The organism is Microbispora corallina (assembly GCF_016863035.1).
GTDB lineage: Bacteria > Actinomycetota > Actinomycetes > Streptosporangiales > Streptosporangiaceae > Microbispora > Microbispora corallina.
Genome location: NZ_BOOC01000043.1, coordinates 1 through 56600 on the forward strand (window position 1 = coordinate 1; position 56600 = coordinate 56600).

The following is a 56600-nucleotide window of genomic DNA, read 5'->3' on the forward strand; positions in this document are numbered from 1 at the left end:
CCATGTCCTGGCCGCGCTCGCGGATCACCCGGTTGAGGTGCGCGAAGCAGAAGTTCAGGCCCGGAGTGGTGCCCCAGTGGCCCAGCAGGCGCGGCTTGACGTGCTCGGGCCGCAGCGGCTCGGCGAGCAGCGGGTTGTCGAGCAGGTAGATCTGCCCGACCGACAGGTAGTTCGCGGCCCGCCAGTAGGCGTCGACGCGATCGAGGTCGTCCATGCCATGAGCGTCTCCGGCCGCCGCCGCCCATGTAAGGGACCTTCGTCACTACCGGGGCCGCCGAACGGTCGGCTAGCGTCCGAGACATGATTCGCGTGTTCCTGGTGGACGACCACGAGGTCGTACGGCGGGGCGTCGCCGCACTGCTCGACGCCGAGGACGACATCGAGGTGGTCGGGGAGGCCGGCACGGCGGAGTCCGCCGTCGCCCGCATCCCGGCGCTGCGGCCGGATGTCGCCGTGCTCGACGTGCGGCTGCCGGACGGCAGCGGCGTGGACGTCTGCCGGGAGGTCCGGTCGCGGATGCCCGAGCTGGCGTGCCTGATGCTCACGTCCTTCGCCGACGACGAGGCCCTGTTCGACGCCGTCATGGCGGGGGCGTCCGGCTACGTGCTCAAGCAGATCCACGGCTCCGACCTGGTCGGCGCGGTCCGGACGGTGGCCGCCGGGCAGTCGCTGCTCGATCCCCAGACCACCGCGAGCATGCTCCAGCGGCTGCGCGACCAGGCCGAGAAGAAGGACCCGCTGGCCGCCCTGTCCGACCAGGAGCGGCAGATCCTCGAGCTCATCGGCGAGGGGCTGACCAACCGGCAGATCGGCGAGCGGCTCTTCCTCGCCGAGAAGACCGTCAAGAACTACGTGTCCAACCTGCTGAGCAAGCTCAGCATGCAGCGGCGCACCCAGGCGGCCGCGCTCGCCGCCCGGCTCAAGGCCGATCGACACCGATGACGGGACCTTCGCCCCTAATCCCCGCTGTCCCGCGGCAGCAGGCTTGACCTCATGAAGCTCGACGCGACCGGCCTGGAGATCCTGGCCCCGGAGGAGTGCCTGGACCTGCTGGCGTCCACGCCGATCGGGCGGATCGTCTTCACCGATCGCGCCCTGCCCGCCGTCCAGCCGGTCAACTTCTGCCTGGACGACGGCACCATCGTGATCCGCACGGCGATCGGCTCCAAGCTTGCGGCCGCAGCCCGCAACACCGTCGTCGCCTTCGAGGCCGACGAGTTCGACCCGGCGACGCGCACGGGGTGGTCGGTGACCGCGGTGGGCCACGCGAGGGCCGCGTCGGAGCCCGCCGAGATCGAGCGGCTGGCGGCGCTCCCGCTGACGCCGTGGGCCCCCGGGAGCCACGACCACTTCATCGTGATGACGCCCGAGCAGATCTCGGGCCGCCGGATCAACCGGTGAGCGAGAGGACCGGCTCCGGCGTCCGTCTCCCGGTCCGGGAGACAGACGCCGGCGCGCGGCGGGTGGCGGCCCTCTTTCCGGGATCCCACGCTGTCATCAAAATCTGCTGACAGCGTGGGGGTGCGCCCGTGCTCAACCTGAGGATCTATCGTCGAGATCCCCTGGGGTCCCTCATCGAACCCGTCTGTTCCAACCTCAGCCGCAAGGAGTCGCCACGTAGGTGGCGGCGGTGGCGGCGGGGCAGCCACTGTCCAGGACGACGAGGCTCGCGTCCAGGTAGGTGGCGGGCAGCAGCGGCGGCGCCCAGTAGGTCGCGCCCCACGGACGGCCCCAGCCGCCCCAGTGGTGGCCCCAGCCGCCGCCCCAGCCGCCGCCCCAGTGGCCGCCCCAGCCACCGTGACCCCAGTCGTGCGGGGTGGCGGTGACCGCGGCGGCGGCCGGCTGAGCGGGGCTGAGCGGGGCGATGGCCTCCGCGTTTGCCGCCGCCGGCGCCATCACGGCGAAGGCGGCGCAGGCGGAACCGGCGAGAAGCAGTCGTTTGATCATTGCTGGTGTATCCCTCCTGTGCGAGTGCAGTCACCAGGTGTGACCTGCCCGTCACGTTATCCAGCCGTCGATCATCGTTCTGGACGTGGACACCTCAAGGGACGGTAATCATGCAATCCCGCCAAGGGACGAATCAGGCCATCAACGGGCGAAACCCACAGGGCGCGGGCCGGTCAGGAGAGGCGGCGGCGGAACACCCAGTACGTCCAGCCCTGGTAGGCGAGCACGACCGGCGTGAAGACGGCCGCCACCCACGTCATGACCCCCAGCGTGTACGGCGTGGACGCGGCGTTGTGCACGGTCAGGCTGTTGGCCGGGTCGAGCGCGGGCATCACGTCGGGCCACAGGCTCCCGAACAGCGTGGCGGTGACCGCCACGACGGCCACGGCGTTGGCGGTGAACGCCCAGCCGTCCCGGCCGCGCACGGTCGCCACCACGGCGCCCGCGATGCCGGCGGCGGCCGCCGCCACCCCGGCCCACGTGGCGGCCGTCCCGGTCGACAGCTGTGTGAGCACGAGGAACAGCCCGCCGGCCGCGAGAGCGGCCAGACCCAGCGTGCGGGCCAGTTCCCTCGCGTGGTCGCGCAGTTCGCCCGTCGTCTTGAGCGCGACGAACACGGCCCCGTGCAGGGTGAACAGCGTCAGCGTCGCCACGCCCCCGAGCAGGGCGTACGGGTTGAGCAGGGTCAGCAGCGAGCCGGTGTACTCGTGGCGCGCGTCGAGCGGCACGCCTCGGACGATGTCGGCGAAGGCGACCCCCCACAGGAACGCCGGGCCGAGCGAGCCCCAGAAGAAGGCCCGGTCCCAGCCCTTCGTGACGTCGCTCTTCGAGCGGTACTCCAGCGCGACGCCCCTGACGATCAAGGCGATCAGGATGAGGAACAGGGGCAGGTAGAAGCCGCTGAACAGGGTGGCGTACCACTCGGGGAACGCCGCGAACGTGGCGCCGCCCGCGACCAGCAGCCACACCTCGTTGCCGTCCCACACCGGCCCGATCGACCGGACGAGGGTGCGGCGGCGCGCCTCGTCGGTGCCCAGGACCGGCAGCAGGACGCCGACCCCGAAGTCGAAGCCCTCCAGGACGAAGTACCCCGTCCACAGGACGGCGATGAGCAGGAACCAGACGGTGGTGAGCTCCATTGGACGTTCCTCAGCTGTACGGACCTAGTAGGACAGAGCGGGCAGGGTGTCGACGGGCTCGTCCGTCCGTCCCGCGGGTTCCGGCCCGGAGCGGATGAACTTCAGCAGCAGCCTGACCTCGATGAACGCGAGCACGGCGTAGACGAGGGTGAAGCCGGCGAGGGTGACGGCGACCTCGGCCACGTCCGAGCCGGGGGACACCGCCGCCGAGGTGCGCATGACTCCGAAGACCGTCCACGGCTGGCGCCCCATCTCGGTGAAGATCCAGCCCAGCGAGTTGGCCAGGAACGGCAGCCCGATCCCGATGACGGCGATCCGGTAGAACCAGGGGTTCGCGGGCAGCCTCCGCCTCCGGGTGAACCACAGGCCGGCGAGGGCCAGCAGCCCGGCGAGCCCGCCGAACCCGATCATGAGCCGGAACGACCAGTAGGCGAGGCCGACGATCGGCCGGTAGTCGCCGGGGCCGTACGTCGCCTGGTAGCGGGCCTGGATGTCGTTGACGCCCTCGACCCTGCCGTCCGGCGTGCTGGTCGCCAGCAGGCTCAGGCCGTACGGGATCTGGACGTTGACGTGGTTGCGGCCGTTGCGGACGTCGCCGACGGCGAACAGCGAGAAGCCGGCGGAGCTCTCGTCCTCCCACAGCGCCTCGGCGGCCGCCATCTTCATCGGCTGCTGCCTCGTCATGATCTGCGCCTGCCAGTGCCCCGACAGGGACACCCCGACGGCCGCGACCAGCGTCACGACCATCGCAGCCCGCGCGGAAGCGCGGAAGAGGTCCACCTCGCGCTTGCGGGCGAGCTGCCAGGCGCTCACACCGATGACGAACGCCCCGGCCGTGACGAACGCCCCGAAGATCACATGGGGGAAGGTCGCCAGCGTGGTGACGTTGGTGAGGACGGCCCAGATGTCGGTCAGCTCGGCCCGGCCGGTGGCGGGGTTGAGCCGGTATCCGACCGGGTGCTGCATCCAGGAGTTGGCCGCGAGGATGAAGTACGCGGAGATGGTGGTGCCGAAGGCGGCCAGCCAGATCGTGGCGAGATGGAGCCCGCGGGGCAGCTTGTCCCACCCGAATATCCACAGGCCGAGGAAGGTCGACTCCAGGAAGAAGGCCATCAGGCCCTCCATGGCGAGCGGCGCGCCGAACACGTCCCCCACGAAGCGCGAGTAGGCGCTCCAGTTCATGCCGAACTGGAACTCCTGGACGATGCCCGTCACCACGCCCATGGCGAAGTTGATCAGGAAGAGTCTGCCCCAGAACCTCGTCATCCGGAGGTAGGCAGGATTGTCCGTCCGGTACCACGCCGTCTGGAATCCGGCCACGAGGGCGGACAGGCCGATCGTCAGCGGCACGAACAGGAAGTGGTACACGGTCGTGATGCCGAACTGCCATCGGGACAGGTCGAGGACGTCCATCGGGGCTCCACAGTCGTCAGCGGGGACATCCGCAGCGTGACGGAGGAGCCCGCCCTGCCCGTAGGGCCGCGCGGCCTCGGCTCGGAGGACCTTGGTCCCTGCCCCGCGAAGACACCGCGACGACACCGCGAAGACCGCGCGGCGGCTCGCTGGGGAGGCGGGGAGGCGGACGGGCGGGGCGCGGCGGCGGGGATGATGGAGGGGTGCGCGCCCGACCCGTCTCCCCAACGCTGCTGGTCGAGGAGCTCGCCGACCGCGTCGCCGCCGTCCCCGGCGGCGGATGGGTGCGGGTGGCGGTCGACGGCGCCCCTCCGGCCGGGCCGGGACGGCTCGCGGACGACCTGGTCGGCCCGCTGCGCCTACGTGGGAGGGAGGCGCTGCGGGTGCCGGCGGCCGGGTTCCTGCGCCCGGCCTCGCTCCGCTTCGAGTTCGGCAGGACCGATCCCGACGTGTTCTACGACGAGTGGCTGGATGTGCGCGGGCTCGTCCGGGAGGTGCTCGGCCCGCTCGGGCCCGGCCGTACGGGCAGGGTGCTGCCCTCGCTGTGGGACAGCGAGCGCGACCGGGCGACCCGCGCCGGCTACGTGACGCTGCCGCCCGGCGGGGTCGTGCTGGTGGACGGCGCGCTGCTGCTCGGCCGGGGCCTGCCGTTCGACCTGACCGTGCACCTGTCGATGTCGCCCGCAGCGCTCGCGCGGCGCACCGCCGACGCCGAACGGTGGACGCTGCCCGCCTACGAGCGCTACGAGCGGGAGGTCGAGCCGGTGAGCACGGCCGACGTGGTGGTCCGCGTCGAGGACCCCCGGCACCCCGCCCTGGTCACCGATCGGGAGTGACGCCCGAGCACGCGGAACGGGGACGACCGGGCACCCCGTCCTGGCCGCCGGGCGGGCGTCACACCTCGCGTCCCCGACGCGGTCGCCGGGCGGGCGGGACCGGCGTCCCTTCGTGGTCGCCGGGCGGCGCGACACCCCGGCGCCGGGACGACGCCGCGCCGGTCGTCGACGCGGGGCTCGCGGACGTCAGAGCCCGTACTCCTCCAGCAGCCGCAGCCAGACCTCGCTGACCGTGGGGAACGACGGAACGGCGTGCCACAGGTCGTCGAGCGGGACCTGCGCCGTGACCGCGATGGTCGCGGCGTGCAGCAGCTCGGCGGCGCCCGGCGCCACGAACGTCACCCCGAGCAGCACGCGGCGGCGCTCGTCGACCACCGCCTTGGCCCGTCCCCGGTATCCCTCGCCGAGCAGCGCGCCGCCCGCGACCTGGCCCATGTCGTACTCGACCACGCGCACGTCGAGTCCGTCCGCCCGGGCCTGGGCCTCGGTCCTGCCGACCGCGCACACCTGCGGGTCCGTGAAGATCACCTGCGGCGCGCCCATCCCGTCGGCCCGGTCGCGCATGGACGGCCGGTCGTCGGCGGCGTTCCGCGACCGCGCCACGATCACGTCGGCGCAGACGCGGCCCTGGTACTTGCCCATGTGCGTGAGCGGGCTGAGGCCGTTGACGTCGCCGATGGCGTAGAGCCAGCCGTCCCCCACGCCTGTGGCCCGCATCGACCCGTCGACCCGGACAGGACCCCGCTCCTCGAGCCCCACGGTGGCGAGGCCCAGGTCGCCGGTGGCCGGACGGCGGCCGGTGGCCACGAGGATCTCGTCGGCGACCAGCGTCCGCCCGCTCGCCAGGCGCACGGTCACCTCGCCCTCCGGATCGGGACGCTCCACCTTCTCGACGTTCTCGTTCGTGCGGAGCTCGACCCCCTGGCCGGTCAGCGAGGCGGCCACCATCTCGCCCGCGAAGGGCTCCAGCCGCTCCAGCAGCCCGCCGCCGCGCACCACCATCGTGACCTCCCGGGCGCCGAGGCCGCGCATGGCCTGGGCCATCTCGGAGGCCACGACGCCGCCGCCGACCACGACCAGCCGCCCGGGGACGGCGCGGGCACCCGTGGCCTCCCGGTTGGTCCACGGCCGGGCGTCGGCCAGCCCCGGCACCGGCGGGATCACGGCCGTGCTCCCGGTCGCCAGCACGACGGCCTGCCGGGCGGTCAGCGCCCGCGTGTCCCCGCCCTGCGTCTCGACCTCCACCCGCCGGGCGCCCGCCAGGCGGCCCCGGCCGCGTACGAGCGTCACGCCGGCCGACTCGATCCACCGCACCTGACCGCTGTCGTCGTACCCGGACACCATGGAGTCCCGCCACGCGAGCACGGCCTTGGCGTCGATCGGGGCCATCTCGACCCCCGGCACCCGCCCGGCCTCCCCCGCCAGGTCGACCGGTCGGAGCAGGGCCTTGCTCGGGATGCAGGCCCAGTAGGAGCACTCGCCGCCCGCCAGCTCCTTCTCCACCACCGCCACGCTCAGCCCGGCGGCCGCCGCCCGGCCGGCGGCGACCTCACCGGCCGGGCCGGCGCCGATCACGATCACATCGAACTCGTCAGGCATGGGCACCCCCACCTCGTACGGCACGTCGTCCGCCGTCCAGCCTGTCACGAGGGGTGGGAGGGGGCCGACACGAGCCCTGACTCGTAGGCGGCGATGACGAGCTGGGCCCGGTCCCGGGCGGCTAGCTTGGCCAGCAGGTGGCCGACGTGGGTCTTCACGGTCGCCGTGCTGAGATGGAGTCGCGCGGCGATCTCGGCGTTGGACAGCCCGCGGGCCACGAGCACCAGCACCTCGCGCTCCCGCTCGGTCACGCCGTCGAGCCCACGGACGGGCGCCGGCCGGATCTCGCCGCCCCGCGCGAACTCCTCGATCAGGCGGCGGGTCACGCTCGGGGCGAGCAGCCCCTCGCCCTCGGCGACGACGCGGATGCCCGCGAGCAGGCCGGCCGGCGGGGTGCTCTTCAGCAGGAACCCGCTGGCCCCGGCCCGCAGCCCGCCGTACACGTACTCGTCCAGGTCGAACGTCGTGAGGATCAGCACCCGGACGCCGGCCGTCTCCGGGGAGCGGCAGATCAGCCGGGTGGCCTCGATCCCGTCCATCTCCGGCATGCGGACGTCCATCAGCACCACGTCGGGACGCTCGCGCCGGGCCGCGTCGACCGCCTCGGCCCCGGTCGCCGCCTCGCCGACCGCCACGAGGCCGGGGGCGGTGTCGATCAGCAGCCGGAAGCTGCCGCGCAGCAGGGCCTGGTCGTCGGCCACCAGGACCCGTATCGGTTCGGGCACGCTCACCCCTCCTCTCCGAGCCCCGCGCCGTAGGGGACGGGGTCGAGCGGCAGGCGGGCGTGCACGCGGAAGCCGCCGCCGGGGAGCGGCCCCGCCGCGAGGGCCCCGCCGTACAGCGCGGCGCGCTCCCGCATCCCGGCGAGACCGTGCCCGCCGAGGCCGTCCTCCGCGGGCAGCACCCGCGCGCCGGGCCCGTCGTCGGTCACCTCGATCCGCACCTCGTCCGCCGCGCGCTCGACGACCACGCGGCATCGGGCCGGGGCCGCGTGCCGCACCACGTTCGTGACCGCCTCCTGCACGATCCGGTAGACCGACAGCTCCACGCCGTCGGGCAGCCGTCCCTCCACCCGTACGTCGAGGTCCACCCGCACCCCCGCCAGCGCGGCGCGGCCGGCGACGTCGGGCAGGGCGGCCAGCCCGGGGACGGGCCCGAGGTCGGCGCGCCCCTCCCCCGACCGCAGGACGCCGAGCATCCGGCGCATCTCGGCCAGCGCCTCCCGGCTGGTGGTCTCGATGACGCGCAGGGCGTCGCGCACCTCGTCCGGCCGCTCGCCCGCCACATGGGCGGCGATCGCGGCCTTCACCCCGATCACGCTGAGCGTGTGGGACACGACGTCGTGGAGCTCGCGGGCGAGCCGCAGCCGCTCCTCCGTCACCGCGCGTTCGGCGGCCTGCCCGGCCGAGCGCGCGGCGTAGGCCCGCCGTTCCCGCACGGCGCGGCCGATCGTCCAGGCCCCGCCGGCGGCGACGCACCCGGTCAGGACCCATCCGGCGACGTCGCGGCCGGGGGTCTGCGGGGAGCCGCCGCCGACGGTGGCGAGCAGCGCGGTCAGCGCGCTGAGCAGGCCGATCGCGAGCGTCGGCTCGCGCCTGCGGCGGGGGGCCGTCAGGGCCACCGTGTACAGGGCGTACGCCGCCGCCGCGAACGGCTCCCGCACGACGCCGAGCGCGAGCCCGGCCGCGGACGCCGTGAGGACGACCGCGAACACGGGCAGCGGCCACAGCCTCCGGACCGCGACGGGCAGCGCGACGGCGGCGACGACCAGGCACCGGACCCACGGCTGCACGGGCGACGGCCGCGCGAGCGCGCCCACGAGCAGCACGAGGCCGTATCCCGTCCCGGCCAGCGCGTCGAGCCCGACGAGCTCCCAGCGGCGCAGCGCCCGGGGGAACAGCGGCCGAACGCCCGGATCGTCCACCCGGCAACGGTAGCCCGCCGGCCCCGCCGGGCGCCTCCGCCCGTGGTCGGTCATCCTCCGGGCGGAGGCCCGGCCGCCGTACGACCGGGAGACGAGCGGCGATCTCGGACGCCGGTCCGATGCGCGGGAGGGGCGCGGCGCGGGACGGTCGGACCGTGATCGACGTGACGGATCTGACCAAGGGGTACGGCGGCACGGTCGCCGTGGACCGCCTGACGTTCCACGTGAAACCAGGACGGGTGACGGGCTTCCTCGGCCCCAACGGCGCGGGGAAGTCCACGACCATGCGGGTGATCCTCGGGCTCGACCGGCCGACGGCGGGGACGGCGCTGATCGGGGGCCGCCGGTACGGCGAGATGCGGCATCCGCTCCGCGAGGTGGGCGCGCTGCTGGACGCCACGGCCGTCCAGGGCGGCCGCACCCCGCTGGGCCATCTCGGGTGGATCGCCCGGAGCAACCGGATCGGGCGCGAGCGGGTGGCGGCGGTGCTGGAGCTGGCCGGGCTCGCGGGCGCCGCCCGCACCCGGATCGGCCGGTTCTCCCTGGGGATGAAGCAGCGGCTCGGCATCGCGGCGGCCCTTCTCGGCGACCCGGGCGTGCTGATGCTGGACGAGCCGGTCAACGGGCTCGACCCCGACGGGGTCCGGTGGATCCGCGGGCTGCTGCGCGGGCTGGCGGCCGAGGGCCGGACGGTGCTGCTGTCCAGCCACCTGATGAGCGAGATGGAGCTCACGGCCGACCACCTGGTGGTCATCGGCCGTGGACGGCTGATCGCGGACACCTCCCTCGGCGAGCTGGCCGCCCGCTTCCCCCGCGGGGTGCTGGTCCGCTCCCCGCGCACGGGCGAGCTGGCCCGCCTGCTCGCCGAGGCCGGGGCGGCGGTGGCGACCGGCGCGGAGGGCGGACTGACGGTGAGCGGCCTCGGCGCGGCCGAGATCGGCGAGCTGGCCGCCCGGCACGCGATCCCGGTCCACGAGGTGACCCCGAGGACGGCCTCGCTGGAGGACATCTACCTGCGCCTGACGGACGGCGCGACGGAGCACGCCGCAGGGAGGGCCGAGCGGTGACCGACGTCCTCGCCGCCGAATGGCGCAAGCTGTGGTCGGCCCGGTCCACCCGCCTGGTGCTGGCGGTCGTCGCCGCGTCCGTCGGACTGATGGCCCTGCTGGCCTGGTACGCCGCGAATCTGTGGGACGGGCTGCCGCCCGCGCGCAGGTCGACGATGGGCCTCGCCCCGCTCCCCGGGCTGCTGGAGTGGATCGCGTCCCTGTGCTTCGCGGTGCTGGGCGTGATCTCGTTCACGGGCGAGTACGGCACCGGCATGATCCGCCTGACGTTCACGGCGATGCCCTCCCGGCGGTCGGTGCTCGCGGCGAAGGCGGCGGTCGTGGGGGCCCTGGCGCTGGCCTGCGGCCTGGCGGCCGTCGCCGCCACGTCCCTGCTGGGCCGGGCGATCATCGGCGGCCGGACCATGCGGGGACAGCCGACCGAGCCGTTCCTCCAGGAGCTCCCGCAGCTCGGCGCGATGGGCCTGTCGATCACGACGTTCGCGCTGCTCGGGCTGTTCGCCGGGGCGATCGCGCGCTCGACGGCCGCCGCCGTGGCCGTTCTAGTGGCGATCTGGTACGTGATCCCCATCGTCGTGAACAACGTCCCCGCCCCCTGGGACGAACGACTCGGCTCGGTGCTGCCGGGGGCGCTCGCCGGCCAGATGGCCGGCACCGGCAACCCGTACTCGGTCGGCGGCTCGCTCCTGTCCCCCCTCGCCGCGCTCGCCGTGACCGCCGCCTACGTGCTCGTGCCGTACGGACTGGCGGCGGCCGCGCTCTCCCGCAGGGACGCCTGAACGTCAGACCGCGGCCAGGGCGCCGGCGGGGGGCATGCGGGAGGCGCGGACCGACGGGTACAGGCCCGCCACCACGCCGACCGCGACGGCGCCCGCCACGCCCCCGGCCACGGCGGCCTCGGGGACGACGGGCGGCCAGCCCTGGGCGAGCGCGTAGCCGACCGCCGCCGGCACGCCCAGCGCGACGCCCGCGACCCCCCCGAGGCCCGACAGCGCGACCGACTCCGCCAGGAACTGGGCCCGGACGTGCCCCCGGGTCGCCCCGAGCGCCCTCCGCAGGCCGATCTCCCGGCGCCGCTCCAGCACGGAGACCACCATGGTGTCGGCCACCCCGATGCCGCCGACCAGCAGGGCGACGCCGGCGAGGCCGAGGAACAGCGCCGAGAACGCGGTCTCGGTCACCCGCTTGGCCGCCAGGGCGTCGGACGGCCTCCCGACGAGCACGAGGCCGGGCGTCTGAGGCGCCACGGTGGCGGGGAGCACGGCCCGGACGTCCTCCACGGCGTCCTCCCTCGCCTGGACGTACACCACCGTGGGGTGGCCGTCGAAGCGGAGCAGGCGGCGGGCGGCCTCCCAGCCGACCAGGACGGATCGGTCGATCTCGGGGGCCAGCGGCACGGCGTCGAGGATCCCGGTGACCGTGAACCAGTGGCCGCCGACGGAGATCTGCGGCGGCCGGCGGCCCGCGCCCAGGTCGTCGATGCCCAGCCGTATGGCCGCCTGATATCCCAGGACGGCCACCGGGAACCGGTCGACCGGCGCGCTCAGGAACCGTCCCGAGCGGATCCTCCCGTGGATCGCGGCCGGCAGGTTCTCCCGGGCGGCGAGGACGCTGATCCCGGCCGCGTCCCCCTCGTCCGCCCGGTCCGAGCGGGCCACGACGGCGTGCGTGTTGGCGACCGCGGCCGCCGTCGTGACCGGCCCGATGCGGGCGGCCATCCGGTCGGCGTCCTCCGGCAGCAGGACGGGTGGATCCTGGTTGGGCATGGGCTCGGCGCGCAGCATGCCGGTGCCGAGCGCGGACAGGCGCTCCATCAGCGCCTTCTGTCCGCTCGCCGGGATGCCGATCACCACGATGACGGTCGCGACCCCGATCGCGATGCCGAGGGCGGACAGCGCGGCCCGCACCTTCCGGATGCGGATGCCCAGCAGGCCGAGCCGCAGCACATCCGGCGGCGATAGCCGTACCGGCCGGCTCCCGGTCAGGGCGCCGCGGGCGCCCGCGCTCACGCCGCGCTCCCGGCGCGGACGTCGGCGACGACCCGCCCGTCGAGGATCTCCACGCGGCGGGGCGCGCGGGCCGCGAGGTCGCGGTCGTGCGTCACGATCGCGATCGTCGTGCCCTCCCCGTTCAGGCGGACGAGCAGGTCGAGCACGGCCCTGCCGTTGGCCGTGTCGAGCGACCCGGTGGGCTCGTCGGCCAGGACCAGCGACGGCCCGTTGACCAGCGCCCGCGCGATCGCGACCCGCTGGCGCTCGCCGCCCGACAGCTGGTGCGGCAGGTGCCCGGCCCGGTGGGACAGCCCCACGCGGTCGAGCGCCTCCAGGGCCAGCGGCCTGCGCCGGCGGTGCGGCACGCCGGCGTAGAGCAGCCCGGTCGCGACGTTCTCGGCCGCGCTCAGCCCGTCCGTGAGGTGGAACTGCTGGAAGACGAAGCCCAGGTGGCGGCCGCGCAGCGCGGACAGCCGCCGGTCGCCGAGGCTCCCCGCGTCCTGGCCGCCGATCTCCACGCCGCCGCTGGTCGGCAGGTCGAGCGTGCCCATGATGGTGAGCAGCGTCGACTTCCCCGACCCGGACGGCCCGACGATCGCGAGGAGCTCCCCCTCGTGGACGTCCAGCGAGACGTCGTCGAGGGCGACCACCCCGCCCGGATGGACCTTGCCCGCCCGCCGGACGCGCAGGAACGGAACCGGCCCGCTCATGAGCTGGTCACCACCTTCAGCCCGGCGGCGATGCCGGGGCCGCCGACCTCGACCATCCCCCGGGCGAACATCCCCGTTCTGGCGGCGACCAGCGTGCCGCCGGGCGTCTGGAGGGCGTAGCCGCCCTCGCGCAGGGCGAGCAGCGCGCCGATCGGCACCGCCAGCACTCCCCGCCGCAGGGCGGAGGTGAAGCGCACCTCGACCGGCGCGGCGTCGAGCCCCTTGATCCTCTTCGCCGGGGTCACGGTGACGTCGAGCCGGGTCTGGGACTGGCCCGAGGAGTCGGCGGCGTCCTGGGCGGTCCGCGCGACCGCCGTGACCGTCCCGCCGGCCGTGCGGCCGTCCGGGAGGACGATCCGCACCTTCGCGCCGCGCCGGATCGTCCCGGCCGAGGCGGTCTCCACCGGCACGGTCACCACCTGGGCCGTCCGGGTGACCGAGAGGATCTCTCCCGCGACCGGGTCGCCGAGCTGTGCCTTCACCGCGTCGACCCGCATCGGGCCGGGGAACACCACGGCCTGCCCGACGTCCAGCACGCCCGTCGGTTTGAGGCCGTTGTCCTGCTGCCACCGTTTCAGTGCCGCGCGCAGCGACGCGGTGAACACCTCCCCGGGTGGCGCCGGCGTCCCCTGGGGCGCCGGCGACCAGGAGCGGACCGGAGCCGAGCCGGGCGCGTAACCGAGGGCCCGCAGGTTGTCCGCCACAACAGCCACGTCACGTCCCCGCGCCCCGAGCGCGCCCAGCCTCCGAAACAGCGGCGTGTCGCCGTAGAAGACCGCCACCGGGCGGTCGTCCGCCCAGTACAGCGGCCTGCCCCTGACCGTCGTCGCCCCCGGCTTCGGCAGCCGGGTGACGAGCCCGGTCCCGGCGCCCCGCAGGGGCCGGGCCGCTCCGAAACCGAGGGTTCCGGGGAGGGTGACGGTGTCCGACAGGTCGGTCTTCACCACGGTGGTCGTGGCCACCGGGATCCCGGTGACGCGCGGCGCGGGCGGCGGGCCGCCGCGGGTCGCGACCGCGACCGCCCCCGCGCCGGCCACCGCGGCCAGCGCGGCCCCCGCGACCACGAGCCGCCCGCGGCGCCGCCGGGCGTCGCCGTCCCCCTCGGTCACCATCGGACCTCCGTCCACACGTTCTCGTCCCCCTCGGCCCCCGGGCAGGGGCCCGGCACGGCGACGAGCATGGCCGTGGAATGTCAGGAAGCCGTCAGCAACCCATAGCGCTCCGATGAGCACGCGGCCGCCCGGGGAAGGCAGTCGCCTGGCCGACCTAAGCTCGGCGGCATGTGCGCATATGTCCTGGTGGCGGAGGACGACGTCAAGCAGGCCGACCTGGTCCGCCGCTATCTGGAGCACGAGGGCCACCGGGTCGTCACCGTCCACGACGGGCGGTCGGCCCTGGAGGAGGTGCGCCGCCGGGCCCCGGACCTGATGGTGCTCGACGTGATGATGCCGAAGGTGGACGGGCTCGACGTGTGCCGGATCGTCCGCGCCGAGTCGGACCTGCCGGTGCTGATGCTCACCGCGCGCACGACGGAGGACGACCTGCTGCTCGGCCTCGACCTCGGCGCGGACGACTACATGACCAAGCCGTACAGCCCGAGGGAGCTGATGGCCCGGGTCCGCGCCCTGCTGCGGCGCACCCGGGCGGCCGCCTCCGCGCCCGCCCCCGTGCTGACGGCCGGCGCCGTGACCGTGGACCCGGCCCGGCACGAGGTGGTCGTGGACGGCAGGCGGATCGAGTTCACGCCGGGGGAGTTCCAGATCCTGGAGCTGATGGCCGGGGAACCCGGCAGGGTCTTCACCCGCGAGCAGATCCTGCTCCACCTGCACGGCTTCGACCGGTACATCACCTCACGGGCCGTCGACGTGCACGTCATGAACCTGCGCAGGAAGATCGAGCCCGAGCCGCGGCGGCCGGTGCGCCTCGTGACCGTCCACGGGGTGGGCTACAAGCTGACCGACGCGGCTCCGGGCTCCCCCGATGACGCCTGACCCGCCCGCCCGCCGGGGACCGCTCGCGCGCCGCGGCCTGCTGGTGCGGCTGCTGGCCGTCTCCGTGCTCGTGTCCGTGTGCTCGATCGCGGCCACCGCCTGGCTGGTGGTCCGCAGCACGACCGTGGCCATCAGGCAGGAGGAGGGCCAGGCGCTCGCGGAGGACGCCCGCGCCTACCGGGCCCTGCTCGGCTGGGCCGCGACGCACACGACGTGGGACGGCGCGCGCGACACGGTGGTCCGGCTGGCCCGCCAGATCGGGCACCGCGTCACGCTCACGACCGAGGACCGCCGGGTCGTCCTCGACTCCGACTCCGGGCCGGTGTCGCTGCCGTCCACGCCGACGGCGGTCGTCGAGCCGCTGGCCGTCGACACCGCCCTCGCCGGCGGATCGCCCTCCGACCGGATCGACCCCCGCGTGACCGGGCCCTTCCGGCTGCCCCGGGCCGAGCGCACCCGGCTGCGCGTGGCCGCCGAGCAGCAGGCGCTCTGCCTGCGGCAGAGCTTCTCCGCCACCGCCCAGGTCGTCGAGGGGCCGAGCGGGCGCCCGTACGTCGAGTCGCCCACCCTCAACCCGACGCTGGCCGCCCGCTGCGCGAGCCCGGTCCTGGACGGCCTGACGCCCACGGAGCGAAAGGCGCTGCGCCACCTCACCGGCCTCGTGAACGCGTGTCTCGAGCGCCGCGGCGCTCCCCCGGTGACGATCGGCCTCGACTTCACGTGGACACCGGTGCCTGGTCCCGCGCCGGCCGGCGGCCGGGCCTCCGGCCCTTCGGCGCAGCCACCCGCCGCGAGCGTGCCCAGCTGCATCGCCACCGGCCGGCACGAGCAGCTCGCGCCGTACGTCGCCCCCTCGGTTCTGCTGTTCGTCAGCAGCCGGGGCGCCGGCGCCTCCACGATCGTCGACCTGTCCCCCACCGGCCAGGCCAGGATCGCGGGCGTCGTCGCGCTCGTGCTGGCCGTCACCGTGGGCGTGACCGTCCTGGCCGGCGTACGGCTCGTCCGGCCGCTGCGGGCGCTGACCCACGCGGCCCGGCGGATGACTGACGGGGACGTGTCCGCCCGCGTGGAGGTCGCCGGCGGGGACGAGATCGGCCGGCTGGCGGACGCCTTCAACGCCATGGCCCGGCGGCGCGAGCAGCTGGAGGAGCTGCGCAAGGGCATGGTCAGCGACGTCGCACACGAGCTGCGGACCCCGCTCAGCAACATCCGCGGCTGGCTGGAGGCGACCGAGGACGGCCTGGTCGCGCCGGACCGGGCGCTGATGTCCTCGCTGCTGGAGGAGGCCGCGCTCCTCCAGCACGTCGTCGACGACCTGCAGGACCTCGCCGTCGCCGACGCCGGGGAGCTGACCCTGCACCGGCGGCCGACGGACGTCCGGGAGCTGCTCGACCAGGTGGCCACGGCACACCGGAGAGGCGCGGACGGCGCGGGCGTCCATCTGTCCGTCGAGGTCGAGGGAGAACCGTCGGTGGCCGCCGACCCCGTGCGGCTGCGCCAGGCGGTGGGCAACCTCGTGTCCAACGCCGTCCGGCACACGCCCCCCGGAGGCCGGGTGGCCCTGCGGGCGCGTGAGGAGGGGGCCGACCTGGTGATCGAGGTCGCGGACACCGGCGTCGGCATATCGCCCGAGGACCTGCCGCTCGTCTTCGAGCGGTTCTGGCGGGTGGAGAAGTCCCGCAGCCGGCGCACCGGCGGCAGCGGGCTCGGGCTGCCCATCGTCCGCAAGCTCGTCGAGGCGCACGGCGGCTCGGTCTCCGCCGCGAGCGTCCCGGGCGAGGGCTCGGTCTTCACGATCCGCCTGCCCGTCCGTTCCTGAAGCGGCAGGCCGCACGACTACCGCGCCCTCATCCGGGCCTGACGATTCCCTGACACGGGTCCCCCATCCTCGTCCCCATGAACGGACACAGCATCGTCACGCCGACGGGAACGCGCATCCGGCTCGGGAGGGCACTGGGCGCGGCCGCGCTCGCCGCCGCCGCGCTGACGGCCTGCGGGGGGACCTCGCAGGCCGCCTCCGGCGCGCAGAACGACCCTGCCGCGCAGAACGACCCTGCCGCGCAGAACGACCATGTCGCCTCCCTCGTCACCGCCACGGCCTCCGGCGCGACGGCCGCGGGAACGGCCGCGGCCCGGCCGCCGAAGCAGGAGACGGTCGACTCGCGGCGCCCGCAGCTGCGCCTGGACAGCTCCGAGGAGGAGATCACCGCGCTGAGGAAGGCGTACGCCGAGTGCCTGCGCGAGCACGGCGCATGGGACGCGGGGACGACGGGCTCCGCGGCGCAGAAGGCCGAGGACAAGGCCCGGAAGTCCTGCGAGGACAAGGAGCCCCTCCTGCCGCCCGAGATGGACCCCGAGCGGAACCCGCACTACGCCGACGCCGTCAGGGCGGAGGTGAAGTGCCTGAAGGGCCACGGGTTCAAGGTCCACCTCGTCCCCGCCGCCGGCTCGGACCCCAACGCGATCTCCTGGACGTACGACAGCATCCCCGCGGAGGGCGTGGACATCGAGGGGATTCAGGACCAGTGCCGGATCAAGGCGTTCGGCGGCGGCGGGGCGTTGCGCCCGGGCCCCGCGTGAGCCGTACGGCCTGTGGGAGGCCCGGCCCGGGTCCGGCGGAGGTGACGGCGGCGGCTGTCCGGGTACCGCTCCTGGCATGACCTCTGGACCGGATCCGCTGGCCGGGCTCGACCCGTTCGGCATCTTCGACACCGAGGCGGAGCGGCTCGACCGCTTCTTCGCCTCCCTCGACGAGGACGGCTGGAACCGCCCCTCCCGCTGCGAGGGGTGGACGGTGCGCGACGTGCTCGCCCACCTGGCCGGCGAGGAGCTCTACAACCACGCCTGCCTGGACGGGGACATCGACGGCTTCTACGAGCTGCTCGACCACGAGGGCGTGCGCGGCGGGTTCGAGGGCTTCAACGAGTGGTGCGTCCGCAAGCGCCGGCTGCTGCCGGTGCGGCAGGTGCTGGACGAGTGGCGGGCCAAGAACGGGGAGACCCGCAGGCGCATGCGGGCGCTCGGGTGGGACGCCTCCCTCGACACGTCCGTCGGCCCGTACCCCACGGGGTTGCAGGCCTTCCACTACGACTCCGAGTACGCCACGCACGCCGACGACGTGGGGGCGCCCGTGCCCGGCGAGGAGGCGCCGGGCCGGCTCGACTGGCGGGTCCGCGTGGGGATGTTCGCCCTGGACGAACGCGGCGCGAAGGCCGGGATCGAGCGCACGGGCGACCGCGTCCTGGTGACCGTGGACGGGATGGGCGCCGACCTGTCCTGCGAGGAGTTCGTGGAGGCGACGGTGGGCCGCCTGCCTGCCGCGCATCCGATCGACCCGCGACTGCGGGCCGCCCTGCGCTGCCTCGCCTGACCCCGCCGCTCCCGGCCGGTCGCCTGGGACGGCATCACAGCCCGCGGAAACGGCCCGGCCGGGGCTCGGTGGCGACCACCGCGCCCCGGCCGGGGAAGGCTCTGCGCCGGGCGGCGCCCCTCAGCGGGTCGCACCGCGGCCTCCGCCCGCCGCGTAATAAGACGCGGGCGGCCACCTGACCCGCCCCGGCCGGCGACGGGCGCGGCGTCGCCGGAAGGAGCCCCCGAGGCACGCCGGACGGACATCCTGCCGGGCTCGCACCCGCGCGTGAGGCGGTGTGGCGGCCTGGCGTGCGCGCGAGCGGCTCTCGTCCGGCCGGGCTCGCACCCGCGCGGGCGGTGCCGCGGCCGGGCGTCCGCGCGAGCGGCTTTCGCGGCGTCGCCTCGGCCTGGCGCCCGGGCCCGCCGGACGGGACGGCCCGGAGCCCCTCGCGGCCGGCGACGGGTCCCCGCCTGGTACGGCGCGCGAACCGGCACAGGCCGGGCGCGGCGGGAGGACGGGTCCGGGCGCGAGGGCCGGTGGGCCTTCCCCTCCCGCCCGGAGCGGTTCGTGCCTGGAAGGGCACACGTATCGATAAACGCGTCATCGCGAACAATCCCCAAGTCGGTACGGCCCTGGGAGGCCGGTTTGCCGGGGGGATCCAGACGTGTCGCTCATCCAGTCGTGCAGGCGATTGGCGGCGGCACGTCAACCATGCACCGGGATCGGCCCCAATCGCAATCAGGCGCGCCAGAGAGGGCCGTTCGGCCCGTGTTGCGCCCGACCGGCGGCGAAATGCCCCACGAACCCCCGGGGGTTCACGCCGGCGCGGCCGGAAGGGAGAGGATCATGGTCAGCCCTCCCCCGGGCGTCTCCTCGGGGACGAGCGTCCCGCCCATCGCCTCGGCCAGCCCGCGCGACAGGGCCAGCCCGAGCCCGACCCCGGTGTGGGCGTCCCGGTCGCCGTACCGCTGGAAGGGCAGGAACACCCGGTCGTGCGCCTCCGGCGGGATGCCGGGCCCGCGGTCGACGATCCGGACCTCCACGCGGTCGCCGTACCGGCTCGCCCCGACGAGCACGGGAGCCGCGGGCGGGCTGTACCGGACGGCGTTGGACGTGACGTTGACCAGGATCCGCTCCAGCAGGACCGGGTCGGCCTCGACGTCGGGCAGGTCAGGCGGCATGTCGAGGACGACACGGGCGCCCGCCTCCCCGAGGTCGGCCACGGCCCGGTGCGCGACCTCCTCCAGCGCGACGTGCTCGAGCGCGACCCCGAGCACGCCGGCCTGGAGCCGGCTCATGTCGAGCAGGTTGGCCACCAGCCGGGTCAGCTTCACCAGCGACTCGTCGGCCGTCGCCAGCAGCTCGTCGCGGTCCGCGCGCGACCACCGCACGTCGGTGCTGCGCAGGCTCTCCACGGCCGCCTTGGCCGAGGCGAGCGGGGTGCGCAGGTCGTGGCTGACGGCCGCGAGCAGCGCCGTGCGCATCCTGTCGGCCTCCGCGAGCGGCCGCACCTTCTCGGCCTGCTCCTCCAGCCGCCGCTGCCGCAGGGCGACGGCCAGCTCGGCGCCGAAGGCCTCCAGCACCCTCCGGTCCGACGCGTCGAGCAGGCGCCCGCGCAGCGCGAGCACGAGACCGCCCGCGATCGGCATCCCGGTGTCGGCCGCCGCCGGGCACGTGCAGGGCGGGCCGCCGGCGGCGCCGAGGATGCGCCACGCCTGCGGGTCGCCCGCGTCGCCCACGCCGGGGACGGCCTCGGTCCGCCGTTCCAGCAGCGTGACCGACGTCATGCCGAAGATCTCCCGCAACCGCGCCAGCAGGGACGGCACGGCGGCCTCCCCCCGCAGCACGTGCCCGGCCAGGGTGGACAGGATCTCCGCGTCCGCGCCCGCCCGGGCCGCCTCGCGGGTGCGGCGGGCGGCCAGGTCCACGATCGCGCTGACGGCGCCGCCCACGACCACGAAGACGACCAGGGCCAGCAGGTTCTGCGGGCTCGCGATCGACCAGGTGTGCAGCGGCGGGGTGAAGAACCAGTTGAGCAGCAGGAAGCCGCCGACCGCCGCGGTCAGCGCGGGCCACATCCCGCCCACGAGGGCGACCGTCACGACCGCCGCCAGGAACAGCAGGATCTGGCTCGGCAGCGTGAGCGCCCCCCGCAGCGGCAGCAGGACCCCGGTGAGGGCCGGGACGCCCAGCAGGGCCAGGGCCCACCCCGCGAACCTCCTGCCCCGGGTGAGCGCGGCCCGGGACGGCGGCGGCCGCCTCCCGGCCCGGGCCTCGTCGTGCGGGATCATGTGGACGTCGATCGAGCCGGACAGCGCGGCGACCGTGACCCCGACGCCGCGCGTGAGCAGCCGGGCCACCCGTCCGCGGCGGGAGGCGCCGAGCACGAGCTGGGTGGCGTTGACGCTCCGGGCGAAGTCGAGCAGCGCCTTCGGCACGTCGTCGCCGACGACCTGGTGGTAGGAGCCGCCCAGGTCCTCCGCGAGCGTGCGCTGCCGGGCGAGGTGGACGGGGTCGGTCCCGGCCAGCCCGTCCGACCGGGTCACGTGGACGGCGAGCAGGTCGGCGCCCGTGGTCCTGGCCGCGATCCGGGCGGCGCGCCGGATGACGGTGTCCCCCTCCGGGCCGCCGGAGAGGGCGACGACCACCCGCTCGCGGGTCTCCCAGGTGCTCAGGATGCCGTGCTCGGCGCGGTAGCGGTCGAGCTGCTCGTCGACCTTGCCGGCGACCCACATCAGCGCCAGCTCGCGCAGCGCGGTGAGGTTGCCCTCCCGGAAGTAGTTGGCCAGCGCCGCGTCCACCTTCCCGGGCACGTAGATGTTGCCGTGCGCCATCCGGCGCCGCAGCGCCTCGGGTGACATGTCCACCAGCTCGACCTGGTCGGCGCGCCGGACGACTTCGTCCGGCACGGTCTCCCGCTGGGGCACCCCGGTGATCTCCCGCACCACGTCGTTGACCGACTCCAGGTGCTGGACGTTCACCGTCGAGATCACGTCGATCCCGGCCTCCAGGATCTCCTCGACGTCCTCCCAGCGCTTGGCGTTGCGCGACCCCGGCACGTTCGTGTGGGCAAGCTCGTCGATCAGGACGATTTTCGGCCGGCGGGCGATCACGGCGTCCACGTCGAGCTCGGTGAACGTCCCGTCCCGGTACGCGATCGTCCGCCGGGGCAGCACCTCCAGCCCCTCAAGGAGCTCCTCCGTACGGGGACGGTCGTGGGTCTCCACCAGCCCCACGACCACGTCCCGCCCGCGGGCCCGGCCCCGGCGGGCCTCGCAGAGCATCGCGTACGTCTTGCCCACCCCGGGCGCCGCGCCGAGGTAGACCCGGAGCCGCCCGCGCGTCATCGGCGTGCGCCCCCGCCGTCAGGAGCGGGCGCCGTCCAGCTCCTCATGGAACCCAAGGTACGGCGCGCGGCGGCCGCCGTCTCGGGGGCCCGGACGCTCAGGGCAGCCAGGAGACCCGGCCGTGCAGCAGGCCGTACCCGACGAAGGCGACGACGTCGATGAGGGTGTGGGCGACGATCAGCGGCATGGCCCGGCCCCAGCGCTGGTAGAGGCGGCCGAAGACCAGGCCCATCACGACGTTCCCGGCGAAGCCGCCGAAGCCCTGGTAGAGGTGGTAGGAGCCGCGCAGGACCGCCGACACCACCACAGACCGCCAGGGCGCCCAGCCGAGCTGGCCGAGCCGGTGCAGCAGGTAGCCGCTGACCAGCACCTCCTCCAGCACGCCGTTCTGAGCGGCCCCGAGCACCAGGACCGGCACCCGCCACCACACCTCGGGCAGGTCGTCCGGGACGACGTTGAGGTTGACGCCGGACGCGTACACCGCGAGGTAGAAGGCCAGGCCCGACCCGCCGATCGCGGCGGCCAGCACGGTCCCGCGCAGCAGGTCGCGCCCCGGCTCGCGGCGGTCGACGCCGATGGTGCGCAGCGACTCCCCCGAGCGGGCCAGCAGGTAGGCCACGAGCCCGACGGGCGCCACGTTCACCGCGAGCTGCGCGAGGTGGAGCGACAGGTCCAGCCAGGGGCGGCCGGGCGCGTACGAGCCGTTGAGCACGGCGTGCTGGCTGTCCAGCGCCTTGGGCGCGGTGAGCGCGCCGATGAGCTGGATGAGCGACAGCAGCCCGCTCGCCCCCAGCGAGACGGCGAAGACCGCCACGATCTCCGGCCCGATCAGCCGCGGCGTCAGGCCCGGGGGGCCCGACGTCCCCACCGAGCCATCCGCCGGTCGTGCGGCGCTGTCGTCGTCCATGCCCGCAGGGTAGCGCCCGCCCGGACCCGGTCCCGACCCCCGGCGGCGTCATCGCCGCGGCGTCGTCAGTACGGCAGCGCCCGGGCCTTGAACGAGGCGGCCACGAACGGCGCCTTGAACTTCGGGAACGCCACGGTGTTCGCGTAGCCGTCCGAGGTGTAGCGGTCGTTGGGGTTGGCCTTGAGCCAGTCGAGCCACGCCATGGAGCAGAACTTCACGCAGTCGCCGACCTTCTCCTTCGACCGGATGCGCGGGATGCCCACCGGGTCGAAGTCCTTGGTGTACGGCGAGGGCGCCGGGGTGTACCCGGCCAGGAAGACGCCCCGGTAGTTGTACGACACGCCCTTGTACGAGCCGTGCAGCGCCCACTCCTTCTTGCTCGGCTGGTTGCCGTACGGCAGGGCGAGCGTCACCGGAGGCGTCTTGATGAGCGAGGTGATGAGGTTCTGCCCGCCGACGATCTGGTCCTCGACCTCCTCCTTGGACTTGCTCAGCAGGTTGAGGTGGTCGCGGGTGTGGTTGCCGATGTCGAACCCGTTGTCCTTCAGCCACTCCAGGACCTGGACCTGTTCCTCCTGGCGGGCCTTGCCGAACATGTCCTTGATCACGTAGAACGTCGCCACCGGACGGAAGCCAGGATGCTTGGCCGCCACGTCCATGAGGATGCCGACCGCCGTGTCCGGCAGCGGCTTGCCCATGCCGTCGAGCGACACCTGGGACGGCGAGGAGTCGTCGAACGTCAGCACCACCGGGTGCTTGCCGGCCGGGATGTCGATCTTCCCGGTCACGTACTCGGCGGCCGTGATCGGCACGTAGTCCTCGGCGGCCAGCCGTTCGAGCTCCTCGCGGAACTGCTGCGGCGAGCGGTCGTCGCCGGGCGGCGGGTTCTTCACGACCCGGTGGTACATGATCACCGGGATCTGACCCAGCTCGTTGGCCTTCACCCGGGCCGCCGCCTCCATCTCGCTCTTGCGGAGCGAGGCCTCGGCCGCCACCCTGTGCTGCTTGTCCGCCGGAGCGTCCGCCTGCTTGACCGGCTTGGCGCTCGACCCGCACGCGGACAGCGTGACGGCGCTCAACGACACCACTGCCAGGCCGGCAGCCCCGAAGCGTCCCATGGATCCCCCTCAACGGGCCGCGGTACTCGATGAGCGACTCCTACCCACCGACCTCGCGATTCTCACCGAGCGTAGGACAAACACCACGCTGCGTGAATCTCCGCAGGAATTACCCGCTTCGGGCGTGTCGCTTCGCGGCGGCCCGCCTCAGATCTGGGGCTCGGCCCCAGATCTGGCGCCCGGCCTCAGATCTGGGGCTCGGCGCAGAAGGCGACGCCGTCGCCGGACAGCTCGACCGGGCCGTCGGACGCGGGGACGAAAACGGACTCGCCCGCCTGGAGCTTGACCTCGGCGCCGACCCGGACGGCGCCCTCGGTGCACAGCACGATCCGCGGCAGCGCGCCCTCCAGCACATGGGAGGCGCCGGGAGTGACCCTGCGGAGCAGGAAGTCGGGGCACGGCGGCGCGTACACGCCGCCGGCCGGCTCGACGGCGAGCGGCTGCGCCTCCGGCCGGGTGACGCGCAGCAGCTCGTCCACATCGATGTGCTTGCCGGTCAGCCCGGCCCGCATCACGTTGTCGGAGCACGCCATGATCTCCACCCCGAACCCGTCGAGGTAGCAGTGCAGGACGCCGGCGCCCAGGTAGAGCGCGTCGCCGGGGGCGAGCTCGTGGCGGCGCATGAGCAGCGGCGCGAGGACGGCCGGGTCCTCGGGATACCGCCGGGCCAGCTTGGCGACCAGGGCGTAGTCGGGCTGGTGGACGCTGGACGCGGCCCACACGACGGCCTCGACCAGCTCGCGCCGGGAGCCCGGCCACTCCAGCAGCAGCCGCAGCGCGGCCAGGACGTCGCCGTCCCGCAGCGCGTCGGCGACCGGCGTGAGCGCCTCGACCTGGAGGCGGCCGACGAGCATGGCCGCCTGGTCGGCGGGCCGGAAGCCGGCGAGCCCCCGGAACGGCGTGATCGCGCAGATCATCTCGGGCTTGTGCCAGGGGTCGGCGTAGTTGGCGTCGCCCCGGGCGAACCCGTCGGCCGCCTGCTCCGAGTCGGGGTGGACCTGCAGCGACAGCGGCTGGTCGACCGCGATGACCTTCAGCAGGTACGGCAGGCGCTCCCCGAACCGCTCGACGACCGGCCGCCCGAGCGTCCCCTCGGGGTCGGCGGCGACGGCGTCCGCAAGCGACACCGGGGAGCCGTTCCCGGACAGCAGCGACGGGCTCGCGGGGTGCGCGCCCAGCCACATCTCGGCCTCCGGTCCCCCGGCGGGCCTGCCCATCAGGGCGGCGATGGCCGTACGGGAGCCCCAGGCGTAGTCCTTGATCGGGTTGGTGAGCAGATCCACGTCGTCCTCGCGTTAGGTGACCACCGGCGCGCGGCGGGGGAGGGGGAGCGCGCCGGTGTCAGAGACTAACAGCCGTCATCGGCGCGGCTCGTTGACGCACCGCAGCACCGGGTGGCGGACGAGCGCGTCCGGGTCGGGGCTGCCGCCGGTCACGTGGAAGACGGCCGTCTCCCCCGGCAGCAGCGTGACGAGCTGGTCGTCCACGGTCGCCCGGGGGTCGAGGCGGTCGGGGAACAGCGCCAGCTCCCGCACGACGGTCCGCGCGGTCACGGCGACCCGCAGGCCCTCGGCCGTCCGCTCCACCACGGTGTCCATCTCGGCCTCCGGGTAGTCCATGGCCGGGTCCTCGGACGGGAACCGCAGCGCGCGGACGCCGTCCAGCGTGGCGGTCAGGACCTCCCGCGCCGGGTCGTCCGGGGTGAGCAGGGCCGCCGGCAGCGCGACCGACGCCGTCCCCCGCGCCGGGACCTCGACCGCGAGGCGCTCCTTGGCGAGCGGCTCCCCGGACAGGGTCAGCCGGACCACCGACAGCTCCCCCGACCACGGCTCGTCGCTGTCGTTGACCACGGCCACGGCGTCGTCCTGGAACGTCAGCAGCCGGTCGGCGTACGCGTGGCGGACAGCGTGCCAGAGCGGCTTGAGCCGCCCGCCGCCGTCCACCGCGGCCCAGGAGGTGACCGGCCAGCAGTCGTTGAGCTGCCACACGATCGTGCCCATGCAGTACGGCGCGAGCGCCCGGAACCGCTCGAGCGCGAACGTCACCGCCCTGGCCTGGTTGACCTGCGTGTAGTAGTGCCAGTCGTCGAAGCCCTCCGGCGCGGGCAGGTGGTCGCCGAGGCCGCGCAGCAGCTTGAGGTTCCCGTCGACCGCCTTCTGGTGGTGCGCGACGCCCGGCGAGGCCGGCGTGAGCGGCTCGTCGGTGACCGCGGCGCGCAGCGTGGCGTACGCCGGCGGCCCCTGGAAGCCGAACTCGGCGACGAACCGCGGGGTGTACGCCGCGTAGTCCGTGTAGTCGTGGGTGTTCCAGACGGTCCAGATGTGCGCCGTCCCCCGGGACGGGTCGTTGGGCGGCAGGTCGGGGGCGCCGGAATAGGGGGTGCCCGGCCAGTAGGGGCGGGTCGGGTCCAGCTCGGCGACGATCCGCGGCAGCAGGTCGTAGTAGAAGCCGCCGCCCCAGGTGCGGCCGTGGAGGTCGTCGCGCCAGTCCCAGTCGGCGAGGCCCCAGATGTTCTCGTTGTTGCCGCACCACAGCGCGAGGCTGGGGTGGCGCGCCAGGCGGGCCACGTGCTCCCTGGCCTCGGCCTCCACCTCGCCGCGGAACGGCTCCTCCTCGGGGTAGGCCGCGCACGCGAAGGGGAAGTCCTGCCAGACCAGCAGGCCGGTCTCGTCGGCGAGGTCGTAGAAGTCCTCGCTCTCGTACAGGCCGCCGCCCCACACCCGCAGCAGGTTCGCGCCCGCCCCGGCCGCCTGGGCGAACCGCTCCGCCACCCGCTCCCGGGTGAGCCGGCTCGGGAAGGTGTCCTCGGGGATCCAGTTGAACCCCCGGACGAACACCGGCCTGCCGTTCACGACCAGGGTGAACGCGCCGTCCGTCCGGTCCAGCTCGATCGAGCGGAAGCCGATGCGGCCGGTCCACTCGTCGTCGCCCAGGCGCACCGTCAGGTCGTACAGCGGCTGCCCGCCGTGCCCGCGCGGCCACCACAGCTCCGGCGCGGGCACGGTCAGCGCGACGACGCCGGTGCGCCGTCCGGCGTCCAGCCGCACGGTCTCGGTCACCCCGGCGACCGAGGCGGTCAGCGTGAGCGGGCCCTCGGCCGCGCGGTCGGCGGTGACGTGCACCTCGACCCGGCCGTTCACCGCGCCGTCCGACTCCTCCAGCGTCACGAGCGGGCGGACCTCGGCCAGCCGGGCGCCGCTCCACGTCCGGATGCCGATGGGCCGCCAGATCCCGGACGTGACCAGCGTCGGCCCCCAGTCCCAGCCGAAGTTGCACGCCATCTTCCGGATGAACGGGAACGGCTGCTCGTACGCGCCGGGACGGTCGCCCAGGGCCGCTCGCCGCGCCTCGGCGTACTCGTACGGCGGCTCGAACAGCACCTTCAGCGTGTTGTCGCCCTCGCGCAGCAGGTGGCGCACGGAGAAGCGGTACGACCGGTGCATGTTGGCCGTCCTGCCCAGCTCGACCCCGTTGAGCGTCACGGTCGCCGCCGTGTCGAGCCCCTCGCACACCAGGTCGGCCCGCTCGTCGTCCGTGCCGTCCCAGGTGAAGACGGTCTCGTACGACCACGCGGTGCGGCCGATCCAGGTGAGCCGCGTCTCGTTGTCGTCGACGTACGGGTCCTCGATGAGCCCGGCGGCCAGCAGGTCGGTGTGGACGCAGCCGGGGACGGCGGCCGGGACCCCGGCGACGACGGGCCGCAACTGCCCTGTGGACGACACGGCCGTGACGGTCCATCCCTCGTGCAGCGGACGGTACGAGCTCACGCTTTCTCCTTTGCGAGTTTCCTGGGGGCCCCTGCCCCCTCCGCGCATCCCGAGCAGGCCGCGAAGTGGCCGGGCTCGGCCTCGGCGAGGCCCGGGCGGGTCCGGGCGCCCTCCGGGCTGCCGTGGTACGGGCAGGGTGTCTCCCCGGGGTCCGCCTCCTCCTCGTCCCACCGCGCGTGCAACCGCGGCACCGCGGCCAGCAGCGACCGCGTGTACGGGTGGAGGGGGTTGGCGAAAACCAGGTCGGTGGGGCCCGTCTCGACGACCGATCCGTGCCGCAGCACCACCGTCCGGTCGCTGACGTAGGTGCCGAGGGACAGGTCGTGGGTGACGAACAGGATGCCGAGCCCGCCCGCCCTGAGGTCGGCGAGCAGGTTCAGCACGTCGATCCGCGTCGACGCGTCGAGCATGCTGATGATCTCGTCGGCGACCAGGAGCCGGATGTCGAGCAGCACGGCCCGCGCGATGAGCATGCGCTGGAGCTGCCCGCCGCTGAGCTGGTGGGGATACCTGCCGAGCACCTGCCCGGGGTCGAGTCGCACACCGCGCAGGGCGCCCTCCACCCGCTCGCGCCACTCCGCGGCGGCCACCCGGGGGAAGTACTCGTCCTTGATCATGGCGAACACGCGGTCGGCCTTGAAGACCGGGTTGTAGCAGCTGAACGGGTCCTGGAAGACGCCCTGCACCTGCCGGTAGTACGCCTTGGGCGAGCGCAGCGCCCGGATGTCGGTCCCGTCGAACGTGATGGCGCCGGAGCTCACCGGGGTGAGCCGCAGGATCATGCGGCCCAGCGTGCTCTTGCCGCTGCCGCTCTCGCCGATGAGGGAGACCACCTCCCCGGCGTTCACGTCGAAGCTGACGCCGGAGACCGCCCGCAGCTCGCGGCCGCCGAACGCGCCGGCCCGATAGACCTTGGAGACGTCGTCGAGTCTGAGCATCACTCGGCCTTCCAGCAGGCGACGTGGTGGCCGGGGGCGACCTCCGCGAACGGCGGCTGCTCGGCGCACCGGGCGAACGCGAGCGGGCAGCGGTCGCGGAACCGGCACCCGGCGGGCGGGTCGAGCAGGGACGGCGGGGCGCCCGGGATGCCCGCGAGCCGCCGGTCCTCGTGCCGCACCCCCGCCTCGGGCAGCGAGGAGATCAGCATCCGCGTGTACGGGTGCCGCGGGGCCGTCACCAGGGCCTCCGCCGGGGCCTTCTCGGCCAGCCGCCCCGCGTACATGACCGTGATCGTGTCGGCGATCTGGTGGACGAGCGCGATGTCGTGGGTGACGACGATCATGCTCTTCACCAGCCCGCGGTCGCGGAACTCCCGCAGCGTCCGGGCCACCGCCCTCTGAGTGGAGACGTCGAGCGCCGAGGTGACCTCGTCCGCTATCAGCAGCGAGGGGTCGAGCAGCGTGGAGATCACCATGACCACCCGCTGCCTCATGCCGCCGGACAGCTCACCGGGGTAGCGGTCCAGCACGTCGCGGGACAGGCCGACCAGCTCCAGGCGCCGCTCCAGCTCGGCCGTCTCCGGCCCGGCCCCGCGGGAGGCCAGCAGCTCGGACACCATCCTGCCGATCCTGCGGGTCGGGTTGAGCGCGCTCATCGCGTACTGCGGGACGAGCGACACCTCGCGGAACCGGTGGGCGTTCATCGCGGCGTCGTCGCCGATGGGCAGGGTCACCCCGTCGAGCTCGACCGTGCCGCCGACGTGGCGCATCCGGCCGTCGAGCCGGATCAGGCTCTTTCCCAGCGTCGACTTGCCCGATCCGGACTCCCCGGCCAGGCCCATGATCTCGCCGTCCGCGACCGAGAAGGTGACGCCGTCGAGCGCCTTCACGTCGCCCCGCAGCGTCCGGTAGTGGACCCGGAGGCCGGTGACCGTCAGGGACACGTCACATCTCCCTCAGCTTCGGGTTGAACACCTCGTCCAGCCCGACGTTCATGACGTACAGGGCGCCCACGACGGCCGTGATCCCGGCGCCCGGCGGGACGAACCACCACCACATCCCGAGTTGCAGGGCGCTCCAGCGGGCGGCGTTGTTGAGCATGAGACCGAGCGAGACCCCCTGGGTCGGCCCGAGTCCGATGAAGTCGAGCGAGGCCGCGACGAGGACGGCCCCGCCGAACAGCAGGATGAACGTCATGAACAGGTAGGAGCTCATGTTCGGCGCGATCTCCCGCACGATGATCCGGGGAGTGCGCACGCCGCTGAGCCTGGCCAGGTCCACGAAGTCGCGCGAGCGCAGCGAGAACGTCTGCGCCCGGATCGCCCGCGCCGCCCAGGGCCACGACGTCAGCCCGATGAACAGCGCCTGCACGCCGATGCTCCGCACGCCCAGGTACGCGTTGGCGACGAGCAGCACGACCAGGGCGGGCAGCACGAGCACGATGTTGGTGATCATGTTGAGCACCTCGTCGACCAGGCCGCCCCGGTAGCCGGCCGTGAAGCCGACCGCCATGCCGATGAGCGCCGCGAGGCCGCCGCCGAGGACCCCGACCAGGAAGGTCGACCGCAGGCCGTACACGAACTGGGCGAACACGTCCTGGCCGAACATGGTGGTGCCGAACCAGTACTCCCCCGACGGCGCCGCCATGGCCGGCCCCACGTAGTCGTTGGGCCCGTACGAGATCGTCATGGGCCCGACGACCGCGGCGGCCAGGAACACCACCACGACGACCAGGCCGGCGACCAGCTTGCCGTTGCGCAGCGCGAAGTGCAGCGCCTCCCGGCGGACGGCCGGGACAGGGGTCTCCTCCGTGACCGCGGGCGTCGTCGTCACGCCGCGCCTCCCATCCCGGCCCTGGTCCGCGGGTCGACCAGGACGTACGCGACGTCGACGACGAAGTTGGCGACCAGCACGCCGAGGACGATGAACAGGAACGTGCCCTGCAGCAGGAAGAAGTCCTGGTTCTGGACGGCCTGCAGGATGAGGTGCCCGAGCCCGGGGTACGAGAAGACGATCTCGGTGACCAGGGCGCCGGCGACCAGCACGCCGAGTTGCAGGGCCAGCCCGGTGATCTGCGGCAGGATCGCGTTCCTGAAGGCGTACCGCCGCACCAGCCGGCCGGGCGCGCCGAGCGACCGCAGGTAGGTCACGTAGTCCGCCTCCAGCTCGTAGATGATCATGTTGCGCATGCCGATGGCCCAGCCGCCGAACGCCACGAGGAACAGCGACGCGAACGGCAGGAACCAGTGCTGCAGGAGGCTGCCGGCGAACGCCCAGGACAGCTCGGGCCGCATGGCGAAGCTGTAGGCCCCGGCCACCGGGAAGATCCCCGCCACGATGCCGAGCGCCCAGGCCAGCAGGATGGCCAGCCACATGTACGGCGTGGCGGTCAGCACGTAGCCGAGCGGCAGGACGCTGTTGTCGAGCCACCTGCGCCGCGCCGCGAAGGCGCCGAAGCGGTTGCCCGCCACCCAGCTCAGCAGGATGGCCGGGACCAGCAGCCCCAGCGTGTACGGCACGGCCCTGACGATGACGTCGGTGACGGGGGTGGGGAACAGCCAGATGCTGATCCCGAGGTCGCCGCGCAGCAGCGCCCCCCAGAAGTTGAGGTACTGCCGCCACAGCGGCTGGTCGAAGCCGAACATGCTCGTGTAGTGCAGGCGCATGGCCTCGACCGCCGCCGGCTGGGAGACGTTGGCCCGCGAGAGCATGCTCTGCACGGGGTCGCCCGGCATGAACCGCGGGATCAGCCAGTTGACGGTGACGGCCACGAAGAACGTGAGCCCGTAGACGAGCAGCTTCCTGCCGAAGTACCGGCGCACAACCGACCTCCAGGTCGCACAGGGGCGCCCCCCTTCCCGCCGCGCGAAGGGGGGCGCGAGAAGATCAGCCTCCGGAGACCGGCTGGAGCTCGGTCAGCATGAGCGTGCCGCCCATCTCCAGCCAGTTGCGCCACAGCGTCGGCGGATACTTCGGCGTGCCCGCCGCGCTCGTCGGCCAGTTCTTCCACACGGAGTCGGTGGTCTGCGACCACAGGCCGTTGTACCAGAGCGGGATCACCGGCAGATCCTGCAGCTGGATCTTCTGCAGCTGCGAGGTGATCTTCCTCATGCCCTCGATGTCGTCCGGCTTGACCTGGTCGAGCTGCTGGGTGAGGTCCCACGCCTGCTTGTTCTCGTAGCGGCCGAAGTTGGTGACCGTCTGCAGCTTCTGGACGGGCATGCGGAAGACGTAGTCGTAGTACATCCAGGGGGTGTTCGACAGCTGCCGGTCGTTGTTGAGGACCATGTCGAACTTGCCGGCGTTGCGGTCGTCCACAAGGGCGTTGTAGTCGGGGAAGTCGGCCTGGACGTCGATCCCGGCCTCCTTGGCGCTCGCGCTGATGACGCGGGCCGCCTCCATCCAGTCGGTCCACCCGGCCGGCACGACGAGCTTGAGCGAGATCCTGGCACCGGTCGGCGACTCGACCAGCCCGTCGCCGTTCGTGTCCTTGTACCCCGCGTCGGCCAGCAGCTTCTTCGCCTTCGCCACGTCGTGGGTGAAGCCGTACTGGGCGACCACGCTCTGGTCGACGTACTTGTCCCACTGGGGCAGCAGGCCCGTCGGGCCGGCCGCCTTGACGAGGTTGCCGTAGACGCCCTCCACGATCTTCTTGGTGTCGACGGCGGCGGCGACGGCCCTGCGGAAGTTCACGTCGTCCATCGGCTTCTTCGTGGTGTTCAGCAACAGCCACGTCGTGTTGGCCGGCAGCATGTACGGCGGCTGGTCGTAGTAGGTCTTGATCCCGAAGTTGCCCTTGACCAGGTTGGGGATGCCGGGCAGGAAGTTCCCGCTGAGGTCGAGGCCCTTCTGCAGCAGCATGCCCATCGCGACCTCGTTGCTGGAGTTCACGATGTCGACGATGTACTTGGGCTTCACGTCCTTGCCCAGGGCCTTGGTCGCCCACCAGCCGTCGCGCTTCACCCAGACCATGCGGTCCTGGTCGTGGGACTGGTACACGTAGGGCCCGGTGCCGATCGGCTTCTCGTTGGCCCCGTTCATGACCTCGTCCTCGGTCCGCCCCTGCCAGATGTGCGCGGGCACGATCGCCCGGCTGTACAGGTGGTTGGCCCACTCTTGGTAGTTGGTCTTGGAGAAGGTGAACCTGACCGTGAGGTCGTCCACCTTCTCGACGCTCTTCAGCCAGCTCCACAGGGGGTGGTAGGGCACCGTCTCCATCTTGCCGAGCTCGAAGGTGAACACCACGTCGTCCGCCGTGAACGGCTGCCCGTCCGACCAGGTGACGCCGGGCCGCAGCTTGAGCGTGTACTCCTTGCCGCCGGTCCAGTCGCCGCTCTCCGCCAGCCAGGGCGTGAACTTGTCGGTGTTCGGGTCGTACATGAAGAGCGTCTCGTAGACGAGGCCCTTGGTGCCCGTGGCGAAGTCCCACTCGCGCAGGGGGTTCCAGTTGGCGGGCGGGCCCCACTGGGTGCCGCTGGTGTAGAGCGTCTGGCTGCGGGGGAAGGCCCCGCCGCCCGCCCCCGGCGGGGCCGCCGCCCCGCCCGGGTTCGAAGCCTGCGAGGGCGTCGTCGTCCCGCCTCCGGAGCAGGCCGTCAGCAGGCCGGCCGCCAGCAGCGGGATCAGAAACCGTGGTCGGTCTCGCATGGTGACTCTCCTTCCCCCACGCGGCGCGCGCGGGGACCGCACTCCTGCCAGCCCCGATGATGGATGAGAGCCCTGATCGGGCTCCCCTGTGAACCGGTTCCGGCGTCGCCCCCGTACGGCGGGGCGGGACATCGCACGGCGGTACGGTGTCGCTCACCTCGTCTCCGCCGGGCGGGCCGCGCTGAACCGGATAAGTACCGAGACCGTAAAATCCCAATGTCTGTGGTGTCAATAGCCTCCGGGCGCGGCAAAGTAACGGTAGTAATGTCAGCCCTACTGGACCGGTTCAGTCGAGGGGACACGTGAGAAGACCCACGATCGCGGACATCGCGCGCCAGGCGGGCGTCTCCAAGGGCGCGGTCTCGTACGCCCTGAACGGGCAGCCGGGGGTGTCCGAGGCCACCCGGGCCCGCATCCTCGCCATCGCTCAGGAGATCGGGTGGCGGCCGAACATCGCCGCCCGCGCGCTGAACGGCGCCCGCGCGCACGCGGTGGGCCTCGCCCTGTGCCGCCCCGCGCGGATCCTGGGCGTGGAGCCCTTCTTCATGGAGCTGATCAGCGGCATCGAGGCCGAGCTCGCCTCCCGGTCGTACGCGCTGCTGCTGCAGGTGGTGGCCGACCACGAGGCGGAGACCGACGTCTACCAGCGCTGGTGGGGCGAGGGGCGCGTGGACGGCGCGATCCTGGTCGACCTGCACGTCGAGGACCCCCGGGTGCCGGAGATGGAGGCCATGGGCATGCCGGTCGTCGTGGTCGGGCACCCCTCCGCCGCCGGAGCCCTCGTCCCGGTGTGGTCGGACGACGGGGCCGCCGTCCGGGAGACGGTCGCGTACCTGGTCGCCCTCGGCCACCGGCGGATCTCGCGCGTGGCCGGCCTGCCACGACTCGTCCACACCGCCATCCGGGACACCGCGTTCGCCGACGTCTGCGCCTCGCTGGGGGTCGAGCGGCACCAGACGGTGCACACCGACTACACGGGCGAGGAGGGCGCCAGGGCCACGAGGCGGCTGCTCAGCTCGCCCGACCGGCCGACCGCGATCGTCTACGACAACGACATCACGGCCGTGGCGGGGCTGTCGGTGGCCCAGGAGATGCGGCTCACCGTGCCCGCCGACCTGTCGATCGTGGCCTGGGACGACTCCCCGCTGTGCCAGGTCGTCCGGCCGCCGCTGACCGCTCTCACCCGCGACATCCCCGCGTACGGCGCGCACGCGGCCCAGCGGCTGCTCGCGCTGATCGACGGCGGGGAGACCACGCCCCTGGAGGACGAGGCCCCCCGCCTCACCGCGCGGGGCAGCACCGCCCCGCCCGGCTGACCCGCGGCGCGGAGACGGCCGCAGGCGCCCGCTTCGCAGGCGCGGAGCATGCCGGTAGTCGCACACCTCCGTGACCGGCGCCGCCGCAGTCGAGAGCGCGGCCTCCGTGGCCGGCGGCGTCGGTGCTCAGGACGGCTCGCCGAGCAGTTCGAAGCGCTCGGCCATGCCGGCGAATACCGGGTCGTCCTCCTCGGGCACCGTGGTCCAGCAGCCGAGGCAGAAGCTCACGCCGCCGCGGATCGCCATGTACTCCCGCAGGGCCATGACCCGTCCGGCGTCCTCCTTTACGCCGGTGAGCAGGGCCGAGGGCAGCCCCGCGACCCGTGTCTCGGCGATCCCGAAGCCGGTGAACCCCAGCCCTTCGAGGGAGGATTGGACGATCTCCGCCATCTCGGCCGCCTCGCGCCCCGGCCGCACGGGCTGGCGGAAGACGATCAGCCCGTGCCTGCGATCGTTCCTGTCCCCGTACCTGGCGGTCTCCCAGGGACTGTTCCTCAGGTTCGGCGGCCGTTCGTCCCACCCCTGCGGGATGTGGACGGCGTAGCCGAAGTCGGTCCTCTCGATGCGCTGCCATTCCATGCCGTACTCCTCGGCGTCACTGCGCCGAAGGTGCCTGAGGGCAGCGGTGTAGGACTCGCCCGTGCGGCGGGCGCGCTCGCGGACGCGGCGCTTGAAGTGCTTGTCGGCTGTCATCAGGCCCCTCGGCACCACGGAACCCGTCCCCGGCGAGGAGCCCGTGGCGGGCGGATGACCAGCGATCCGAGGAAACGACTTCCCCTTTGCCTCCGCCGAGCGGCCCCGCCGGGAGGGCCGAAGGAGGTTGGGCGGTGGATCGACGCCGACCGTCAGCATCGCCCACGACTATCTGGCTGTCAAGGCGCGATCGCCCCGCCGGGGACCGTCCGGCCGCCGGTCCCCGCCCAGGTCAGGGCTGTGCGGGAAGGACGGACCAGTCGATGACGATCCGGGCGGGGTCGGCGGGGTCCGACCAGACGCGGACCGTACGGCCCGGCAGCACGCCGCCCATCAGCAGGCGCGGCAGGATCTGCCGGTGGCTCACCGGGTACGGCTGCCCGCCCTGCGGCTGCACCAGGAGGTCGAAGGCGACCACGACCTGGTCGTTGACGGCGGTGCCGGTGTCCCGCATGCCGGTGATCACAGCCGAGGCCGGGACGCCGGCGCCGACGAGCTCCTGGTTCCCCGTGCCGAGGAAGCTCTTCATCTGGCCCAGCATCCCGGTGGACGGGCCGGAGCCGTTCACGAGCCGCATGCTCAGGATGATCGTGCTGGACACCAGGACGAACATCCCGGCCAGGAAGGCGGGCAGTCCCCACCCCATCGTCGCGAGGGAGCTCATCCCGTAGATTCCGGCGATCAGCAGAGCCAGCCCGGCTCCGGCGGCGACGACGAGCGCGTTGCGCGGCATGTTTCACAACCTTTCAGGTTTTTCGTACGTCTCAGAGATAGCGGGCGGCCTTGATCCCCACTTGCAGAGCGCTTTACGAGAAGTTTGAAAGCTGGCATTCAGGGGAGATCGCTACACTTGGCCCGATTTGCCGCTACTGGCTACTGACCTGGGGTGAGACCCCGGTCCGACCTCAGGAGCACGACAGTGGGTCACGTCGACGTCCGTCCCGCGCCTCCCGCGGAGGACCTCCCGGCGCCGCCTCGCACCGCGCCCAAGTGGCGGGCATGGCTGTGGGTCGCCCTGTCGGGCGCGTTAGGGGTCGTCGTGGCCGCCGCCGGCTCGGCGGTCGGCGGCTACGTCAAGCTCAGCGGCAACGTCCGCCACGAGACGGTGACGACGTCGGAGCTCGGCACCCGGCCGGCGAAGATCAGCAAGGCGCTGAACGTCCTGATCGTCGGCTCCGACCAGCGCGACGGGGCGAACGCCAGGTACGGCAAGGTCCCCGGCGAGCGGACCGACACGATCATCCTCGCGCACATCTCCCCGAAGCGGGACGGCGCCGTGCTGATCAGCTTCCCGCGCGACTCGCTCGTCCAGCTCCCGGGCTGCCCCGCGAAGAAGAGCCAGGCCCTTCCGGGTCAGCGGGCGCACGTCGGCATGATCAACGAGTCGTTCAACTTCGGCGGCATCGCCTGCACCTGGCGGACGATCGAGGGGCTGACCGGCATCCACATCGACCACTTCGTCAAGGTCGACTTCACCGGCTTCAAGGCCATGGTGAACGCCCTCGGCGGCGTCCCGGTGTGCATCCCCGAGGCCATCGACGACAAGAAGGCCCTCCTCCACCTGAAGGCGGGCAAGCAGCTCCTCATGGGCGAGCAGGCCCTCGGGTACGTCCGGGTCCGCTACAGCCTCGGCGACGGCTCCGACATCGGGCGGATCCAGCGGCAGCAGATGTTCCTCGCCTCAATGGCCAAGAAGGCGATGAGCGGGCAGACGCTGACCAACCCCTCGGCGCTGTTCGGCTTCCTCGACGCGGTCACCAAGTCGATCACCACGGACCCCGACCTCACGCTCGGCGTGATGAAGGACCTGGCCATGAGCGCCAAGGGCCTCACCGCCGGCCAGATCCGGTTCGTCACCACCCCGTGGCGCTACTCGGTCGCCAACCCCGGCCGGGTCGAGTGGGTGGAGCCGCAGGCGGACCGGCTGTTCAAGATGATCGCCGCCGACGAGATCAGCAAGAACGTCAAGAGCGGCGAGCAGAAGATCCCGAAGTCGCAGATCCACATCGTCGTCCAGAACGGCACCGGCACCCAGGGCCTCGGCACCCAGGTCGCGGCCGAGCTGGAGCAGCGCGGCTACCACATCGTGAAGGTCGAGCCGGCGCCCAAGCAGTACGCGAAGTCCGTGATCAAGTACGGCCCGAACGGCGAGAGCCGGGCGGCGCGGCTGTTCCGCGAGCTGAAGAGGTCGACCACGTTCCAGGTCAAGGCCGCGCAGACCCAGTCACTGGTCCTGGTGGTGGGGGCGGACTGGAACGGCCTGAAGCCGCCGAAGTCGCTCGACGACGTGGAGGGCTTCGACGCCACCCAGGACAGCTGCACGGCCTCCTGACCGGAACGGCGCCAGGCGCTGTTCGCCGGGGCGCCGGACGCCGTCGCGGCCCGGGTCCGCTGCCGCGGACCCGGGCTCCGCGTCCTAGAACAGCCAGCCGAACAGGCCGCCGTTGTGCTTCGGCGGGTCCTGCGTGGGGGCAGGGGCCGACGTCGGCTGCGCAGGCGCCGAGGTGACCGGATCCGGCGTCGGCTCCGACGGGTCCTCCGCCGACACCGGCGGCTGCGAGGTCGGGACGTGGGTGGGCGACGTGGTCGCCCGGTGGGTGGCGCTCGCCCGGCTCGTGGGCGCCGTCGTCCGCGGGCGGGGCGCCTGCGGACTGGCCTTCGGCGGCGCGGAGGGCGTCACGTCCGGGTCGGCGGCGACCGACTCCGTCGGGCCGGGTTCCGCGCTCGGCCCTGACTCGACGGGCGAGGGGGACGCGACGGGCGGCGCCGGCGCCTCGGCCGCGCAGCCCGGTCCCGACGGGCAGGAGGAGGCGGACGGCTGGCCGACCCAGGCCGTGAGGGCCCAGATGACGCCCAGCACCGCGACGGCGGCCACACCGGCCCGCACCAGCACGCCCCGCCGCCGCGACTCCTCCACCTCCTCGGGGTCGTCCGGGCTGTTGCGCCAGCCCGCGCCGAGGAAGCCGCCGCCGGAGCCGCCGTCCTCGCGGTCGTGCCAGGCGGACCGCATCACGTCCTGGTCGGTCGCCGGACCGCCGTCGTCCTCGTAGGACTCGTAGGACTCGTAGGAGTCGTCCTCGTAGGAGGCGTCCTGCGGAGCCCCGTCCACGTCGTCGTCGCGGTCGAGGTCGTCGTCGAGGTCGCGGGGGCCGGCGTCGTCGGGGCGGGCTCGGTCGTCCGGGCGGCGGCCGGGACCGTCGTCGTGACCGCCCGCGTCGTCCGGGGTCCAGTCCTCGGAGAGCAGGTCGCCGCCGCGGGGGGCGTGGTCGGCGGCCCTCCTGCTCACGGCCGCGTCGTCCAGCTCCTCCGACCAGAACCTGTCGGCCTCGGAGCCGTACCGGCCCCCCACGGGGATGTACGGCCGGACGAGCGGGCCGGTCTCCTCGCGAGGGTCCTCGGGGTCGAGCATGGAGGTCCTTCCTCTCGCGTCATCGCTAGCGATCGTTAATAGCACTCTCCGACAGCCGATGTCTGGAAATTTCACAACAATCACTGGAGGCTCAGTTGTACGAGAGCGCACACCCGGCGTCCGGGGAACAGCCCGATAACGAAAACCCACTCAACTTGACGGGAATGTCGGAAGGGCCTTTAATAACGACGAACCCGACTGATTAAGTAGGAATACAAGGAGACGGGCATGAGAGTGCGCAGGCTCAGGGGAATCGCGGCCGCCGCCGTGGCCACCACCGCCCTGGTCACCGCCTGCGGGGGAGGGAACGGCTCTGCCGGGGGGGACGGCAAGGTCCAGCTGGCGCTCGTCGCCTATTCGACTCCGCAGGCCGCGTACAAGGACATCATCGCGGCGTTCCAGAAGACGCCGGAGGGCAAGAACATCACGTTCACCCAGTCGTTCGGCGCGTCCGGCGACCAGAGCCGGGCCGTGGCGTCCGGCCTCAAGGCCGACATCGTCGAGTTCTCGCTGGAGACCGACATCACCCGGCTCGTCAAGGCCGGCCTCGTCGCCCCCGACTGGAACTCGGGCCCGACCCAGGGCATCCTGACCAAGTCGGTCGTCGTCATCGGCACCCGGAAGGGCAACCCGAAGAACATCAAGACCTGGGACGACCTGGTCAAGCCGGGCGTCGAGGTGATCACCCCCAACCCGTTCACCTCCGGCGGCGCGCGGTGGAACCTGCTGGCCGGCTGGGGCGCCAAGTCGAACAAGGGCGCCGACGAGGCGGCCGGGCTCTCCTGGCTCGACGCCCTCCTCAAGAACGTGCCCGTCCAGGACGACAGCGGCCGCAAGTCGCTGCAGACCTTCACCGGCGGCAAGGGCGACGCGATCCTCACGTACGAGAACGAGGCGATCTTCGCCCAGCAGAACCACCAGGAGATCGACTACACGGTCCCCGACTCGACGATCCTCATCGAGAACCCGGTGGCCGTGACGAAGAACAGCGCCCACCCGAAGGAGGCCGCGGCCTTCCTCAAGTACCTCTACTCCACCGAGGCCCAGACGATCTTCGCCAAGAACGGCTACCGGCCGGTCGTCGACGGGATCAGCGGGTTCGACTTCCCCACTCCCCCGCAGCTGTTCACGATCCGGGACCTCGGCGGCTGGGACGCGGTGACCAAGAACCTGTTCGACCCGACGGGCAAGGTCGCGGACATCGAGCGCAAGCTCGGAGTGGCGACGGAGAAGTGACCTCCGGCAGATGACCACCGACACCGCACTCCGGCCCGCCCCCGCGCCCGGCTCCACGCCCGGCGCGGGGGCGCGGCCGCGCTCGCGCCTCTCCGGGGGCACCGCGACCGGCCTGGGCGCCGCGGTGCTCTACCTGAGCCTGATCGTGCTGATCCCGCTGGCCCTGGTGGTCTGGCGCTCCGCCGACCACGGCCCCGGCTACTTCTGGCGCGCGGTCACCACCCCCGACGCCTGGGCGGCGCTCACGCTGACCATCGGCGCCTCGGTGATCGTCGCGCTGATCAACCTCGTCATGGGCACGCTCATCGCCTGGGTGCTGGTCCGCGACCGCTTCCCGGGCAAGGCGGTCGTCGACACCGTCATCGACCTGCCGTTCGCCCTGCCGACGATCGTGGCCGGCCTCGTGCTCCTCGCGTTGTACGGCCCGGAGAGCCCACTCGGGATCAACCTGGCGTACAGCAGGGCGGGCGTGATGCTCGCGCTGCTGTTCGTCACGCTGCCGTTCGTCGTGCGGACGGTCCAGCCGGTGCTGCTCGAACTGGACGCGGACATGGAACAGGCGGCGGCCTCCCTCGGCGCCGGGCCGTTCCAGATCTTCCGGCGGATCATCCTGCCCAACCTGGTGCCCGCGATGCTGTCCGGCACGGCGCTCGCGTTCACCCGCTCGATCGCCGAGTTCGGCTCGACGGTCCTGATCTCGGGGAACCTCCCCTTCAAGACCCAGGTCGCGGCGGTGAACATCTTCAGCCAGATCGAGGGGGACAACACCACGGGTGCGGCGGCGATCTCGACCGTGCTGCTCGTGGTGGCCCTGGTCGCGCTGATCTCGCTCGATCTCCTGCAACGCTGGGGGAACCGCCGTGGCTAAGTACGCTCTGCGCGCGCTCGCCCTCGTCTATCTGCTGTTCCTGCTCGTGCTGCCGGTCGCGCTGATCGTCTGGCGGACGTTCGGGGACGGGTTCGGGCCGTTCGCCGAGGCGCTGACCTCGCCGTCGGCCCTGCACGCGTTCCAGGTCACGCTCACCGTGGCCGTCTGGGCCGTGGTGGCCAACACCCTGTTCGGAATCGGGGTGTCGATCCTGCTCGTCCGGCACTCGTTCCCCGGGAAGAGGCTGCTCAACGCGTTCATCGACCTGCCGATGGCCGTCTCGCCGGTGGTCGTCGGGCTCGCGCTCATCCTCGTGTACGGCCGGTTCGCCCCGGTCGGCGGGCTGCTGGAGAGCTGGGGCATCCAGGTGATCTTCTCCACGCCGGGGATGGTGCTGGCCACGGTGTTCGTGTCGCTGCCGCTGGTCGTACGGGCCGTCGTGCCGGTGCTGGAGGAGCTGGGCGACGAGCAGGAGCAGGCCGCGCACACGCTGGGCGCGAGCCGGTTCCAGGCGTTCCTGCGCATCACCCTCCCCGGCATCCGCTGGGCCCTCGGCTACGGCGTGGTGCTCTGCCTGGCCCGCTCCCTCGGCGAGTACGGCGCGGTCGCGGTCGTCTCCGGCCGCCTGGTGGACCAGACCCAGACGCTCACGCTGTTCGTCGAGGAGCGCTTCCAGAACTTCGACCAGCCGGCCGCGTTCGCCGCGGCGACCGCCCTCGCGCTCATCGCGGTGGTCACCCTGCTGCTCACCAAGCTCCTGCGCCCGAAGGATTGACGCCCATGGCCATCGAAGTACGAGACGTGAACAAGTCGTTCGGGACGACGCCCGTCCTGCGCGAGGTGTCCGTCGACGTCGCGTCCGGGTCGCTGACGGCACTGCTCGGCCCGAGCGGCGGCGGCAAGTCCACGCTGCTGCGGGTCATCGCCGGGCTGGAGCAGCCCGACACCGGCACCGTCCGCATCTCCGGCGTGGACGCGACCCGGCTGTCGCCGCAGCGACGCAACGTCGGCTTCGTCTTCCAGCACTACGCCGCCTTCAAGCACCTGTCCGTCTTCCGCAACGTGGCGTTCGGGCTGGAGATCCGCAAGCGGCCCAAGGACGAGATCCGCAAGCGGGTCATGGAGCTGCTGGAGCTCGTCCACCTGGAGAAGATGGCCGACCGCTACCCCTCGCAGCTGTCCGGGGGCCAGCGCCAGCGGATGGCCCTGGCCCGGGCGCTCGCCGTGGAGCCCGAGGTCTTGCTGCTCGACGAGCCGTTCGGCGCCCTCGACGCGCAGGTCCGCAAGGAGCTGCGCACCTGGCTGCGCCGCCTGCACGACGAGGTGCACGTCACGACCGTCTTCGTCACCCACGACCAGGAGGAGGCGATCGAGGTCGCCGACACGATCGTGGTCCTGGCGAACGGCGAGGTGGTGCAGGTCGGCAGCCCGGCCGACGTGTACGACAACCCCGCCAACCCGTTCGTGATGCGCTTCCTCGGCCCGGTCACCGAGATCGGCGGCAGCCTCGTCCGCCCGCACGACATCGAGATCAGCGTCGACCCGATCGAGGGCGGCACCCCCGCGACCGTCTCCCGCGTCGTACGGCTCGGCTTCGAGGTGCGAGTGGAGGTCGAGGTCGGCGGCCAGGAGGCCTGGGTCCAGGTGACCCGGGAGTTCGCCGACCGCCTCGGGCTCGAACCGGGGGACGCCGTCGTCGTCAGGCCCGCCCCCGGCGCCCGATCCCTGGCTCTCAGCGCCGTGTGACAGATGCGGCTATCCGCCCGGACGCAGTACGCCCTGCGCGCCGCCGCCGAACTCGCGGCGGCGCCGCCGGGACCGGTCCCCGCCGAGAAGATCGCGGCGGCCCAGGACATCCCCCGCCGGTTCCTCGACAACATCCTTCTCCAGCTGCGCCGCGCCGGCCTGATCCACAGCCAGCGCGGCCCGGACGGCGGCTACTGGCTGGCCCGGCCGGCCACGGAGATCACCCTCGCCGACGTGATCGTGGTGGTGGAGGGCGTCTCCCAGGACAGCGAGCGGTTCCCCGGCGTCGCCGGGCCCCTGGCCAACGTCTGGAGCGCGCTGCGCGAGTACGAGCACGCGACGCTCACGGAGATCACCCTGGCGCATATCGCCAGTGGTTCACTTCCGCCCCTTTAGTTGTGGAAGACTCCGCAATCAGTGAAATGTGCCAGGCGTAGAGGCAGGGCGGGATGGGGACTGCTGGGCAGCTCATCGTCAAGCGGTACCAGCTGGTGCGCGCCCTCGGTCACGGCGGGACGGGCATCGTCTGGGAGGGCCACGACACACTGCTCGACCGTCCGGTCGCCGTCCGGGAGGTGCTGCTGCCCGACGGGCTGACCGAGACCCGCCGGCTCCAGCTCGCCCAGCGCGTCGCCCGCGAGGCCCGGCACGCCGAGCGGCTGCGCCACCCCCACGTCGCCGCGGTGTACGACGTGGCCGAGGAGGACGGCGTCCCCTACGTGGTGATGGAGCTGGTCCGCTCCCGCTCGCTCGACGGGCTCGTGGCGAGCGACGGGCCGCTCGCGCCCGAGGCGGCGGCGCCGATCGCCCGCAAGGTGCTCGCCGCGCTCACCCACGCCCACGCCCACGGCGTACGGCACGGCGACGTCCGGCCGTCCAACGTCCTGATCGCGCACGACGGGCGGGTGCTGCTCGCCGACTTCGGCGTCGCGGCGCTGGCCGCCGATCCCGCCTTCGCCCGGACCTCGGCGCAGCGGTCGCCGGCCCACGGCGAACCGGTCAGCGCGACGCGCGGCGTGGTGGCGTTCCTCGCGCCGGAGCGGGCCGACGGCGGCCCGCTCACCGCCCCGGCCGACCTGTGGTCGCTCGGCGCCACCCTGCACTTCGCCCTGACCGGGCGGCCCCCCGGCGCCCGCGCGCAGGAGGAGGTACCCGAGGCGCTCCGGCCGGTCGTGTCCGGCCTGCTGGCCCGGGACCCGCGCAAAAGGCTCGACCCGGAGGAGGCCAACCGCGCCCTCGCGGCCCTGGAGCCGCCGCCCACGCCACCGGCGCCGCGCGTCCGGGAGAGCCGGACACGCCTGCTCGCGGGCGTCGCCCTGGCGGCGCTGGTCGCGGGCGGGGTGGGCGGCTGGGCCGTGCTGCGGCCGCATTCCGGCGCGTCCGCCGTCCCGGAGCAGCCGCTCGCCGCGACCGCCGCCGTCACCCCGGCGGCGCCGTCACCCTCGCCGTCCCCCAGCGCCGCGCGCCGGCTGAAGCTGAAGTGGTACGCGGCGCAGGCGGGCTGGCGGGCCGCCGTGCCGAAGGGCTGGACCCGCGAGGACGGCGACTACGCCGTCCGCTGGCTCGACCCGCGGGGAGCGGCCCAGCTCACCGTTGAGGTGACCGCCCAGAGCGGCACCGATCCCCTGGGAGCGCTCCACGAGGCCGAGGCGATCCTCTACCCGACGGTGAAGGGCTACCGGAAGCTGCGGCTCAGGTCCACCACCACGCCGTACGGCCCGGCCGCCGACTGGGAGTTCTCCTGGACCCAGCGGAAGGCGTCGGCCCCCGACCACCTCGGCAAAGGCGTCGCCTACCACCAGTACCGCCGGGTGATCTCCACGCCCACGACGACGAGCGTGCTCACCTGGACGACCACGGCGGCCGACTGGGACCGGCTGCGTCCCACGCTCGTCAAGGCGTTCCAGATGTTCCAGCCGCCCGCCTGACAATCCTTTCCTCTTCCCCCGCCGCGTCCGCACCCCGGCGGGGGTCGCGCTGTGCCATGATTCCCGATGAAAGTGACAACGGTTTTCATGACCAGACTAGAGGAGACTCTCGTGCGGGTGGCCTTCGTCGGCAAGGGCGGGAGCGGGAAGACGACGCTGTCAGCGCTGTTCGCGCGCTACGCGGCGCGGCGCGGTCCGGTGGTCGCGATCGACGCCGACATCAACCAGCACCTCGGCCTCGCGCTGGGCGCGGCCGAGATCCCGCGACCGCTCGGCGGCATGCTGACCGAGATCAAGGACTATCTGCGGGGGGACAACCCGCTGATCCGCGACGCGGCGTCGATGGTCAAGACGACCCCGCCCGGCCGCGGCTCCCGGCTGGTCAGGCTCGGCGACCCGTTCTTCCCGTCCTGCCGGGTGGCGGGCGTGTCCCTCATGGTGACCGGCCCGTTCGGCGAGGAGGACCTGGGGGTCGCCTGCTACCACTCGAAGGTCGGCGCGGTCGAGCTGTTCCTCAACCACCTGGTCGACGGCCCCGGCGAGTACGCCGTGGTGGACATGACGGCGGGCGCCGACTCGTTCGCCTCCGGCCTGTTCACCCGGTTCGACCTCACCTACCTCGTGGCCGAGCCGACGCGGCAGGGCGTCGGGGTCTACCGGCAGTACCGCGACCACGCGGCCGGCTTCGACGTGCCGATCGCCGTGGTCGGCAACAAGGTCCAGTCGCCCGGAGACGTCGACTTCCTGCGCGAGCACGTCGGCGACGCCCTGCTGACGTGGTTCGAGCACTCCCCGGCCGTCCGCGCGCTGGAGCAGGGGCGGCCGTTCGCGCTGGGCGACCTCGAACCCGCCAACCTCCGCGCTCTCGGCGCGCTGCTCGACCGCCTCGACCGCCAGCCGAAGGACTGGGACAGGTTCGGCAGGCAGGCGGCCGAGTTCCACCGCAGGAACGCCCTGACGTGGGCCAACCGCGCCGCCGGCGAGGACCTGACCGCCCAGATCGACCCCGGTTTCGTGTACGGCCCCGCGGTCGCCGCGCCCTGACGCCGCGCCCTGACGCGCGACGCCGCCGCTGAGCCGCCGCCGCTGAGCCGCCGCCGCCGTGACGCCGCCGTGACGCCGCGCCCGTTCGCGCCGCCGCCGCCGCTGTGCCGCCGGCGCCCACCGACGTCGCCTCCGCATCAGATGGAGGCGGTCCCCCTCGGAACCACCGTCATGTCCGTCCCTCGGAGAGGAGAACCCATGTCACTGACCGTTCCCGCCGGACTGCTCGGCCAGGCCCGTGGAGGCGAGGTCGACGACGAGGCGTTCGTCGCCTGCGTCCGCGACTCGCTGCCGTACGCCTGGGCCGTCATCAGCGAGCTCGTCGAGCGGCGCGGCCGCACGGGAGCCGAGTTCGCCGACAACCAGGTACCCCCGCCGGACGAGGCCGCCCGCGGCCAGCTCCTGCGGTGCCTGGCGAGCGACGCCATGCGCGGCGCCCTGGAACGGCACTTCGGCGTACGGCTGGCGTTCCAGAACTGCCACCGGGTGGCGGTGTTCCACCCGGCCGCCGCGGCCGCCCACGCCGAGTTCGTGACGCCGCGCGCCCAGATCCTGAACCAGAGGCCCGACCTCGTCGACTGCTGACCGGCGCCGGGGGCGGTGGCCCGGTTCACACCGCCCCCGGACGTCCCGGCTCGGCGGAGCCGAATCCCACCCGCCGGGCCCTGACAATGGCCTGCCCCCGGTCGTCGACCCGCAACTTCGCGAAGATGCTGGAGACGTGGTTGCGCACGGTCTTCTCGCTGAGGACGAGACGGCGGGCGATCTCGGCGTTGTTCAGCCCGTCTGCCACCAGCCGCAGCACCTCGACCTCCCGGTCGGTGAGCTCGGGCAGGGGCCGGGCGGCCCGGCCTCCGGCGGGGGCGGCGGCGAAGTAGGCGAGGGCCCGCTCGGCGACACCGGCACCGAAGATCACCTCTCCGAGGTCGACGGTCCTGACCGCCCGGACGATGTGCTCCTGCTCCGCGCCTTTCACCAGATAGCCCCGGGCTCCCGCGCGCATCGCCGTGAACAGCGACTCGTCGTTGTCGAACATCGTGAGCACCAGCACCGCCACCTCGGGAAGCCGCCTGCGCAGTTCCCCGATCGCCTCGACGCCGTTCATGCCCGGCATGTCGAGGTCCAGCAGCACCACGTCCACGCCCAGGTCGGCGGCGAGCTCGACGGCCGCCCGGCCGTCCGCCGCCTCCCCCACGACGACCAGCCCGTCCACGTCGGCGAGGGCCGCCCGCAGGCCGTACCTGAACATGGGGTGGTCATCGGCGATGAGCACCCTGATCGGCTCCCTGTTCGCCACCTCATCCCTCCAGCCGCAGTGTCGCGAGGACCAGTGTGCCGCCGCCGCCGGCCGGGCCGACCTCACACGTGCCGCCGAGCTCGGCCGCCCGCTCCGCCATCGACCGCAGCCCGAGGCCCCGCCCCGTCCGCTCCGGCTCGACCCCGGTCCCGTCGTCCCGTACGGCCAGCCTGAGCATGCCCGCCTCGGCCGCCAGGCCGACCTCGCACACGCGGGCGTCCGCGTGCCGTGCCACATTGGTCAGCGCCTCCAGCGCGATCCGGTAGGCCGCGAGCTCGACCGCCGGGACGAGCGGGGGCAGGTCGCCGGACACCGTGACGGTGATCGTCAGCGCGCCGCCCGTCCGGGCCGACAACGTGTCCGCGTGACGTCTCAGGGCCGCGACGAGCCCGAGGTCCGCGAGCCCCTCTGGACGGAGGTCGGCGACGAGGCGGCGGACTTCGTCGAGGCCGCCCAGCACCTCGGACTCCAGACGTCCGAGCAGGTCGGCCGGTCCCGAGTCACCGACGGCCCGGCGTGCCGCGCCCAGGCCCAGAGCCACGCCGGCCAGCGTGGGGCCCAGGCCGTCGTGCAGGTCCCTGCGGATGCGGTGCCGCTCCTCCTCCCGGGCCGCCAGCACCCGGTCGCGGGAGCGCCGCAGATCACGCGTGAGCCGGACGCCGTCGGCCGCAGCGCCCGCGTGCCGGGCGAAGTCGTGCAGGAGACGCTCGTCGGCCGGTTCGAGCCCCCGCCGGCCCTCGCGCAGCCCGATCGTGAGGCGCCCCACGTCCTGGCCCGCGTGCCGGAGCCGCAGGTCGACGAGATCGGCGGGCGGCTCGCCGTACCGGGACGCGGGGGTGTCCTCGCCCTCAAGGGTCACCGCCGCGTACGGCAGGCGCAGACCGGTCGCCACCGTCCGGACGATGATCGGCAGCACCTCGTCGGGCGCGATGGCCCCCGAGAGCCGGCGCCCCAGATCCGTGATCGCGGTGTAGGGGTCGCGGCTGCGCCCGTAGAGGAGGCGGTCGACGGTCCGCTGGACGAGCGCCCTGGCGGGCGACAGCCCGAGGGCGATCACCACCGCGGCGGCCACGGCTCCGGTGCCCCCGCCTCCGACCACGGTCGAGGCGAGACCGACGAACAGCCCGAAGACCCCGGCGATCAGGACGGTCAGCGCGATGTACACCAGGGTGCGGCCGAGCAGGCGGTCGGCCTCGAACAGCCCGTGCCGGACCGTCGCGACGCCCAGGGCGATGGGGAAGAACCCCCACGCCGCGGCGGGGAGCAGCCCGGAGTGGCCCGGGACCAGCTGTGCCAGCAGGCCCACGAGGAAGGGGACGAAGAACCAGCCGATGCGGCGCCGCTCGGGCCCGTCCGCCCGTCGCATGCGCAGCAGCAGTCCCGCCGCGCCCGCCACACCGCACGCCGCCGCCAGGGCAAGCGAAGCAGCCGCCACCGCCGTCAGCGCCGGTTCGGCCGCGCGAGGCAGGGCGAGGGGATCGCTCCACCGCGGGAACTCCTCCCGCATCGGCGCGCCGGACATCACGATCGCGGCCGTGCCACAGGCGACGGCGACGACCCCCGCCCACAGCAGCGGACGCCACCGCCGCGAGGCGACCCTCCCGTCGGGGAAGAGCGGGGTGATGAACGCCGCCGCGAGCAGCATCCCGGGGAACCACACGTAGCCCCCGATGAAGGCGGCCACGGCCGCGAGCGGCGGCGGCGGAGTCCGCTGCGCGTACTGCGCGCCGAGCACGGACAGCCCCTGGAGCTGTCCCTCCGCGACGAGGATCCAGCCCAGCGCGTGGCCCGGCCGGCCCCGCACGACAACGGCGCCGGCGGCGCCGAAGGACACGGCCACGACGGCCCCGGTCACCTCGTTCGCCGCGACAAGCCGCGCCGGCGTCTGCCCGTTCACCCGCGCGAGGACGGCCCACAGCAGCGCCTCGACCACGGCGGCGACGCCGAGGGACAGGGCCACGGTGGACCGGGCGGCCCGGCGGCCGGCGTCCGCGTGGACGGCGACCGCCGCCGGGCCGATAGAGGTCATGGCCGCTCCGTCACGCCGCCGCGGCCGTCCGAATCGTCCGCCACGGGCGTGCGCAGCAGCGCCGCCGCCATCCAGACCAGTCCCGCGGCCGCGATCAGCGTGCTCGGGAACGGCGGGTCCGCCAGTTGCGTCAGCTGGAAGGCGACCAGCAGTGCCGCGGCCGCCCGGGGGAGGGCGCGGGAGCGCCATACGGCCGCCATCATCACGACGATACCGACGAAGGCCCCGGCGAAGAACATCACCGTGAAGACCGTTCCCGGCAGCGACCCGTCGGGGCCGTCGCCCAGCGCCGCCGAGAACGCCGCGGCGTCGATCTTTCCGCTCCGGGCCACCATCTGGGCGGCCATCTCCACCCCGGCGATCATGGCCTGCCCCGTGAGCCCGAGGACCAGGAGCACGGCCCCGGCCCAGGCGAGCCGCGGAGACCGGCGGCGGGACAGCAGCAACCAGACGGCGGTCGCGCCGAGCAGGCAGGGCGTCGCGAGCATGTCGGCCGTGAGGGCGATCCCGGCCTGGCCGGGGTGGGCGGCGGTCCAGGCCGACGAGGCCGCGCCGTCGAGATCCGGCTCGATGAGGTCGGCGGCGGCCCACAGCAGCCCGGACAGGGCCAGGGTCGTCGCGCCGGCGACGCGGGCGGCGCCGTTCCAGGTGGCGGCGGGCGAGATCGTTCGGACGGGAGTGTCGAGAGATGTCATGGGAGCTCCGTTCGCGACGGCCGTGGTCCGGCCGAGTGGCAGAACGGTCCACCGGGACCTGTCCCGGCCACATCGGCCCGGTGTCCCGTCCCGGGCCGGGAGCGCGCCGCTCAGGCGGAGCGCAGGGCCGGGAGCACCTCGGCCCCGAGGCGCGCGACGGTCTCCAGCGTGCGGGCGGGCGAGCCCGTGCCCTCGACCATCAGCACGAGGTGCCGCAGCCCGGTCCTCGCCACCGTCGCGCGCATCTTCTCCACGCAGTGCTCCGGCGAGCCCACCGGGTGGATCCGGCACAGCAGGTCCACGTACGCGGGGACGTCGCGCCGCGGCCGCGGACGCCCGTCGACCGGCACGTAACCGGCGAGCCCCGGCTCGAGCCACCGCGGCAGCGCCTCCTTCAGCTCCCGTACGGCCCTGGCGGTGCTGTCGGCCACGTGGCAGACGGCGGCGGCGATGTGCGCGGGCCGGGCGTCCTCCTCCCGGAGGTGCGGGGGCCTGCCGACGCCCTCGCGGCCCTCGTCGTAACGGGCGACCATGTCCGCCTTCTCCTCGTCGCCGACGTGCATGCCGAGCAGCATGGGCAGTCCGCGCCGGGCGGCGAGGCGCGCGGTGGCGTCCGAGGTGCAGGCGACGACGGGCGACATCCGGGCCGGCGGCACCACGGGGACCTCGCGGAAGCGGAAGAAGTCGCCGTCCGCCGACACCGGCCTTCCGGAGAGCGCCTCGCACAGCAGGTCGAGCGCCTCCGGGAAGCCTCTCTCGTACCGGGCGAGCCCGGTGCCGAAGACCTCCAGCTCCAGCCACGGCCCGCCGCGTCCCACCCCGAGCCTGAACCTGCCGCCCGACGCGTGGTGCAGCACGGCCGCCTGCTCGGCGAGCGCCACGGGGTGCTGGGCCGGCAGCACGCTGACCGCGGTCCCGACCGTGATCCGCGAGGTGCGGCCCAGCGCGACGGCGGCGAGCGTGACCGCCGAGGGGCAGACGCCGTACGTCATGAAGTGGTGCTCGGCGATCCAGGCGTCGTCGAACCCGGCGCGCTCCGCCGCCTCGACCACCTCCACCGTGTGGCGGAGCACGTCCCCGGGGTCGGTGCCCGGGAACCCGGCCGCGATCAGGAAGACACCCACCCGAAGGGGGCTCAGCGCGCGCCCCCGTTGACGTAGACGGTCTGGCCGCTGACGTACGACGCGTCGTCGGAGGCGAGGAAGGCGACGACGGCCGCGATCTCCGTGGGCTGGCCCACCCGGCGCAGCGGGATGGCCTGCGCGGCGGCCGCCTGGTGCTCCTCGGGCGTCACGCCCACCCGTACGGCCGTGGCCTCGGTCATGGGCGTGGCGACGTAGCCGGGCGCGACCGCGTTGACCCGCACGCCGAACGGCCCGAGCTCGAGGGCGAGCGTCGCGGTGAGCCCCTGGATGCCGGCCTTGGCGGCGGCGTAGTTGGCCTGGCCGCGGTTGCCCAGCGCCGACCGGCTCGACATGTTGACCACCGCGCCCGACCGCTGGTCGACCATGTGCTTCTGCACGGCCCGCGTCATCAGGAAGGCGCTCTTGAGGTTGACGTCGATCACCTTGTCCCAGTCGTCCTCGGACATCCGGAACAGCAGGTTGTCGCGGGTGATGCCGGCGTTGTTGACGAGCACGTCGATCCGGCCGAACTCGGTGACGACGTCGGACACGAGCGCCTCCACCTGGCCGGAGTCCGAGACGTCGCATCCGAAGGCGGCGGCGCTGCCGCCCGTGACCGCGATCTCGTCGATGATCGAGGCGCAGCGGGCGGCCGTCAGGTCGACGCAGCCCACGACGGCCCCCTCCGTCGCCAGCCGCCGCGCCGTCGCGGCGCCGATGCCCCGCGCCGCGCCCGTGACCAGCGCGTACTTGCCGGTGAACCTGGACATGACAAAGCCCTCCTCGCCCCGAAGCCCGATCACGCAGAAACCTACTCCCCGCGACCGCCGCGGTGCCGTCATGCCACGGGACGGACCGGGCTCGCGTAGAGGGAGGCCACCGCGACCTCCAGGGCGTCGAACGTACGGCCGACCAGCACGATGTGGTCCCGCCGGACGTCCTCGGCCGGTTCCCCGGCGATGATCCTGCGGGCACCCTCCAGGTAGGCGGCCCGGTAGGCGGCGACGGCGAGCGCCCCGGCGATCCGGGGACGGGGGTCGCCTGGCGGATGCCCGGCCGCTTCGGCGGCCTCGGCGAACAGGCCGGCGACGACGTCCTCCATCTCCTCGCCGAACTCCCGCGCCCGCGCCCGCAGCGACGGCGACTCGGCCACCACGTGCCAGAAGTGCTGGTAGCCGGCGCCGATTCCGCCGAGGGGATGGCCCTCCTCCAGCAGCCCGACGAACAGCCGCCGCAGCGACGCCAGGGGCGTCTCCCCCTCGGCGCGCCCGCGCACGGCGGCGGTGACCAGCTCGACGGCCTGCGGGAAGCGGTCGAGGAACAGGTCCTCCTTGCGGGGGAAGTAGTTGAACACCGTCTTCGTCGACACCCCCGCCGCCTCGGCCACCTCGGCGACCGTGACGTTGTCGAACCCCCGCACGATGAACAGCCCCGACGCGACGTCCGAGATCAGCTGCCGGGTCTGCGTCTTCTTCCGTTCCCGCAGTCCCATCTCCTGAGCCATGGCGAACACTATAGTTGCTAAAAACTTTTATTCAACGTAAGTTTCTAGTCGATGTACGAAGAGTCGAAGGGGACGGCATGACGGGGTACGACGTGGACGTGGTGGTGGCGGGCGGCGGGCCGGTCGGGCTGATGCTCGCGTGCGAGCTCCGGCTCGGCGGAGCCTCGGTCCTGGTGCTGGAGCGCCTGACCGAGGTGGACCCGACCATCAAGGCGGGCGCGCTGAACGCGCCGAGCGTGGTGGCGCTCTACCGGCGCGGCCTCCTGCCCGCGCTGAAGGAGGCCCACGACCAGACGATCGCCCGGATGACGCAGTTCGTCCGGGGACGCTCTCCCGAGAAGGCGTCCGGGGAGGGCCCGGCCGCAACTGGAGACAACCGGGCGCCGGGAGACGGACCGATGAGGACACCGCCGCGGTTCGCCGGGCACTTCGCCGGGATCATGCTCCGCGGCGACCTGCTCGACGAGACCGACCCCGAGCTGGGCGGTCTCGGTCCGGCCGCGGGCGTCGGCCTCGTCGCCCAGCAGGATCTCGAACGCATCCTCGGCGCCCGCGCCGCCGAGCTGGGGGCCGAGGTGCGGCGGGGCGTCGAGGTGACCGGGTTCGAGGCGGACGACGACGGCGTGACCGTGACGGCCGGCGGCGAGCGCGTCCGGGCGCGGTGGCTCGTCGGGTGCGACGGCGGCCGCAGCACGGTCAGGAAGCTCGCCGGCTTCGACTTCCCCGGCACCGGCCCGGAGATCACGGCCTACCAGGCGCTGGCGGAGATGGAGGGCACCCAGGACCTACGGCTCGGCTGGAACGCCACGCCCACCGGTGTCTACACGCACGGCCCGGTGCCGGGCCGGATCCTGACGGTGGAGTTCGACGGCCACCCGGCCGACCGCACGAGCCCCGTGACCGCCGAGGAGCTCCAGGGGTCGATCCGCCGGGTCACCGGGGCCGACGTCGTGGTGAAGGCCGTCGTCACCGCCACCCGCTTCACGGACAACGCGCGGCAGGCCACGACGTACCGGATGGGCCGGGTGCTGCTCGCGGGGGACGCGGCCCACGTCCACTCGCCGTTCGGCGGCCAGGGGCTCAATCTGGGGCTGGGCGACGCGATGAACCTCGGGTGGAAGCTGGCCGCCGTCGCCCGTGGACACGCGCCCGAGGCCCTGCTCGACACGTACACGGCGGAGCGGCACCCGATCGGGGCGTGGGTCCTCGACTGGACCCGTGCCCAGATCGCGCTGATGCGGCCCGACCCGCACGCCCGCGCGCTGCGGGCCGTGGTGGACGACCTGCTCGCGACCGTCGCCGGGACCACGCATGTGGTGAAGCGGATCTCCGGCGTCTGGCAGCGGTACGACCTGCCCGGCGACCACCCGCTGACCGGCCGCAGCGCGCCCGACTTCGCGCTCGCCGACGGGTCGCGCCTGGCCGACCACCTCCGCGGCGGCCGCGCGCTGCTGATCGCCCCGCCCGGACTGCCGCTGCCCGCGATCGACGGCGACCGGGTGACGGTGATCGGCACGCCGATCGAGGACGAGGACGCCCCCCGGGCCGTGCTGGTGCGGCCCGACGGGTACGTGGCCTGGGCGGCCGACACCCCCGATCCGGCGGGCCTGGAACGGGCTCTCGCGACCTGGTTCGGCGCTCCCGCGACCGTGGGCGGGGGCGTCGGATGACCCCCGGCCGGGCGGGGTAAAGGCCCACCGGGCGGTGGCTTTCGACCCGTCATCGCCCGGTCCGTCCGGGCTTGTCGATCGTTGACCGAATCTTTACCCGGAGCAGCCCTCGGCGCGCTCCGCGATCATGGCTGTGACCTGCGGTTTCACCGGCCCTGGTGCCATTTAACCCAGGTCCCCCCAAGATGTCTCGTGTCATTTGGCATCAGGCGTGTTCGGCAGCCCCCATCATGTGCTCATGCCCGCTTTTGTCACCCTGTCCGGGCGCTCCGTGCGCCTGGAGCCGCTCAGCCTCGCGGTGATCGACGACCTCGTCGCCGCGGCGCGTGAAGACCGTTCTACGTACGCCTTCACTCGCGTTCCCGCTGGCCGGGAAGAGATGGTCTCCTATGTGGAGGCCGCCTTGGCTGAGCAGGCGGAGGGCCGCTCGGTGCCCTTCGCCATCCGGTGGCTGCACACCGACCGCGTGGTCGGTGCCACCCGTCTGATGAACCTGGAGTACTGGCAGGGCCCGATGCCCTGGCCGCCGGGAACCAAGAGCGCGGTGGGCGAGGTCCCGTCCGTCGCGGACATCGGGTACACCTGGCTCGCCGCGTCGGCCCAGGGGACCGGTGTCAACCGGGAGAGCAAGTTCCTGATGCTCTCTCTGGCCTTCGAGACCTGGCAGGTGCACCGGATCACCCTCAAGGCAGACGTACGCAACACCCGATCCCGGGCCGCCATCGAGGCCCTCGGCGCACACCTCGACGGTGTGCGACGGGCGGACAGCCGAGGCGCCGATGACACGGTCCGAGATACGGCGTACTACTCCATCCTCGGCCCGGAGTGGCCCGTGGTGCGAGAACGGTTGTGCGCGAGGCTCGGCCTCGTGGAAGCGGCCTGACACCCACACGGACACGGATCACCACGGACGACGGCGCGGCCCGCCCCCCTGAGGGGACGGGCCGCGTCTGGTTTCGCGCAGTCGGAGGGATCAGGCCTCGTAGCCGTAGTCCTCGTCGTAGGCGTTGTAGAGGTCGTGCCACGAGCCGCACTTGACCGGGTAGCTGCTGTACAGGCCGACCTGGCAGACCTTGGCCTGGACCTGCGCCACGTCGTACCGCCAGAAGCTGATCGCCTTGTAGCCGCCGGCGCCGCAGTACTTGTACGACTTGATGCTGGAGGACCAGTCGTCCTCGTCGTCGTCCCAGGACGAGACGCGGAACTTGATGTAGGCGCACTTGCCGCCCTCGTCGTAGGTGCGGTGGTCGAGGTCGTAGAGCTTGCCGGTGATGTGGACGGCGTTGGACTCGTCGTCGTCGTAGTTGACGTCGATGTAGCCCTTGGCCTTCGCGAGGTGGTTCGAGGACCAGTACGGGCCCCAGTAGTCGTCGTAGTCGGACGAGTGCGAGGAGGCCGCGCTCGCGGTGGAGGCGTTGGCGGCGGTCGACAGGGCCGGGACACCCACCGCGACGGCGGCGGTGACGGCGGCGAGACCGAGGATGTTGCGGACGGAGCGACGCATTTCGATTCTCCTGAGGTGAGGACGATCCCCCGTTGCGGGGTGCTTCCGGGGTTGCACCTCAGTGATAGGCCGGGCCGCCTGCAACCTGCTTTCAGCGGCCTGAAACCCGTTTGCAGGTCGCTTTCATCATTCTGAACGAGGCGTTAACAGCGCGATCACTCCTATTGAAGCGGAGTTCCTGGATCTATCATTTGGTCGGAAAACTTGCCATTGAGGCGATCTCGCACGTCAGGGTGGGATCGCGGGTACGGAGACACGTCAGATGCCCGGTCACGCCCCCGAGGACGGCCTGCGCTTCACTGTGCTGGGACCCGTCCTGGCGTGGCGCGACGCGGTCGAACTCGACCTCGGCACGCCTTTGCAACGCTCCATTCTGGCGATGCTGCTGCTTCGGGAGGGCCACGCGGTCACGCCGACCGAGATGATCGACGGGGTGTGGGGCGAGGACGCGCCGCCGCGGGCGCTGGGGGCCCTGCGCACCTACGTCTCCCGGCTGCGGACCGTGCTGGAGCCCGGCCGCTCCCCCCGCACCCGCCCCGAGCTGCTCACCTCCGTCGGCCGCGGCTACGCCCTGCGCCTGGACGCCGACCGGCTCGACCTCGGGGTCTTCGAGCGCGAGTGCGCGGCGGCGGAGTCCGCCCGCCGTTCCGGCGACCTGGAGGAGGCGGCCGGACGCCTGCGGGCCGCCCTGGGCCTGTGGACCGGGGAGCCGCTGGTCGGCGCCGTCGGCCCGTACGCCGAGCACCAGCGCGGCCGGCTCGTCGAGCGGCGCATGGGCGCGGTCGAGACCTTGATGGACCTCGACCTGCGGCTCGGCCGGCACGCCGAGGTGATCTCCGAGCTGATCGCGCTCACGGCCGAGCACCCACTGCGCGAGCGGCTGCGCGCCCAGCTCATGCTGGCCTACTACCGCTGCGGCCGGCAGGCCGAGGCGCTGGCCGTGTTCACCGACACCCGGACCGCGCTGGTCGAGGAGCTCGGCATCGACCCCGGGGCCGAGCTCACCGAGCTGCACCGGCGCATCCTCGCGGCCGACCCCTCGCTGGCCCTCCCGCGCGAGGCGGCGGCCGTGCGGGAGGCGCCCTCCACACCGGAGGACGAACCGGACGAGCCGGTCATCGAGATGCCCCGGCCCGCCCAGCTCCCCGCCGCCGTCAGCGACTTCACCGGCCGGACCGGGCTCGTGCACCGCCTGCTCGTGCTGCTGCGCGGCGAGGGGCCGGGCGAGGGCGTGCCGGTCGCGGCCATGTCGGGCATCGGCGGCGTCGGCAAGACCACGCTGGCCGTCCATGTGGCGCACCTGGCCGAGGACGCCTTCCCCGACGGCCAGCTCTACGCGGACCTGCGCGGCTACGGCGCCGAGCCGACGCCGCCGGAGACGGCGCTCGTCGCCTTCCTGCGCGCCCTCGGCATCCCCGTGGACGTCATCCCGGACGGCCTCGCCGAGCGGTCGGCGCTGTTCCGGTCGCTGCTCGCGGAGCGGCGCATGCTGGTGCTGCTCGACAACGCCCGCGACGCCGACCAGGTGGAGCACCTGTTGCCCGGCTCGGCCGGGTGCGCCGCGATCATCACGAGCCGGGGCAAGCTGGCGGACCTGCCCGCGGCCCGGCTGATCGACCTCGACGTCATGGAGCCCGACGAGGCCCTGTCGCTGCTGGCCGCCGTGGCCGGGCGCGACCGGGTCGCCGCCGAACGGGCCGCCGCGATGGACGTGGTGGCGGCCTGCGGGTTCCTCCCGCTCGCGGTGCGGATCGTCGCGGCCCGGCTGGCGGCCCGGCCCTCGTGGACGGTCGCCTCCCTCGTCCCCCGGCTGGCGGACGAGCGGCGCAGGCTCGACGAGATGAAGA

At 73.3% G+C, this 56600-nt stretch carries 52 protein-coding genes and 1 pseudogene (1 of these 53 running past the window's edge); 23 read left to right on the forward strand and 30 right to left on the reverse strand.

The features are described from left to right. A partial coding sequence (locus tag Mco01_RS32870; RefSeq protein WP_204060727.1) for a phosphoketolase family protein occupies positions 1-214 on the reverse strand: 214 nt, incomplete at its 3' end. Positions 215-300: 86 nt separating this feature from the next. On the opposite strand from Mco01_RS32870, the gene Mco01_RS32875 reads away from it, so the two are divergent. Both Mco01_RS32875 and Mco01_RS32880 read left to right on the forward strand, forming a co-directional pair. After that, on the forward strand, positions 301-942 hold the full coding sequence (locus tag Mco01_RS32875; protein ID WP_036324658.1) for a response regulator transcription factor: 642 nt from the start codon (positions 301-303) through the stop codon (positions 940-942). Between the two features lie 51 nt (positions 943-993). After that, positions 994-1401, forward strand: a complete 408-nt coding sequence (locus Mco01_RS32880; RefSeq protein WP_204060728.1) for a pyridoxamine 5'-phosphate oxidase family protein — start codon at positions 994-996, stop codon at positions 1399-1401. Positions 1402-1596: 195 nt separating this feature from the next. Here Mco01_RS32880 and Mco01_RS32885 read toward each other — a convergent pair whose 3' ends face one another. From Mco01_RS32885 to Mco01_RS32895, 3 genes are all read right to left on the reverse strand, one after another. Beyond that, entirely contained in the window at positions 1597-1947 is a 351-nt protein-coding gene (locus Mco01_RS32885; protein ID WP_204060729.1) for a hypothetical protein, read from the reverse strand. Between the two features lie 173 nt (positions 1948-2120). Further along, positions 2121-3086 (reverse strand): cytochrome d ubiquinol oxidase subunit II, encoded by a 966-nt coding sequence (gene cydB / locus Mco01_RS32890; protein ID WP_204060730.1) that lies wholly within the window; start codon positions 3084-3086, stop codon positions 2121-2123. A 24-nt stretch (positions 3087-3110) separates the two neighbouring features. Next, entirely contained in the window at positions 3111-4499 is a 1389-nt protein-coding gene (locus Mco01_RS32895) for a cytochrome ubiquinol oxidase subunit I (RefSeq protein ID WP_204060731.1), read from the reverse strand. Positions 4500-4702: 203 nt separating this feature from the next. On the opposite strand from Mco01_RS32895, the gene Mco01_RS32900 reads away from it, so the two are divergent. Further along, positions 4703-5335: a nucleoside/nucleotide kinase family protein gene (locus tag Mco01_RS32900; RefSeq protein ID WP_036324662.1), complete on the forward strand. Its 633-nt coding sequence runs from the start codon at positions 4703-4705 to the stop codon at positions 5333-5335. 186 nt (positions 5336-5521) lie between these two features. On the opposite strand, the gene Mco01_RS32905 is transcribed toward Mco01_RS32900, so the two are convergent. Genes Mco01_RS32905 through Mco01_RS32915 form a run of 3 tightly spaced genes read right to left on the reverse strand, consistent with a single transcriptional unit; the run spans position 5522 to position 8858 of the window. Continuing rightward, positions 5522-6982 (reverse strand): dihydrolipoyl dehydrogenase family protein, encoded by a 1461-nt coding sequence (locus Mco01_RS32905; RefSeq protein ID WP_275410646.1) that lies wholly within the window; start codon positions 6980-6982, stop codon positions 5522-5524. Next, on the reverse strand, positions 6979-7659 hold the full coding sequence (locus Mco01_RS32910) for a response regulator (protein WP_204060732.1): 681 nt from the start codon (positions 7657-7659) through the stop codon (positions 6979-6981). The genes Mco01_RS32905 and Mco01_RS32910 overlap by 4 nt, the downstream gene beginning before the upstream one ends. 2 nt (positions 7660-7661) lie before the next feature. Then, the gene (locus Mco01_RS32915; protein WP_204060733.1) at positions 7662-8858 is read right to left on the reverse strand and encodes a sensor histidine kinase; all 1197 of its coding nucleotides are present in this window, start codon (positions 8856-8858) and stop codon (positions 7662-7664) included. Between the two features lie 155 nt (positions 8859-9013). On the opposite strand from Mco01_RS32915, the gene Mco01_RS32920 reads away from it, so the two are divergent. After that, positions 9014-9925: an ABC transporter ATP-binding protein gene (locus tag Mco01_RS32920; RefSeq protein ID WP_204060734.1), complete on the forward strand. Its 912-nt coding sequence runs from the start codon at positions 9014-9016 to the stop codon at positions 9923-9925. Next, positions 9922-10704 (forward strand): ABC transporter permease, encoded by a 783-nt coding sequence (locus Mco01_RS32925; RefSeq protein WP_204060735.1) that lies wholly within the window; start codon positions 9922-9924, stop codon positions 10702-10704. Before Mco01_RS32920 ends, Mco01_RS32925 begins: the two co-directional genes overlap by 4 nt. A 3-nt stretch (positions 10705-10707) precedes the next feature. On the opposite strand, the gene Mco01_RS32930 is transcribed toward Mco01_RS32925, so the two are convergent. From Mco01_RS32930 to Mco01_RS32940, 3 genes are read right to left on the reverse strand one after another with little or no spacing between them, the layout of a single operon-like run. After that, positions 10708-11934 (reverse strand): ABC transporter permease, encoded by a 1227-nt coding sequence (locus tag Mco01_RS32930; RefSeq protein WP_239104090.1) that lies wholly within the window; start codon positions 11932-11934, stop codon positions 10708-10710. Further along, positions 11931-12626, reverse strand: coding sequence for an ABC transporter ATP-binding protein (locus Mco01_RS32935; protein WP_204060736.1), 696 nt, complete (start codon positions 12624-12626; stop codon positions 11931-11933). The genes Mco01_RS32930 and Mco01_RS32935 overlap by 4 nt, the downstream gene beginning before the upstream one ends. Further along, positions 12623-13738: a peptidoglycan-binding domain-containing protein gene (locus tag Mco01_RS32940; protein ID WP_204060737.1), complete on the reverse strand. Its 1116-nt coding sequence runs from the start codon at positions 13736-13738 to the stop codon at positions 12623-12625. The genes Mco01_RS32935 and Mco01_RS32940 overlap by 4 nt, the downstream gene beginning before the upstream one ends. Positions 13739-13906: 168 nt before the next feature. Here Mco01_RS32940 and Mco01_RS32945 point away from each other — a divergent pair, with 168 nt between their 5' ends. From Mco01_RS32945 to Mco01_RS32960, 4 genes are all read left to right on the forward strand, one after another. Then, a complete protein-coding gene (locus Mco01_RS32945; RefSeq protein WP_204060738.1) occupies positions 13907-14617 on the forward strand; it encodes a response regulator transcription factor in 711 nt (236 codons plus the stop codon). Then, positions 14607-16436, forward strand: a complete 1830-nt coding sequence (locus Mco01_RS32950; RefSeq protein WP_204060739.1) for a sensor histidine kinase — start codon at positions 14607-14609, stop codon at positions 16434-16436. The genes Mco01_RS32945 and Mco01_RS32950 overlap by 11 nt, the downstream gene beginning before the upstream one ends. Positions 16437-16513: 77 nt before the next feature. Beyond that, positions 16514-17197: a hypothetical protein gene (locus Mco01_RS32955; protein WP_204060740.1), complete on the forward strand. Its 684-nt coding sequence runs from the start codon at positions 16514-16516 to the stop codon at positions 17195-17197. 76 nt (positions 17198-17273) lie between these two features. Then, positions 17274-17987 carry a maleylpyruvate isomerase family mycothiol-dependent enzyme gene (locus Mco01_RS32960; protein WP_204060741.1) on the forward strand — a complete coding sequence of 238 codons (714 nt, stop codon included), beginning with the start codon at positions 17274-17276 and terminating at the stop codon, positions 17985-17987. A 797-nt stretch (positions 17988-18784) separates the two neighbouring features. On the opposite strand, the gene Mco01_RS32965 is transcribed toward Mco01_RS32960, so the two are convergent. From Mco01_RS32965 to Mco01_RS33010, 10 genes are all read right to left on the reverse strand, one after another. Further along, the gene (locus Mco01_RS32965) at positions 18785-21316 is read right to left on the reverse strand and encodes a DUF4118 domain-containing protein (RefSeq protein ID WP_204060742.1); all 2532 of its coding nucleotides are present in this window, start codon (positions 21314-21316) and stop codon (positions 18785-18787) included. A 97-nt stretch (positions 21317-21413) separates the two neighbouring features. After that, positions 21414-22223: a CPBP family intramembrane glutamic endopeptidase gene (locus Mco01_RS32970; protein WP_204060743.1), complete on the reverse strand. Its 810-nt coding sequence runs from the start codon at positions 22221-22223 to the stop codon at positions 21414-21416. 65 nt (positions 22224-22288) lie between these two features. Then, positions 22289-23341: a polysaccharide deacetylase family protein gene (locus Mco01_RS32975; protein WP_204060744.1), complete on the reverse strand. Its 1053-nt coding sequence runs from the start codon at positions 23339-23341 to the stop codon at positions 22289-22291. 185 nt (positions 23342-23526) lie between these two features. Then, on the reverse strand, positions 23527-24624 hold the full coding sequence (manA, locus tag Mco01_RS32980) for a mannose-6-phosphate isomerase, class I (protein WP_204060745.1): 1098 nt from the start codon (positions 24622-24624) through the stop codon (positions 23527-23529). A 75-nt stretch (positions 24625-24699) separates the two neighbouring features. Beyond that, positions 24700-27108, reverse strand: coding sequence for a glycoside hydrolase family 2 protein (locus Mco01_RS32985; RefSeq protein ID WP_204060746.1), 2409 nt, complete (start codon positions 27106-27108; stop codon positions 24700-24702). Continuing rightward, complete coding sequence (locus tag Mco01_RS32990) at positions 27105-28046, reverse strand: ABC transporter ATP-binding protein (RefSeq protein WP_204060747.1); 942 nt, start codon at positions 28044-28046, stop codon at positions 27105-27107. Before Mco01_RS32990 ends, Mco01_RS32985 begins: the two co-directional genes overlap by 4 nt. Continuing rightward, positions 28046-28990 (reverse strand): ABC transporter ATP-binding protein, encoded by a 945-nt coding sequence (locus Mco01_RS32995; RefSeq protein ID WP_204060748.1) that lies wholly within the window; start codon positions 28988-28990, stop codon positions 28046-28048. Before Mco01_RS32995 ends, Mco01_RS32990 begins: the two co-directional genes overlap by 1 nt. A gap of 1 nt (position 28991) precedes the next feature. Beyond that, a complete protein-coding gene (locus Mco01_RS33000; RefSeq protein ID WP_239104091.1) occupies positions 28992-29879 on the reverse strand; it encodes an ABC transporter permease in 888 nt (295 codons plus the stop codon). Further along, complete coding sequence (locus Mco01_RS33005; protein ID WP_204060749.1) at positions 29876-30868, reverse strand: ABC transporter permease; 993 nt, start codon at positions 30866-30868, stop codon at positions 29876-29878. Before Mco01_RS33005 ends, Mco01_RS33000 begins: the two co-directional genes overlap by 4 nt. A 64-nt stretch (positions 30869-30932) precedes the next feature. Beyond that, entirely contained in the window at positions 30933-32690 is a 1758-nt protein-coding gene (locus tag Mco01_RS33010) for an ABC transporter substrate-binding protein (protein WP_204060750.1), read from the reverse strand. A 302-nt stretch (positions 32691-32992) separates the two neighbouring features. Here Mco01_RS33010 and Mco01_RS33015 point away from each other — a divergent pair, with 302 nt between their 5' ends. Next, the gene (locus tag Mco01_RS33015) at positions 32993-34006 is read left to right on the forward strand and encodes a LacI family DNA-binding transcriptional regulator (protein ID WP_204060751.1); all 1014 of its coding nucleotides are present in this window, start codon (positions 32993-32995) and stop codon (positions 34004-34006) included. 126 nt (positions 34007-34132) lie between these two features. Here Mco01_RS33015 and Mco01_RS33020 read toward each other — a convergent pair whose 3' ends face one another. Beyond that, the gene (locus tag Mco01_RS33020; RefSeq protein WP_204060752.1) at positions 34133-34699 is read right to left on the reverse strand and encodes a hypothetical protein; all 567 of its coding nucleotides are present in this window, start codon (positions 34697-34699) and stop codon (positions 34133-34135) included. Between the two features lie 232 nt (positions 34700-34931). Further along, positions 34932-35432, reverse strand: a complete 501-nt coding sequence (locus Mco01_RS33025; protein WP_204060753.1) for a hypothetical protein — start codon at positions 35430-35432, stop codon at positions 34932-34934. Between the two features lie 186 nt (positions 35433-35618). Between Mco01_RS33025 and Mco01_RS33030 the strand changes: the two genes are divergently transcribed. After that, on the forward strand, positions 35619-37031 hold the full coding sequence (locus tag Mco01_RS33030; RefSeq protein ID WP_204060754.1) for an LCP family protein: 1413 nt from the start codon (positions 35619-35621) through the stop codon (positions 37029-37031). Positions 37032-37115: 84 nt separating this feature from the next. Here Mco01_RS33030 and Mco01_RS33035 read toward each other — a convergent pair whose 3' ends face one another. Then, a complete protein-coding gene (locus tag Mco01_RS33035) occupies positions 37116-38108 on the reverse strand; it encodes a hypothetical protein (RefSeq protein ID WP_204060755.1) in 993 nt (330 codons plus the stop codon). A 228-nt stretch (positions 38109-38336) separates the two neighbouring features. Between Mco01_RS33035 and Mco01_RS33040 the strand changes: the two genes are divergently transcribed. The 9 genes and pseudogenes from Mco01_RS33040 (at position 38337) to Mco01_RS33075 (ending at position 45515) form a co-directional block, all read left to right on the forward strand. Further along, entirely contained in the window at positions 38337-39344 is a 1008-nt protein-coding gene (locus Mco01_RS33040; RefSeq protein ID WP_036324679.1) for a sulfate ABC transporter substrate-binding protein, read from the forward strand. 10 nt (positions 39345-39354) lie between these two features. Continuing rightward, complete coding sequence (cysT, locus tag Mco01_RS33045; RefSeq protein ID WP_204060756.1) at positions 39355-40212, forward strand: sulfate ABC transporter permease subunit CysT; 858 nt, start codon at positions 39355-39357, stop codon at positions 40210-40212. Beyond that, the gene (locus Mco01_RS33050; protein WP_036324681.1) at positions 40205-40987 is read left to right on the forward strand and encodes a sulfate ABC transporter permease subunit; all 783 of its coding nucleotides are present in this window, start codon (positions 40205-40207) and stop codon (positions 40985-40987) included. Before cysT ends, Mco01_RS33050 begins: the two co-directional genes overlap by 8 nt. A 5-nt stretch (positions 40988-40992) precedes the next feature. Further along, a pseudogene (locus Mco01_RS33055) lies at positions 40993-41643 on the forward strand (sulfate/molybdate ABC transporter ATP-binding protein); the annotation flags it as partial. 36 nt (positions 41644-41679) lie between these two features. Then, positions 41680-41958, forward strand: coding sequence for a TOBE-like domain-containing protein (locus Mco01_RS40490; RefSeq protein ID WP_425560034.1), 279 nt, complete (start codon positions 41680-41682; stop codon positions 41956-41958). Positions 41959-41961: 3 nt separating this feature from the next. Next, complete coding sequence (locus tag Mco01_RS33060; protein ID WP_204060758.1) at positions 41962-42354, forward strand: RrF2 family transcriptional regulator; 393 nt, start codon at positions 41962-41964, stop codon at positions 42352-42354. Between the two features lie 53 nt (positions 42355-42407). Next, the gene (locus Mco01_RS33065; RefSeq protein ID WP_204060759.1) at positions 42408-43886 is read left to right on the forward strand and encodes a serine/threonine-protein kinase; all 1479 of its coding nucleotides are present in this window, start codon (positions 42408-42410) and stop codon (positions 43884-43886) included. A gap of 111 nt (positions 43887-43997) precedes the next feature. Further along, positions 43998-44930 (forward strand): ATP-binding protein, encoded by a 933-nt coding sequence (locus Mco01_RS33070; RefSeq protein ID WP_204060793.1) that lies wholly within the window; start codon positions 43998-44000, stop codon positions 44928-44930. Between the two features lie 198 nt (positions 44931-45128). Next, complete coding sequence (locus Mco01_RS33075) at positions 45129-45515, forward strand: SCO5389 family protein (protein WP_204060760.1); 387 nt, start codon at positions 45129-45131, stop codon at positions 45513-45515. A gap of 25 nt (positions 45516-45540) precedes the next feature. On the opposite strand, the gene Mco01_RS33080 is transcribed toward Mco01_RS33075, so the two are convergent. From Mco01_RS33080 to Mco01_RS33100, 6 genes are all read right to left on the reverse strand, one after another. Next, positions 45541-46227, reverse strand: coding sequence for a response regulator (locus Mco01_RS33080; RefSeq protein ID WP_239104092.1), 687 nt, complete (start codon positions 46225-46227; stop codon positions 45541-45543). A gap of 1 nt (position 46228) precedes the next feature. Further along, positions 46229-48256, reverse strand: coding sequence for a sensor histidine kinase (locus Mco01_RS39420; protein ID WP_239104093.1), 2028 nt, complete (start codon positions 48254-48256; stop codon positions 46229-46231). Then, positions 48253-48951, reverse strand: a complete 699-nt coding sequence (locus Mco01_RS33085) for a hypothetical protein (RefSeq protein WP_204060762.1) — start codon at positions 48949-48951, stop codon at positions 48253-48255. The genes Mco01_RS39420 and Mco01_RS33085 overlap by 4 nt, the downstream gene beginning before the upstream one ends. A 110-nt stretch (positions 48952-49061) precedes the next feature. Then, positions 49062-50075: an LLM class flavin-dependent oxidoreductase gene (locus tag Mco01_RS33090; protein WP_239104094.1), complete on the reverse strand. Its 1014-nt coding sequence runs from the start codon at positions 50073-50075 to the stop codon at positions 49062-49064. A gap of 11 nt (positions 50076-50086) precedes the next feature. After that, complete coding sequence (locus Mco01_RS33095; RefSeq protein ID WP_204060763.1) at positions 50087-50845, reverse strand: beta-ketoacyl-ACP reductase; 759 nt, start codon at positions 50843-50845, stop codon at positions 50087-50089. A 68-nt stretch (positions 50846-50913) separates the two neighbouring features. Continuing rightward, positions 50914-51579, reverse strand: a complete 666-nt coding sequence (locus tag Mco01_RS33100; protein ID WP_204060764.1) for a TetR/AcrR family transcriptional regulator — start codon at positions 51577-51579, stop codon at positions 50914-50916. 77 nt (positions 51580-51656) lie between these two features. Here Mco01_RS33100 and Mco01_RS33105 point away from each other — a divergent pair, with 77 nt between their 5' ends. Both Mco01_RS33105 and Mco01_RS33110 read left to right on the forward strand, forming a co-directional pair. Beyond that, complete coding sequence (locus tag Mco01_RS33105) at positions 51657-53249, forward strand: FAD-dependent monooxygenase (protein WP_204060765.1); 1593 nt, start codon at positions 51657-51659, stop codon at positions 53247-53249. Between the two features lie 211 nt (positions 53250-53460). Then, on the forward strand, positions 53461-54132 hold the full coding sequence (locus Mco01_RS33110; RefSeq protein WP_239104095.1) for a GNAT family N-acetyltransferase: 672 nt from the start codon (positions 53461-53463) through the stop codon (positions 54130-54132). Between the two features lie 90 nt (positions 54133-54222). On the opposite strand, the gene Mco01_RS33115 is transcribed toward Mco01_RS33110, so the two are convergent. After that, positions 54223-54753 carry a hypothetical protein gene (locus Mco01_RS33115; protein ID WP_204060766.1) on the reverse strand — a complete coding sequence of 177 codons (531 nt, stop codon included), beginning with the start codon at positions 54751-54753 and terminating at the stop codon, positions 54223-54225. Positions 54754-55015: 262 nt separating this feature from the next. Here Mco01_RS33115 and Mco01_RS33120 point away from each other — a divergent pair, with 262 nt between their 5' ends. Then, positions 55016-56600: the 5' portion of an AfsR/SARP family transcriptional regulator gene (locus Mco01_RS33120; RefSeq protein ID WP_204060767.1), read on the forward strand. Its footprint extends 1406 nt past the window's final position; the window shows 1585 of its 2991 coding nt (coding positions 1-1585); its start codon is at positions 55016-55018; its stop codon lies off the right edge, out of view.

Excerpts from the sequence above, each read along its gene's own strand:
- Mco01_RS32875 (WP_036324658.1), top strand. The coding sequence starts at position 301 with ATGATTCGCGTGTTCCTGGTGGACGACCACGAGGTCGTACGGCGGGGC.
- Mco01_RS32880 (WP_204060728.1), top strand. The coding sequence starts at position 994 with ATGAAGCTCGACGCGACCGGCCTGGAGATCCTGGCCCCGGAGGAGTGC.
- Mco01_RS32885 (WP_204060729.1), bottom strand. The coding sequence starts at position 1,947 with ATGATCAAACGACTGCTTCTCGCCGGTTCCGCCTGCGCCGCCTTCGCC.
- cydB (WP_204060730.1), bottom strand. The coding sequence starts at position 3,086 with ATGGAGCTCACCACCGTCTGGTTCCTGCTCATCGCCGTCCTGTGGACG.
- Mco01_RS32895 (WP_204060731.1), bottom strand. The coding sequence starts at position 4,499 with ATGGACGTCCTCGACCTGTCCCGATGGCAGTTCGGCATCACGACCGTG.
- Mco01_RS32935 (WP_204060736.1), bottom strand. The coding sequence starts at position 12,626 with ATGAGCGGGCCGGTTCCGTTCCTGCGCGTCCGGCGGGCGGGCAAGGTC.
- Mco01_RS32940 (WP_204060737.1), bottom strand. The coding sequence starts at position 13,738 with ATGGTGACCGAGGGGGACGGCGACGCCCGGCGGCGCCGCGGGCGGCTC.
- Mco01_RS32945 (WP_204060738.1), top strand. The coding sequence starts at position 13,907 with ATGTGCGCATATGTCCTGGTGGCGGAGGACGACGTCAAGCAGGCCGAC.
- Mco01_RS32950 (WP_204060739.1), top strand. The coding sequence starts at position 14,607 with ATGACGCCTGACCCGCCCGCCCGCCGGGGACCGCTCGCGCGCCGCGGC.
- Mco01_RS32955 (WP_204060740.1), top strand. The coding sequence starts at position 16,514 with ATGAACGGACACAGCATCGTCACGCCGACGGGAACGCGCATCCGGCTC.
- Mco01_RS32960 (WP_204060741.1), top strand. The coding sequence starts at position 17,274 with ATGACCTCTGGACCGGATCCGCTGGCCGGGCTCGACCCGTTCGGCATC.
- Mco01_RS32965 (WP_204060742.1), bottom strand. The coding sequence starts at position 21,316 with ATGACGCGCGGGCGGCTCCGGGTCTACCTCGGCGCGGCGCCCGGGGTG.
- Mco01_RS32970 (WP_204060743.1), bottom strand. The coding sequence starts at position 22,223 with ATGGACGACGACAGCGCCGCACGACCGGCGGATGGCTCGGTGGGGACG.
- Mco01_RS32975 (WP_204060744.1), bottom strand. The coding sequence starts at position 23,341 with ATGGGACGCTTCGGGGCTGCCGGCCTGGCAGTGGTGTCGTTGAGCGCC.
- Mco01_RS32990 (WP_204060747.1), bottom strand. The coding sequence starts at position 28,046 with ATGCTCAGACTCGACGACGTCTCCAAGGTCTATCGGGCCGGCGCGTTC.
- Mco01_RS33010 (WP_204060750.1), bottom strand. The coding sequence starts at position 32,690 with ATGCGAGACCGACCACGGTTTCTGATCCCGCTGCTGGCGGCCGGCCTG.
- Mco01_RS33020 (WP_204060752.1), bottom strand. The coding sequence starts at position 34,699 with ATGACAGCCGACAAGCACTTCAAGCGCCGCGTCCGCGAGCGCGCCCGC.
- Mco01_RS33025 (WP_204060753.1), bottom strand. The coding sequence starts at position 35,432 with ATGCCGCGCAACGCGCTCGTCGTCGCCGCCGGAGCCGGGCTGGCTCTG.
- Mco01_RS33035 (WP_204060755.1), bottom strand. The coding sequence starts at position 38,108 with ATGCTCGACCCCGAGGACCCTCGCGAGGAGACCGGCCCGCTCGTCCGG.
- Mco01_RS33040 (WP_036324679.1), top strand. The coding sequence starts at position 38,337 with ATGAGAGTGCGCAGGCTCAGGGGAATCGCGGCCGCCGCCGTGGCCACC.
- cysT (WP_204060756.1), top strand. The coding sequence starts at position 39,355 with ATGACCACCGACACCGCACTCCGGCCCGCCCCCGCGCCCGGCTCCACG.
- Mco01_RS40490 (WP_425560034.1), top strand. The coding sequence starts at position 41,680 with ATGCGCTTCCTCGGCCCGGTCACCGAGATCGGCGGCAGCCTCGTCCGC.
- Mco01_RS33060 (WP_204060758.1), top strand. The coding sequence starts at position 41,962 with ATGCGGCTATCCGCCCGGACGCAGTACGCCCTGCGCGCCGCCGCCGAA.
- Mco01_RS33065 (WP_204060759.1), top strand. The coding sequence starts at position 42,408 with ATGGGGACTGCTGGGCAGCTCATCGTCAAGCGGTACCAGCTGGTGCGC.
- Mco01_RS33075 (WP_204060760.1), top strand. The coding sequence starts at position 45,129 with ATGTCACTGACCGTTCCCGCCGGACTGCTCGGCCAGGCCCGTGGAGGC.
- Mco01_RS39420 (WP_239104093.1), bottom strand. The coding sequence starts at position 48,256 with ATGACCTCTATCGGCCCGGCGGCGGTCGCCGTCCACGCGGACGCCGGC.
- Mco01_RS33085 (WP_204060762.1), bottom strand. The coding sequence starts at position 48,951 with ATGACATCTCTCGACACTCCCGTCCGAACGATCTCGCCCGCCGCCACC.
- Mco01_RS33095 (WP_204060763.1), bottom strand. The coding sequence starts at position 50,845 with ATGTCCAGGTTCACCGGCAAGTACGCGCTGGTCACGGGCGCGGCGCGG.
- Mco01_RS33100 (WP_204060764.1), bottom strand. The coding sequence starts at position 51,579 with ATGGCTCAGGAGATGGGACTGCGGGAACGGAAGAAGACGCAGACCCGG.
- Mco01_RS33105 (WP_204060765.1), top strand. The coding sequence starts at position 51,657 with ATGACGGGGTACGACGTGGACGTGGTGGTGGCGGGCGGCGGGCCGGTC.
- Mco01_RS33115 (WP_204060766.1), bottom strand. The coding sequence starts at position 54,753 with ATGCGTCGCTCCGTCCGCAACATCCTCGGTCTCGCCGCCGTCACCGCC.